Origin of the sequence: Streptococcus loxodontisalivarius (assembly GCF_016908645.1) — a bacterium.
Classification (GTDB): Bacteria; Bacillota; Bacilli; order Lactobacillales; family Streptococcaceae; genus Streptococcus; species Streptococcus loxodontisalivarius.
The window spans coordinates 1-57,671 of record NZ_JAFBEH010000002.1; the positions used below are offsets into that span (position 1 = coordinate 1).

General features: G+C 40.1%; 51 protein-coding genes, 4 tRNA genes and 1 pseudogene (1 of these 56 running past the window's edge). 29 read left to right on the plus strand and 27 right to left on the minus strand.

Annotation, left to right across the window (positions count from 1 at the left end; translation table 11 throughout):
* Positions 1-361: 361 nt before the first annotated feature.
* From JOC28_RS00755 to JOC28_RS00845, 19 genes and pseudogenes are all read right to left on the minus strand, one after another.
* Positions 362-1,744 carry an amino acid permease gene (locus JOC28_RS00755; protein ID WP_205008740.1) on the minus strand — a complete coding sequence of 461 codons (1,383 nt, stop codon included), beginning with the start codon at positions 1,742-1,744 and terminating at the stop codon, positions 362-364.
* A 117-nt stretch (positions 1,745-1,861) separates the two neighbouring features.
* Positions 1,862-3,823 (minus strand): ATP-dependent zinc metalloprotease FtsH, encoded by a 1,962-nt coding sequence (gene ftsH / locus JOC28_RS00760; protein WP_205008741.1) that lies wholly within the window; start codon positions 3,821-3,823, stop codon positions 1,862-1,864.
* Between the two features lie 20 nt (positions 3,824-3,843).
* Positions 3,844-4,386, minus strand: coding sequence for a hypoxanthine phosphoribosyltransferase (hpt, locus tag JOC28_RS00765; RefSeq protein ID WP_205008742.1), 543 nt, complete (start codon positions 4,384-4,386; stop codon positions 3,844-3,846).
* A 4-nt stretch (positions 4,387-4,390) separates the two neighbouring features.
* A complete protein-coding gene (gene tilS / locus JOC28_RS00770; RefSeq protein WP_205008743.1) occupies positions 4,391-5,656 on the minus strand; it encodes a tRNA lysidine(34) synthetase TilS in 1,266 nt (421 codons plus the stop codon).
* Positions 5,653-6,942 (minus strand): serine hydrolase, encoded by a 1,290-nt coding sequence (locus JOC28_RS00775; RefSeq protein ID WP_205008744.1) that lies wholly within the window; start codon positions 6,940-6,942, stop codon positions 5,653-5,655. Before JOC28_RS00775 ends, tilS begins: the two co-directional genes overlap by 4 nt.
* A gap of 12 nt (positions 6,943-6,954) precedes the next feature.
* On the minus strand, positions 6,955-7,068 hold the full coding sequence (locus JOC28_RS00780) for an SP_0009 family protein (RefSeq protein ID WP_205008745.1): 114 nt from the start codon (positions 7,066-7,068) through the stop codon (positions 6,955-6,957).
* On the minus strand, positions 7,068-7,445 hold the full coding sequence (locus tag JOC28_RS00785) for an FtsB family cell division protein (RefSeq protein WP_205008746.1): 378 nt from the start codon (positions 7,443-7,445) through the stop codon (positions 7,068-7,070). The genes JOC28_RS00780 and JOC28_RS00785 overlap by 1 nt, the downstream gene beginning before the upstream one ends.
* Positions 7,426-7,704, minus strand: coding sequence for a S4 domain-containing protein (locus JOC28_RS00790; protein ID WP_205008747.1), 279 nt, complete (start codon positions 7,702-7,704; stop codon positions 7,426-7,428). The genes JOC28_RS00785 and JOC28_RS00790 overlap by 20 nt, the downstream gene beginning before the upstream one ends.
* A gap of 123 nt (positions 7,705-7,827) precedes the next feature.
* The gene (locus tag JOC28_RS00795) at positions 7,828-8,379 is read right to left on the minus strand and encodes a helix-turn-helix domain-containing protein (protein ID WP_205008748.1); all 552 of its coding nucleotides are present in this window, start codon (positions 8,377-8,379) and stop codon (positions 7,828-7,830) included.
* 243 nt (positions 8,380-8,622) lie between these two features.
* Positions 8,623-12,135 (minus strand): transcription-repair coupling factor, encoded by a 3,513-nt coding sequence (mfd, locus tag JOC28_RS00800; RefSeq protein ID WP_205008749.1) that lies wholly within the window; start codon positions 12,133-12,135, stop codon positions 8,623-8,625.
* Positions 12,128-12,697 carry an aminoacyl-tRNA hydrolase gene (gene pth, locus JOC28_RS00805; protein ID WP_205008750.1) on the minus strand — a complete coding sequence of 190 codons (570 nt, stop codon included), beginning with the start codon at positions 12,695-12,697 and terminating at the stop codon, positions 12,128-12,130. The genes mfd and pth overlap by 8 nt, the downstream gene beginning before the upstream one ends.
* A 691-nt stretch (positions 12,698-13,388) precedes the next feature.
* Positions 13,389-14,504 carry a redox-regulated ATPase YchF gene (gene ychF / locus JOC28_RS00810; protein ID WP_205008751.1) on the minus strand — a complete coding sequence of 372 codons (1,116 nt, stop codon included), beginning with the start codon at positions 14,502-14,504 and terminating at the stop codon, positions 13,389-13,391.
* A 98-nt stretch (positions 14,505-14,602) separates the two neighbouring features.
* Positions 14,603-15,072 (minus strand): annotated as a pseudogene (locus JOC28_RS10865) (helix-turn-helix domain-containing protein).
* Positions 15,073-15,175: 103 nt separating this feature from the next.
* The gene (locus tag JOC28_RS00820) at positions 15,176-15,367 is read right to left on the minus strand and encodes a DUF951 domain-containing protein (RefSeq protein WP_205008752.1); all 192 of its coding nucleotides are present in this window, start codon (positions 15,365-15,367) and stop codon (positions 15,176-15,178) included.
* Positions 15,368-15,403: 36 nt separating this feature from the next.
* Positions 15,404-16,291 carry a diacylglycerol/lipid kinase family protein gene (locus tag JOC28_RS00825; RefSeq protein ID WP_205008753.1) on the minus strand — a complete coding sequence of 296 codons (888 nt, stop codon included), beginning with the start codon at positions 16,289-16,291 and terminating at the stop codon, positions 15,404-15,406.
* A gap of 69 nt (positions 16,292-16,360) precedes the next feature.
* Positions 16,361-17,497 carry a DNA polymerase III subunit beta gene (gene dnaN, locus JOC28_RS00830; RefSeq protein WP_205008754.1) on the minus strand — a complete coding sequence of 379 codons (1,137 nt, stop codon included), beginning with the start codon at positions 17,495-17,497 and terminating at the stop codon, positions 16,361-16,363.
* A 157-nt stretch (positions 17,498-17,654) separates the two neighbouring features.
* Entirely contained in the window at positions 17,655-19,028 is a 1,374-nt protein-coding gene (gene dnaA, locus JOC28_RS00835; RefSeq protein ID WP_205008755.1) for a chromosomal replication initiator protein DnaA, read from the minus strand.
* Positions 19,029-19,230: 202 nt separating this feature from the next.
* Positions 19,231-20,004 (minus strand): ParB/RepB/Spo0J family partition protein, encoded by a 774-nt coding sequence (locus tag JOC28_RS00840; protein WP_205008756.1) that lies wholly within the window; start codon positions 20,002-20,004, stop codon positions 19,231-19,233.
* 97 nt (positions 20,005-20,101) lie between these two features.
* On the minus strand, positions 20,102-21,349 hold the full coding sequence (locus JOC28_RS00845; RefSeq protein WP_205008757.1) for a trypsin-like peptidase domain-containing protein: 1,248 nt from the start codon (positions 21,347-21,349) through the stop codon (positions 20,102-20,104).
* Positions 21,350-21,557: 208 nt separating this feature from the next.
* On the opposite strand from JOC28_RS00845, the gene rlmH reads away from it, so the two are divergent.
* Complete coding sequence (gene rlmH / locus JOC28_RS00850; protein ID WP_205008758.1) at positions 21,558-22,037, plus strand: 23S rRNA (pseudouridine(1915)-N(3))-methyltransferase RlmH; 480 nt, start codon at positions 21,558-21,560, stop codon at positions 22,035-22,037.
* A gap of 84 nt (positions 22,038-22,121) precedes the next feature.
* Entirely contained in the window at positions 22,122-22,796 is a 675-nt protein-coding gene (locus JOC28_RS00855) for a YoaK family protein (RefSeq protein WP_205008759.1), read from the plus strand.
* A 35-nt stretch (positions 22,797-22,831) separates the two neighbouring features.
* Here the strand turns inward: JOC28_RS00855 and JOC28_RS00860 are convergent.
* A tRNA-Arg gene (locus tag JOC28_RS00860) sits at positions 22,832-22,905 on the minus strand.
* A gap of 147 nt (positions 22,906-23,052) precedes the next feature.
* Here JOC28_RS00860 and JOC28_RS00865 point away from each other — a divergent pair.
* The 3 genes from JOC28_RS00865 to JOC28_RS00875 all read left to right on the plus strand — a co-directional run bounded on the left by JOC28_RS00865 (position 23,053) and on the right by JOC28_RS00875 (position 23,370).
* A tRNA-Glu gene (locus tag JOC28_RS00865) sits at positions 23,053-23,124 on the plus strand.
* Positions 23,125-23,175: 51 nt separating this feature from the next.
* Positions 23,176-23,247, plus strand: a tRNA-Glu gene (locus tag JOC28_RS00870).
* 51 nt (positions 23,248-23,298) lie between these two features.
* Positions 23,299-23,370 (plus strand) — tRNA-Glu (locus JOC28_RS00875).
* Between the two features lie 76 nt (positions 23,371-23,446).
* Here JOC28_RS00875 and JOC28_RS00880 read toward each other — a convergent pair.
* From JOC28_RS00880 to JOC28_RS00890, 3 genes are all read right to left on the minus strand, one after another.
* Positions 23,447-26,026: a YfhO family protein gene (locus JOC28_RS00880; RefSeq protein WP_205008760.1), complete on the minus strand. Its 2,580-nt coding sequence runs from the start codon at positions 26,024-26,026 to the stop codon at positions 23,447-23,449.
* Between the two features lie 57 nt (positions 26,027-26,083).
* Positions 26,084-27,706 carry an ATP-binding cassette domain-containing protein gene (locus tag JOC28_RS00885; RefSeq protein ID WP_205008761.1) on the minus strand — a complete coding sequence of 541 codons (1,623 nt, stop codon included), beginning with the start codon at positions 27,704-27,706 and terminating at the stop codon, positions 26,084-26,086.
* Positions 27,707-27,775: 69 nt separating this feature from the next.
* Entirely contained in the window at positions 27,776-28,648 is an 873-nt protein-coding gene (locus JOC28_RS00890) for a YitT family protein (RefSeq protein ID WP_205008762.1), read from the minus strand.
* A gap of 385 nt (positions 28,649-29,033) precedes the next feature.
* Here JOC28_RS00890 and JOC28_RS00895 point away from each other — a divergent pair, with 385 nt between their 5' ends.
* From JOC28_RS00895 to JOC28_RS00910, 4 genes are all read left to right on the plus strand, one after another.
* Entirely contained in the window at positions 29,034-29,612 is a 579-nt protein-coding gene (locus tag JOC28_RS00895; RefSeq protein ID WP_205008763.1) for a GNAT family N-acetyltransferase, read from the plus strand.
* The gene (gene trpS, locus JOC28_RS00900) at positions 29,605-30,627 is read left to right on the plus strand and encodes a tryptophan--tRNA ligase (protein WP_205008764.1); all 1,023 of its coding nucleotides are present in this window, start codon (positions 29,605-29,607) and stop codon (positions 30,625-30,627) included. The genes JOC28_RS00895 and trpS overlap by 8 nt, the downstream gene beginning before the upstream one ends.
* 340 nt (positions 30,628-30,967) lie before the next feature.
* Positions 30,968-32,449, plus strand: a complete 1,482-nt coding sequence (gene guaB / locus JOC28_RS00905; RefSeq protein WP_205008765.1) for an IMP dehydrogenase — start codon at positions 30,968-30,970, stop codon at positions 32,447-32,449.
* Positions 32,450-32,540: 91 nt separating this feature from the next.
* A complete protein-coding gene (locus JOC28_RS00910) occupies positions 32,541-33,236 on the plus strand; it encodes a helix-turn-helix domain-containing protein (RefSeq protein ID WP_205008766.1) in 696 nt (231 codons plus the stop codon).
* A gap of 33 nt (positions 33,237-33,269) precedes the next feature.
* Here JOC28_RS00910 and recF read toward each other — a convergent pair whose 3' ends face one another.
* The gene (gene recF, locus JOC28_RS00915) at positions 33,270-34,370 is read right to left on the minus strand and encodes a DNA replication/repair protein RecF (RefSeq protein ID WP_205008767.1); all 1,101 of its coding nucleotides are present in this window, start codon (positions 34,368-34,370) and stop codon (positions 33,270-33,272) included.
* A 2-nt stretch (positions 34,371-34,372) separates the two neighbouring features.
* The gene (gene yaaA, locus JOC28_RS00920) at positions 34,373-34,759 is read right to left on the minus strand and encodes a S4 domain-containing protein YaaA (RefSeq protein ID WP_205008768.1); all 387 of its coding nucleotides are present in this window, start codon (positions 34,757-34,759) and stop codon (positions 34,373-34,375) included.
* Between the two features lie 85 nt (positions 34,760-34,844).
* On the opposite strand from yaaA, the gene yfmF reads away from it, so the two are divergent.
* The 9 genes from yfmF to JOC28_RS00965 all read left to right on the plus strand — a co-directional run bounded on the left by yfmF (position 34,845) and on the right by JOC28_RS00965 (position 42,890).
* The gene (gene yfmF / locus JOC28_RS00925) at positions 34,845-36,092 is read left to right on the plus strand and encodes an EF-P 5-aminopentanol modification-associated protein YfmF (protein WP_205008769.1); all 1,248 of its coding nucleotides are present in this window, start codon (positions 34,845-34,847) and stop codon (positions 36,090-36,092) included.
* Positions 36,093-37,361 (plus strand): EF-P 5-aminopentanol modification-associated protein YfmH, encoded by a 1,269-nt coding sequence (yfmH, locus tag JOC28_RS00930; RefSeq protein WP_205008770.1) that lies wholly within the window; start codon positions 36,093-36,095, stop codon positions 37,359-37,361. It begins immediately after the preceding gene.
* Between the two features lie 76 nt (positions 37,362-37,437).
* On the plus strand, positions 37,438-38,292 hold the full coding sequence (locus JOC28_RS00935) for a helix-turn-helix domain-containing protein (RefSeq protein WP_205008771.1): 855 nt from the start codon (positions 37,438-37,440) through the stop codon (positions 38,290-38,292).
* 10 nt (positions 38,293-38,302) lie between these two features.
* Positions 38,303-38,845, plus strand: a complete 543-nt coding sequence (pgsA, locus tag JOC28_RS00940; protein ID WP_205008772.1) for a CDP-diacylglycerol--glycerol-3-phosphate 3-phosphatidyltransferase — start codon at positions 38,303-38,305, stop codon at positions 38,843-38,845.
* 6 nt (positions 38,846-38,851) lie between these two features.
* Positions 38,852-39,682, plus strand: a complete 831-nt coding sequence (locus JOC28_RS00945) for an energy-coupling factor ABC transporter ATP-binding protein (RefSeq protein ID WP_205008773.1) — start codon at positions 38,852-38,854, stop codon at positions 39,680-39,682.
* Complete coding sequence (locus JOC28_RS00950) at positions 39,658-40,503, plus strand: energy-coupling factor transporter ATPase (RefSeq protein ID WP_205008774.1); 846 nt, start codon at positions 39,658-39,660, stop codon at positions 40,501-40,503. Before JOC28_RS00945 ends, JOC28_RS00950 begins: the two co-directional genes overlap by 25 nt.
* The gene (locus JOC28_RS00955) at positions 40,496-41,293 is read left to right on the plus strand and encodes a CbiQ family ECF transporter T component (protein ID WP_205008775.1); all 798 of its coding nucleotides are present in this window, start codon (positions 40,496-40,498) and stop codon (positions 41,291-41,293) included. Before JOC28_RS00950 ends, JOC28_RS00955 begins: the two co-directional genes overlap by 8 nt.
* Before the next feature lie 136 nt (positions 41,294-41,429).
* A complete protein-coding gene (gene apf, locus JOC28_RS00960; RefSeq protein ID WP_205008776.1) occupies positions 41,430-42,011 on the plus strand; it encodes an aggregation-promoting factor in 582 nt (193 codons plus the stop codon).
* A 195-nt stretch (positions 42,012-42,206) separates the two neighbouring features.
* Positions 42,207-42,890 carry a transglycosylase SLT domain-containing protein gene (locus JOC28_RS00965; RefSeq protein ID WP_205008777.1) on the plus strand — a complete coding sequence of 228 codons (684 nt, stop codon included), beginning with the start codon at positions 42,207-42,209 and terminating at the stop codon, positions 42,888-42,890.
* A gap of 92 nt (positions 42,891-42,982) precedes the next feature.
* Here JOC28_RS00965 and JOC28_RS00970 read toward each other — a convergent pair whose 3' ends face one another.
* On the minus strand, positions 42,983-43,612 hold the full coding sequence (locus JOC28_RS00970; RefSeq protein WP_205008778.1) for an HAD hydrolase-like protein: 630 nt from the start codon (positions 43,610-43,612) through the stop codon (positions 42,983-42,985).
* Positions 43,613-43,821: 209 nt separating this feature from the next.
* On the opposite strand from JOC28_RS00970, the gene JOC28_RS00975 reads away from it, so the two are divergent.
* The 10 genes from JOC28_RS00975 (at position 43,822) to rpsD (ending at position 55,057) form a co-directional block, all read left to right on the plus strand.
* Entirely contained in the window at positions 43,822-45,519 is a 1,698-nt protein-coding gene (locus tag JOC28_RS00975) for a hypothetical protein (RefSeq protein WP_205008779.1), read from the plus strand.
* A gap of 143 nt (positions 45,520-45,662) precedes the next feature.
* Positions 45,663-46,784: a tRNA 2-thiouridine(34) synthase MnmA gene (gene mnmA / locus JOC28_RS00980; RefSeq protein WP_205008780.1), complete on the plus strand. Its 1,122-nt coding sequence runs from the start codon at positions 45,663-45,665 to the stop codon at positions 46,782-46,784.
* Positions 46,785-46,883: 99 nt separating this feature from the next.
* Positions 46,884-47,504 (plus strand): MarC family protein, encoded by a 621-nt coding sequence (locus JOC28_RS00985; protein ID WP_205008781.1) that lies wholly within the window; start codon positions 46,884-46,886, stop codon positions 47,502-47,504.
* Positions 47,505-47,646: 142 nt separating this feature from the next.
* Positions 47,647-48,099, plus strand: a complete 453-nt coding sequence (locus JOC28_RS00990; RefSeq protein WP_205008782.1) for an NUDIX hydrolase — start codon at positions 47,647-47,649, stop codon at positions 48,097-48,099.
* Position 48,100: 1 nt separating this feature from the next.
* A complete protein-coding gene (gene mnmG / locus JOC28_RS00995) occupies positions 48,101-49,999 on the plus strand; it encodes a tRNA uridine-5-carboxymethylaminomethyl(34) synthesis enzyme MnmG (RefSeq protein ID WP_205008783.1) in 1,899 nt (632 codons plus the stop codon).
* Between the two features lie 91 nt (positions 50,000-50,090).
* Positions 50,091-52,061, plus strand: a complete 1,971-nt coding sequence (locus JOC28_RS01000; RefSeq protein WP_205008827.1) for a DHH family phosphoesterase — start codon at positions 50,091-50,093, stop codon at positions 52,059-52,061.
* 3 nt (positions 52,062-52,064) lie between these two features.
* On the plus strand, positions 52,065-52,517 hold the full coding sequence (gene rplI, locus JOC28_RS01005; RefSeq protein ID WP_205008784.1) for a 50S ribosomal protein L9: 453 nt from the start codon (positions 52,065-52,067) through the stop codon (positions 52,515-52,517).
* Between the two features lie 71 nt (positions 52,518-52,588).
* Entirely contained in the window at positions 52,589-53,947 is a 1,359-nt protein-coding gene (dnaB, locus tag JOC28_RS01010) for a replicative DNA helicase (RefSeq protein WP_205008785.1), read from the plus strand.
* A gap of 11 nt (positions 53,948-53,958) precedes the next feature.
* Positions 53,959-54,249, plus strand: coding sequence for a Veg family protein (locus JOC28_RS01015; protein ID WP_205008786.1), 291 nt, complete (start codon positions 53,959-53,961; stop codon positions 54,247-54,249).
* A gap of 196 nt (positions 54,250-54,445) precedes the next feature.
* Positions 54,446-55,057, plus strand: a complete 612-nt coding sequence (gene rpsD, locus JOC28_RS01020; RefSeq protein WP_205008787.1) for a 30S ribosomal protein S4 — start codon at positions 54,446-54,448, stop codon at positions 55,055-55,057.
* Between the two features lie 127 nt (positions 55,058-55,184).
* Here the strand turns inward: rpsD and JOC28_RS01025 are convergent, their stop codons facing one another.
* Complete coding sequence (locus tag JOC28_RS01025) at positions 55,185-55,667, minus strand: TetR-like C-terminal domain-containing protein (protein WP_205008828.1); 483 nt, start codon at positions 55,665-55,667, stop codon at positions 55,185-55,187.
* Positions 55,668-55,842: 175 nt separating this feature from the next.
* On the opposite strand from JOC28_RS01025, the gene JOC28_RS01030 reads away from it, so the two are divergent.
* Positions 55,843-57,671, plus strand: partial view of a YhgE/Pip domain-containing protein gene (locus tag JOC28_RS01030; protein ID WP_205008788.1) — the 5' portion only. It continues 658 nt past the right edge of the window; the window shows 1,829 of its 2,487 coding nt (coding positions 1-1,829); it begins with the start codon at positions 55,843-55,845; its stop codon lies off the right edge, out of view.

Below are 57,671 nucleotides of genomic sequence, written 5' to 3' on the forward strand. Positions count from 1 at the left end.
TTCTCGTCGTCTGACGATTTATTCTTGTAAATTGACAGGTTATAATTTCTATCATAACCCTGCACTTGGTTTCTTGTTCAGTTTTCAAAGGTCTTGTTGTCTCCTAAGAGACAACTTCTATATTCTAGCAAACTTGTTAACTCTTGTCAACTACTTTTTTAAAAAGTTTTTTCGTTCGCTTAGCTGCTCTCTCGAGACAACTTATTCAGTATATCAACTTCTTCCTTCCTTGTCAACAAGTTTTTTCGAAAAAGTTTTTTTCGCTCTAACCTCACGACCAGAGCTCAATTAGTATAGCAAATTCTTTACTAGCGTGTCAACCTGTTTTTTGAAAAAAATCCAAGGATAACCTTGGATTTTTTTATTTCGCATTTTTGTAACCGTATAGGGCGTATATAAGTATGCCTAAGCACATCGCTACTAAAAAGGCGATCCAGGTGATGCTCGTGTACTGACTCATCAAAGCAACACAGATGATAACTGCTAAAATTGGGAGAAGTGGAACTAAAGGAACTCTAAATTCTCCTGGTCCTGGCATTCCTTTGTCTTTTCTTAACTTGATAATAGCGATCGACAATAGAATAAGATAGGCTAAGGTACAGATATTTACAAATTCTGCTAGGGCGGCTAATGGAACAATTCCTGAGAAAATCATTGAAAGTATACCAACTGCTAGCGTTGCATTTTTTGGAATTTGTGTTTTTGAGGTAACTTGACTCAATGATTTTGGTAGCAATCCATCTTTACTAATACTATAGACAGTTCTAGCCAGTGCATAGGTCATTGAAATGCAGACTGTAATAAGTGTTAGAATTGCTATCAAGGAAATATAGTTTGCTGCCCAAGTCATGCCAATCTGTCTCAAGGCAAAGGCAACCGCATCAGAAACATTTAGGTTTGTGTAATTGACCATGCCTGTCAAGATAATTGTTACAACTATATAAAGCATAGTAACAATTAACAAAGATAGAGCGATTCCTCTTGGTACTGTTTTTTGTGGTTCTTTTACTTCATCAACTGCCATTGAAATTGATTCAAACCCTAAAAAGGCAAAGAACATAATGGATGCTCCTGCAAAAATCCCTGTTTTTCCTCCATAAATTTGTCCGAAGCCATATGGTGAAAAGTTTGACCAATTAGCTGGATTTAGGTGGAACAGACCTACTAGGATAAAAAGTGCTAGAGCAGAAAATTTTAAAATGACCAAACTGGAATTGAAACGTAGAGCAGTCTTAGCATTTAATAAAACAATTGCAATGACAAAGATCATGACAATGATTGGCAAGATATCGATGTAACTACCTTGACTGGGATTAAAGGTACCGCTTAATTCCTTAGGCAAAGATAAGCCATAATTTGTCAGGACACCTTTGAAGTAGCTTCCCCAGCCTGATGCTACACTAGAAATAGCAGACAGAAATTCCATGATGATCAGCCAGCCGGCTATCCATGCTGGAAATTCTCCTAATGTAGCATAGATATAGCTATAAGCTCCGCCATTCGTCGGAATACGAGAAGCAAATTCAGCATAAAATAGAGCAAAAATGCCAACAGCCAAGGCCGATATCATAATTGAAATAATCAAGGCCGGACCAGCATAGTTGGCGGCACCGATACCTGTAATAGTGAAGATACCTGTCCCGACCATGGATCCTAATCCTAAAAAGACCAAGTCTATCATTTTTAGGTGGCGTTTTAATTCTGTTTTTTCTTGTGTCGTATCTTTTGTACGAAAAATTGACACGTCTTTTCCTCCTTTTTTAAAACTGCAACTTGTCCAGTTTATCACAAGGAAATCTGTCTGTAAATCAATTAAATTAAAAAAGACACTTCAAAGTGTCTTTTTTAATATTTCAGCTTTTTAGTCTTTTTCAGCATCCATTCTATCTTTTACTTCATCGAAGGTAAGAGGGTGTACTTCCTCTGTATCTTCTGAAAGTTCATTTGGCATCATGCCTGTTTCAAAAATAGATTTGATTTGTGCTGCATCCAGTGTTTCATATTTAAGAAGGGCTTCTGCAATCAACTTATGTGTTTCACGGTTTTCAGTGATAATTTGCGCAGCTTTATCATGCGCTTCTGTCAATAGATCACGAATTTCTTGATCAATAAGTTGGGCTGTTTCTTGAGAATAGGTCTTCTCTGGTGATACTTGACCTGCCATCATAGCATGGTTTCCTTCGTATTGGACTGGACCAAGTTTGTCACTCATTCCATACTCGGTAACCATAGCACGCGCCATAGCTGTCGCTTGTTCAAAGTCATTTGAAGCACCTGATGTTTGGAGGTTGAAGATGATTTCTTCAGCAACACGACCACCCATAAGTCCTGCAAGTTGCTCTTTCATCTCATCCTTAGAAAGGAGCATTTGATCTTCTTTTGGCAAGGAAATCATATAACCACCAGCACGACCACGTGGTACGATAGTAACCTTGTGAACGTCGCGGGCACTTGATAGGATAAGTCCAACAATTGTGTGACCTGCTTCGTGGTAAGCAACGACTTGACGTTCCTTCTCAGAAACTTTCTTGTCTTTCTTAGATGGACCAGCGATAACACGATCTTCTGCTTCATCAATATCAGAAGCATCGATAAGTGATTTGTTACGACGAGCGGCTACAAGAGCAGCCTCGTTCAAGACATTTTCAAGGTCGGCACCAACAAAACCTGGTGTTTGTTGGGCAACAACTTTCAAATTGACATCATCTGCCAACGGTTTATTCTTAGCATGGACACGCAAAATAGCCTCACGTCCTTTAACGTCTGGACGACCAACAAGGACTTTACGGTCAAAACGACCTGGACGAAGAAGGGCTGGGTCAAGAACGTCTGAACGGTTAGTTGCTGCGATAACGATGATACTTTCATTACCTTCAAATCCATCCATCTCAATCAAGAGTTGGTTAAGGGTTTGTTCACGTTCATCGTTTCCGCCACCCATACCGGCACCACGACGGCGACCGACAGCATCGATTTCATCGATGAAAATAATGGCACGCTCGGCTTTTTTGGCATCCTCAAAAAGAGAACGAACACGGCTGGCACCGACACCGACAAACATCTCAACAAAGTCTGAACCTGAGATTGAGAAGAATGGGACTCCTGCTTCACCTGCAACAGCCTTGGCTAGGAGTGTCTTACCTGTACCTGGAGGGCCCTCAAGGAGAACACCTGCAGGAATACGGGCACCAAGTGCCTTGTATTTTTTAGGATTTTTCAAGAAATCAACAACTTCAACCAGTTCTTGTTTCTCTTCCTCTGCACCAGCAACATCTGAGAAACGAACTTTGACTTCGCCTTGGTTAGCTGATTTAGCACGATTTTTTCCAAAGCTCATGGCATTGCGACCACCGCCTTGGTTCATCATGATAAAGAGCGCAGCAATGATTACAAAGGGAATAAAGCTAACAAGATAAGAAATCCAAGTACCACTTGAGCTTTCTTGGATAACCTTAACATCAACATTTGCATCACTTGCAGCAGTCTGTAGAGAATCTAGTGTTGATGTTGAATCTAGAGTAACAGAAGTAAAGTACTTAACCTTTGTTGTTGAGCTTGTGAAAAAGCTGAGTGTAGAATCCGACTTAACTTCTTGTGCTTTCGTGTACTCTCCTGAAATCTCAACAATACTACCACTAGGCTGGTAGGTAATGCTCTTAACATCACCGTCTTTGATATCTTGAACGAGCTCACTGTAACTAATTTCTTGGCTTTGTTGTGTACTTCCACTAAAGTAATACTGAAGACCTGTAACAAGGGCAACAATGATTAGGATATAGAGAAAGGGATTTTTGACAAAGCCGTTATTTTTTTTATTATTCATCTATAATTAACGACCTTCTTTTACTTAGTGTAAACTTCTTCCTTGAGGACACCAACGTATGGTAGGTTACGGTAATTTTCTGCGTAATCTAGACCAAATCCAACGATAAATTCATTTGGAACATTGTAACAAACATAGTCTGCATCGATATCGACAACACGTCCTTCTGGCTTGTCAAATAGAGTAGCAATTTTAACTGAGTTTGCCTTACGGTATTTGAACATATCACGAAGGTAAAGAAGGGTACGACCTGTATCGATGATGTCTTCGACAAAGATCACGTCACGTCCTTCGATATTGGTATCAACATCTTTAAGGATTTTAACTTCACCGCTACTTGTTGTTCCACCGTGGTAGCTAGATACCACCATAAAGTCCAACTCGATATGAGTGTCAATATGCTTGATAAGCTCAGCCATAAAAGGTACTGAACCTTTCAAAACACCAACAAGAAGGGGATTTTTCCCTTCATAGTCTTTTGTCAATTGAGCACCTAGTTCTTTTGTTTTAGCAACAATGTCCTCTTCAGAATAGAGAACTTTTTTAATATCTTGTTCTAACATGCTTTCACCATTCTTCTTTTTGAATATACAGTTTAGCCCTCATTATATCATTTTTAGCACCTTTTCTCAAATAAGTTCTACCATTTGCCAGAACAAAAATGATTTCTCCATCTTGTTCAGCCACAACTGCCTTGGAACGTTCGGAAAGAGGGATTTTCTCATCTATAAAAAGACGTCTCAGTTTTTTATGACCCTCTCCCAGAGAAATCTTGTCACCAGGCTGACGATGGCGAAGCTTGATATGATTTTGGTTACTAATGACAATGGGCTCGGTCTCATTGTCCTCAAAACTAAAGTGATAACCAGCAAAATGCTGACTGCCACCATAGTCTAACATAACTGACCTTTCCTGACTATCAGTCTCAGGACTGATTTTAGAAATAGAGTAAGACTCATCCGAGATCAGCAAATAGTAGCCACTTTTGAGATGGGCTTGATAGTGACTCTTATGAAGAAGGAGATGCAAGACTTGGTCAAACTGTGCCTTAGTCAAGTGGAGGTCTGGAAAGTCTGCTAGATACTGCTCTAGTAAAACAGTCTGGACGGGTCTGGTATGACTTCTAAAGACAGGAAGGTTCTCTTTTTCAAGCTCCTTAGTTAAATCAAGCAGAGCTTCCTGCCAAGTCGAGACTTGATTAGCTAGGGAAACTAACTGATTGGACAATTGAGGATTTTCCTCTTCTAACTGAGGGAGGTAGAGCTGCCTGACACGATTTCTGAAATAGGCTTCTGAGCTATTACTGCTATCTTCAAAGTGAAAAATATCAGGTAAATCGGTCTTAGCTAGGGAGAGAAAGGGGCGGATAAGCTGACCAGACGCAAAGTCTTGGACTTCCTTGATGGCTGACAGGTGTCTCAGATGGCTTCCTCGAACAAGGCGCATGAATACTGTCTCTGCCTGATCATCTTTATGGTGAGCTGTTACCAGAGCCGTATAAGCATGCTCTGACATCAACTGAGCAAAAAAATCATATCGGAAAGCACGCGCAGCATTTTCCGAAAAATCATCATGAAAGTGTCCGACATAGACAGGAATCTCATGTTCTTTCCCCCAGCGACGAATGAAGGCTTCTTCCTCATCTGATTGAGGTCGCTGATGATGGTTGATATGAGCAATTCCAAGCTCAATGGCAAATTCTGCCTGATAGTGTTCCAAAAAGGTCAAGAGATTCATGGAATCAACACCAGTTGACACGGCAACCAGAACCTTCTGATGATTGACAAAAAATTGCTTGGATTTGAGTTTTTGATAGATACTTGAATAGGTCATTTGAGAAGGGCATAGACATCATCTGCAATGGCTGTGATGTCATCGTAACTAGCCTTGTCTGTAAAGATAGACAGGATAAAGGGAGAATCGGTGTAGACAATAGCAACGTCATGCTTGTAATCATAGGCATCACCGATTTTATGAGCAACGGTTTTATCGATATTTTTAGAAATACGACTGCCATCAAAGTCTGTTTGAGAGAGATAGCTGATAATAGTGCCATTTTGTTTGTAGATGGCTTCCATCATCAAACCTGCTGTCTCTGACGAGACCTCACGACTTTGCATGTCCCAGCTTCTTCCAATAGCTGACGCGATGGTTTCCTGATAGGTTTGATCAAATTGTCCTGTGACATAGTAGGCAAGCATATTGCTGGCTACGTTATCAGACTGTTGAGCGACATCCTTGAGTAAGGTCTCAACAGAATAGTTAGCTCCATCTGCTGTCTTGCTGATATAGCCACTTCCACTTGGATCGTAGGCACCCTCAAAGTCATTGACTTCTGGAATATACTGGTACTGGCTTGATAGGCTAATGGCTCCCTGGTCCAACATGTCTTGGGTGTAGTAGAGAATTGGGAGCTTGCTGATGCTGGCAGAATACATGACCTGGTCTTGGTTGATACCAGCCGTTTTACCAGTTTCCAGCTGCTTGACATAGATAGAGTAATTATCCTTATTGTATTTCTGAGTGAGAACTGTCTGCACAGCTTCCATACGATTGTCTGTTTCTGATAGCTGACTCTCATGAACCCAGCCGTAACCACTGTACTTGTAATAAGTGCCTGAAGTCGTTGTCGCTTTTTCTGTTGCCGTAAAATGAGTATAGGCTGGAATTTGACGGCTGGACTTAGCCACTCCAGAGATATAAGGAGAGGCATAGGTAGTTACCTCAGCACCAGTCCACATATCTTGAGAAATGCTCTCACGACTAAAAACAAGGTCATCGTAAACAATCATACGAGAGGCTTCCAAAAAACGACCATCTTCTAGTCTGAAAACAGCCACTCCCTCATTATTTAAAAAGAGCTCTGCTATTTTAAAAGGCTTATTTGGTGATAAAACTGCTATAGGCTGAGTTAGATTCCCATCGGTATACAAGAGGGTATCTGTGTAGACATTAGGGTTAGTTGGAATAGTCTCAAAAGACAGTAGTCCAGTAATACCTTGCTCTTTTAGCTTTGCTATTTCCTCAGCTGTCATAGAAAAAGGAAACTCTCCATCAGCTAGATGAAGAGGCATTAAAAAAAGAGGAAGGCTCATTAGCATGGCTAAGAATTTCTTCATCGGTCTTCCTCTCTACTGATGTTTTGGCGCTTCTTCTCGAAGCTCCTGATTGAGTTCTGCTAACTCCTCTAGTTTCTGGTCTGAATACTCAAGGAATTTCTCAACCGTTTCGATAATATTTTCCATTATTGCGGTACCAATTCAGGTAGGAGATAGATCGTCTCACCGCTAATTGAATAATAGTACTTGGCACGCGCATACTTGGCAACGTAATCACTATTTTTCAAACTATCAGCGAGAGCTTGCTTCTCAGTCACCTGATTTTGAACTGTTTTATAGTCAGCCTTAAGGCTGCTTACTTCTTTTTCTTGTTGTTTTAGATTTTGATAACCAGAGACCAAATTGTAGGTCGGCAAGATAAAGAGGAGCATGACAAAAAGCATGACCCACCCCATAAATCGGTTGCGGCGCTTAATCTCTTCTTCTTCGTAACGCTTGCGCTGGTTTTCATCTTGAATATAGTCGTTATTGAGTTGAACGACACTAGGCTTCTTCTTGGGCATCTGCTTCTATCCTTGTTTCGCTGATGATTTCATACATTTTACCAGCATCTTCCTTCTTCGTGCTGTCTTTCATTTCCAAGACACGCACTGTCAAGAGTTTATTTCCGAAGCGTACTTCCACCTCATCACCAATTTTCAAATCCGTTGATGATTTGGCGAGGACACCATTAACCTTGATGCGTCCCTTGTCAGCAACCTCTTTGGCAACTGGACGACGCTTGATGATGCGGGATACTTTTAAATATTTATCTAATCTCACGCTTAGTCACTTCCTCACATTTAGTATAACTCCCTTATTTTAGCATTTTTTTGAAAAAATAGCAGAGCAGACAATGATTTGTCAAGAGAATGTAAAAGAGAGCCTTGGAGGCTCACGTAATTATCAAAATAGAAGGGCTGAAGCAACCATTCCTAAAAAATAAATGACCCATACTGCAAGAAATAGACTTCCAAAAAACCAAAAATCACTTGATGCCGTTGGCTTCCTTTTCTTTTTAGGACTGAGAAAATTCAAGATATCTGCGTAGGTTTGTAACTCCTGATTTTTCATAATATAGAAAACCTGAAAGGCTGAATAGATAAGTGGAATGGCTAAAAAACTAATAATGGCTGAGAATTGTCCACCACTTAATAAAAACCTAGTTGGTACAGCGACGCAAAAGACAAACCAAGAAATCCCTAGGACAAGAAGCCATTTCTTAAACTGTGATTGAGTTACTTGATGTTTCATAATATCAACATCTCCTTTAATTAGATTATCTAAGGTAACATCGAAAAATGTCGCTATCAACAAAAGAGAATTGATGTCTGGATAGGTCTTTCCCCTTTCCCAGTTAGAGATTGTTTGACGAGAGACATAGAGTTTCTCTGCCAACTCTTCCTGAGAAAGTTGTTTTTCCTTTCTTAGTTCAACTAATCGATTGTGTAATTCCATTTCGACCTCCTTGATAACCTTAGCTTACTCTCCTTACCATCAGTTTACCATACAAGGGCTTTGACAGGCTAGATTTTTCACTGTCAAAAGTCTTTGACATATTGATATAAAAGGATTTTGAGGACTTTACTGTCTCCTAGAAACAAAAAGAAATAGCCAGCGATTACTGACTATTTCAGGAGATTTATGAAAAAGAAAAGTTTTAGGATGGTTATAGTATATAAAGCTATGCTTAAAGTTTTCTTAAGCTTCTAACTCTTTTTCTTTTCTTGCCTTGATTTCTACAAAAGCTTGTCCAAACTGGATGAGTTCTTCAAGGATTTCATAGTCTTTCTTGTTTCTGACATCAAAGATGACTTCCATCTTGCCTTGATTATCGCTGATGCGAGCTTTGAGGTTTGTTTTTGACAAGGCCTCAAAGTAGTCTTGCGTTAGGAAAATAGCTTGCGCAGCTTTCTCAAAACGGACTGTAACTTGATTTTCTTTACGTTCCAAGAGCTCGGCGAAAACGGCATCCATATAAGCCTTGACTAAGCCAATCTCAATCAGATAAGCAACCTGATCTGGGTATTCACCGAAGCGGTCCATGATTTCTTCTTGAAGATTTTCATAGTCTGCGCGTGATTCAATCTCACGAATACGTTTGTAGATATCAATTTTTTGACGTTCATCATCAATGTAATCGCTAGGTAGGTAGGCATCAATTTGGAGATTGATTTCTGCATTTCCTTTACGACGAGCCTGCGACTTGCCTTGTTTCTTGGCAATGGCTTCCTCTAGCAACTGAGAATACATCTCAAAACCAACGGAATCAATAAAGCCGCTCTGCGATGCTCCTAAAATATTCCCAGCCCCACGGATAGAGAGGTCCCGCATAGCAATCTTAAAGCCAGATCCAAGCTCAGTAAAGCCCTTGATGGCATCCAGACGCTTCTCTGAAATCTCCGTCAAAATCTTGTCAGGACGATACATGAGATAGGCGTAAGCGATACGATTGGAACGACCCACGCGCCCTCTGAGCTGATAGAGCGTCGACAGACCCATATGGTCAGCATTCTCGATGAAGAGGGTATTAACGTTTGAGATATCCACCCCAGTCTCAATAATAGTCGTGGCAACCAAAACATCATAGTCACCTGCGATAAAGTCCATAAGCGTATTTTCCAGAACAACCTCACTCATCTGCCCATGAACAAAGCCAATCGACGCTTCTGGCACCAGCTCCTGCAATTCAGAAACCTTCTGCTCGATGGTCTCAACCTTGTTATAAACATAGAAGACCTGTCCACCACGATCCATTTCTCGGATAATAGCTTCGCGGACCAGACCAGGATTAGTCTCCATAACATAAGTCTGAACAGGGTAGCGATTGGTCGGTGGCGTTTCGATAACAGACAAATCACGAATCCCCAGCATAGACATGTGAAGCGTCCGTGGAATCGGTGTTGCAGTCAAGGTCAAGACATCAACCTTGGTCTTGAGTTCCTTGAGGGTTTCCTTATGCTTAACACCAAAGCGCTGCTCCTCATCAATAATAATCAAGCCCAAATCTGAGAAGGAAACATCCTTAGATAAGAGTCGATGAGTACCGATGATAATGTCAACTCGACCTTTTGCCAAATCTTCCAAGGTTTCAGTCTGCTCTTTCTTACTTTGGAAACGGCTCATGACAGCTACATTAACAGCATAGTTTTCAAAACGTTCTTTGAAGTTGTTATAGTGCTGCTGGGCAAGAACAGTCGTGGGTACCAAGACAGCAACCTGCTTGCTATCATTGACCGCCTTGAAGGCAGCACGCATAGCAACCTCTGTCTTACCAAAACCCACATCACCAACCAAAAGACGATCCATAGGGCTATCAGATTCCATATCCTGCTTGATTTCCTTGACTGAGCGCAATTGATCCTCTGTCTCAGCATAAGGAAAATCGTCATCGAAAGCTCTCTGGTCATCGTCATCTGGAGAAAAGGCAAAGCCCTTGAGCTGGCTACGTTCAGCATAGAGCTTCAAGAGGTCATCTGCAATATCTTCAACTTGCTTGCTGACTTTTTGCTTAGTCTTTTGGAAACGACCATCGTTGAGCTTATTGATTTTGGGTTCTTTACCGTCAGCTGAGACATATTTTGACAGGCTTTCAATCTGTTCAACTGGCAAGGAAATCGTTGAGGCATCCTGATACTGAATGGTCAGATAGTCACGGTGAACTCCCTTGATTTCGATGGTCTCAATGCCCATAAAGCGACCAATACCATGCACATGGTGAACAACATAATCGCCCTTTTCAAGCTCATTGTAGTCCTTGAGACGCTCGGCATTGCTGACATGCTGACGACGAATCTTACGCTTGACCTTCTTATGGAAAATCTCTTTCTCTGTAATCAGAACCAATTTCTGATCAGCAAAGTAGAATCCGTTGGATAGATGACCTTGAATCAGCTGCGCTTGACCAGCTGCGATATCCTGACTGTCTGCAATCGGCAAATCCAAACCATATTCACGCAAGGTTTCCTGTAATTTTTCCAGATTGTGCTGCGAGTCAGACTGAATCAAAACTGTAGCTCGATTTTTCTGATAACGATTGATTTCATCAACAAGCAGTGGAAATTGATTGAAAAATTCCTGCATGGCATACTGGGGAAAGTTGTAGACCTTGCTGAATTTAAGATTTCCCAGCCCCTTATGGAAATTTGAAAAGAAGCTAGCAGGCTGATAATGACGCAAGTCCTGATAAACATCAGCAAAGTAAACTAAGTCAGAAACCGCCTTACCCTGATGCAGATCCTCAGTCAGATAATTAGCAACCTCCAAGTCAAAGCGAGCATTTTTATCCACCAATTTTTGGAAATCATCAAAGAAAAGTGGCGTTCCCTTGGGAACATAGTCTAGAAGACTGTAGGTTTTCTCATAGAAGTAGGACAAGAATTTACGCAAATCTTTGTGCTGATAACCATCTTCAGTAACCGATAAAAGCTCTGACAGATAAGCATGCGCAGGACTATCACCATCTGCCTTCTGCACCGCTTTTTCCAGACGCTTCTGACCACGCGCAAAGTCATCACCAGTCAAAACCAAATCTTCAGCAGGTGACAGGGAGATTTCCTCCAGATTTTCCAGCGATTTCTGCGTTTCTGCATCAAAGAGACGAATACCATCCACCTCATCACCGAAAAACTCGATACGATAGGCCTTGTCCGTCAAGCTATCGTAGATATCCAAAATATCACCACGACGGCTAAATTCCCCAGGACTCATGACCTGAGTCACCTTCTGATAGCCCATATTGGTCAGCTGGCGCCCTAGACTTTCCATGTCATAGTCCATGCCCACTTCCAGGGAAATAAGCTGCGCTCGATAGTCTTCAGGGTGAGGTAGGAGGACACGAAGGCCTACCAGATTGACCAGGAGGATACCTTCTGTTCCTTCTGTCAAGAGAAAGTTCAGAGCCTCCACACGTGAGATGGCCTTTTCCTTTGAAGCCACAATGAACTCAGCTGCCGCTATATCATCCGCAAAAAACTGATAAACCTTGTCTTCATCCACCAAATGCGCCAAATCAGCTGCTAAGCTCTCAGCCTCATTCTGCGTTGAGGTGACAATTAGGAGCTTGCCTCCATTTGCCCTGAAGGCTGACGCCATAGCGAGCGTCTTAGAAGCACCTGAAAAGCCCATAACCAGCTGGCGACCTAGAAGCCCAGCCTTATCCTGCCATTCAGATAGGTCTCTATGCCCCGCAAATAAGTCTAGAATATCAGCCATTATAGCGCCTCATGGTATCCTCAAAGTCATCCGTTTTCAGATAGTGATTGATTGCTGCTAGAACCTTGTCCAAGGTATGCCCAATCGTGATGTAATCATCCGTCTCAAATTTTCCAAGAACATGATTAACCACCGTCATCCCCTGCTTAGGACGACCAATACCAATCTTGATGCGGTCAAATTCTTGCGTTCCAATCTCAGCAATAATAGACTTAATCCCATTATGACCACCAGCAGAGCCTTTTTGACGGAAACGAATCTTACCAACTTCCATATCCAAATCATCATAGATAACAATAAGGTCTTCAACAGGAATATTGTAGTAAGCCAAAAGCGCACGAACAGCAACCCCAGACAAATTCATAAAGGTTGTCGGCTTAACCAAATAGACCTTCTCACCGTCCAAGAAACTTGAAGCGACCTCAGCCTTAAAGGTCTTATTTTCAGAGAAAGTGACCCCTAAATCCTTTGCCAATAAATCAAGAGCCATGAAACCAACATTATGTCTTGTTTCATGATATTTAGAGCCTGGATTGCCCAGACCAACAATTAGTTTTACCATATTATTCTTCTTTCGTTTTTGTTTTGATAGTTGAATCATTCCCGTTGTTGTACTTTTGGTATATTTTGTTGCTTTTCTTAGGTAGTGAGGGGCGGAAGCGACCGACTTTCGAAACGATAGAAACAAGCTTGCGCTTGTCCTATTTCCAACCTTTACTTCTACCTAAAACAGTCTATCCCCAGACTGTTTTAGCATTCCTTCTTAGCGAGTCTAAGGTCTTCTTTTTGCTTTTCGTTTTTTAGACTCAGACCTGAAACAGTCCAGTGGACTGTTTCACTCCCTCGTGCTAGAACCTTTAGTTCTAGCACTTCCACTACGGCGAAAAGCAACGTATTGGGCTTGCTTCGCTCGCCCAGTAGCTATCGCAGCTAAACATAATCTTCCGTATAATTGTTAATTTATCGTGGCGATTTTTTATTTTCTACCTCTCGAAAACTCTTGTTTTCGTTGAAATAAGCAACAACGAAAATGATTTTATCTACCTTATGTTGCAGGAACGTCAGGTAGTCCTCAGTCGCTCTTAGCACCAGGGCGGAGACTATCAGTAAGGTGTACCTGTACGTTTCTTGCACCTGTTTACCTGTTGCAAACTTTATTTCCAAAAGTCATTTATTTGAATCAAAGTAAACAACAAAGGTAATCCTATGAAACACTAAAAGGACTGAAAATTCCTTTTCAGCCTTTCATTTTCTTAAACATTAAAACGGAATTCCATGATATCGCCATCTTGAACGACATATTCTTTTCCTTCTTCACGGAGGCGACCTGCTTCTTTGACAGCTTTTTCGCTACCGTATTGAACCAAATCATCGTAAGACATGGTTACAGCACGGATAAAGCCACGCTCGAAATCTGAGTGGATGATACCTGCTGCCTGCGGAGCCTTGATACCACGTTTGAAAGTCCAAGCACGAACTTCTTTCTCACCAGCAGTAAAGTAAGTTCCAAGACCAAGCAAATGATAGGCTGCACGTGTCAATTTGTCCACACCAGACTCTGTCAAACCAAGGTCTTCCAAGAACATTTCCTTGTCCTCGTCATCGAGTTCTGAGATTTCTTCTTCAGCGCGTGCTGAGATGACAACAACTTCTGCATTTTCAGTTGCAGCAAAGTCACGGATTTGTTTCACGTAAGAGATATCATCTGGATCAGCAACCTTGTCTTCATCGACATTAGCCACATAGAGAACTGGTTTGGTTGTCAAAAGGAAAAGTCCTTTAACAACTGCTTGCTCTTCTGGTGTAAAGTCAATGGTACGAGCTGATTTCCCGTCTTCAAGAACTGGTTTGATTTTTTGAAGAACGTTGAATTCTGCAACAGAATCCTTATCTTTTTGCGTACGTGCCATCTTTTCAACACGCGCATAGCGCTTGTTAATGGAATCAAGGTCAGCCAAAATCAATTCAAGGTTGATAGTATCGATATCCGCCATAGGATCAACAAAGGCATCTTCACGGCCTTGCTCACGCATGACATTTTCATCATCAAAGGCACGCACCACGTGAACGATAGCATCCACTTCACGGATATTGGCAAGGAATTTATTTCCAAGACCTTCACCTTTTGAAGCTCCCTTAACGATACCAGCAATATCTGTAAATTCAAAAGTCGTTGGGACAGTTTTCTTAGGCGTAATGAGCTCAGTCAATTTTGTCAAACGCTCATCTGGCACTTCAACCATACCCACATTAGGGTCAATTGTTGCGAAAGGATAGTTAGCAGCTTCCGCACCTGCTTTTGTAATTGCATTAAAAAGCGTTGATTTACCAACGTTTGGCAAACCGACAATACCTGCTGTTAAAGCCATAGTTAATCGTCTCCATAAAATTTATTCAATCATGACTATTATAGCAGAAAAGACCAGAAAAAGCCTGTCAAATGACAAGGCTTTTAGAAGTTTTTGACCTACTTTTGCCAAAATGATGTCAAGGCAAAGTAATCCAAGAATCCGTAGAATACAAGCAAGAGAAAGACAGCTAGAAGGAGATTTCCAAAAATAATCCAAAACACTTTGATGATTTTCTTAATGTCAATTTCTCTTCTCTCAATAACGCGCTCTAAGGTTTTCTCAGGAGTCTTTCCCAAAACCAGCTGGTCTAGAGAAACACCTAACATCTCAGCCAGTTTAATAAGATTATCCATATCAGGTGTTGCCTCACCAGTTTCCCATTTGGCGGTAAGACAGAAATCTATGATTTCGTAGTCGCAACCCTGCAAGACTGATTAGGTGGGCAAGGAGTGTTAACGAACTTGACTTCCAATCAGTTACTGCTGGAAATAACTTGACGAGAAATATAGAGTTCCTGAGCCAGGGCATCTTGTGAAAGATTACGTTCTGTCCTAAGTTTCTTTAATTGACTTGCAAAGTTTGTCATACTAGCTACCACCTTTCATTTTCTAAGGTCATTATAGCTATCCTTTGAGTTGCAGTCTAGCACTTCTAGGCGCAACCAGTAGTTGCACAGTATCAGAAGCCCTTTACAACACTTTTTTCAGCTTTCTTTCAAAGTCGTGACGGCTCATCATAACAAGATGCTGGCAATTTCGACACTTGATTTTAATATCCGCACCCAGACGAACAACTTCCCATTCATTTGCTTTTTTGCCTGTCTCTTTAATCAGACAAGCATGCGGCTTTTTCATTTCAACTAGTGATCCAATTTCGTACATGATTTCCTCCAAATTAGTCCCATTATATCAAAAAACTCAGGGCAGATAAATCTGACGGCTCTCCCTCACCAACTCAAAGTAACGCTCTGCCACCATTTCCCCATCAACCTGCACCAGACAGCTCTCATCTACCTCCAGAACCAATCTCTCGACCTCTTCATGTCTGATAAACTGCCTTTTTCTATGCTTACGCAATAGCAGAGCTAGCAGAAAGTTGATTCTCTTTAAAATCCCTAACTTTTGCCCATAAACCATATCCAAACCCTCTTTGAAAGCTGACGCCTGGGGCCAAATCATGATCCCACCACCAAAATAGCGATTATTGGCAAGTGAAAAGAAAAAGAGCTGACTGAGGGATTTCTTCTGCCCAGCTTGATTCTCCAAATAAAGATCAGCAGTTGGTGCCAAAAAGATTCCTAAAACACCATAAAAAATATAAGCTAGACTTCCTAGCCCCCATCTCTTTAAAGTCTTTTTGAGTTTTGAATGCTCTGCACTCTGGATAACCCAGGCCGCAAAACCTGTATCCAGACTATTAAGAATAATACCTCCCTCGTAGGCATATAAGAAAAGCTCAATCGACGCTCTCTTTTGCATAGCTGCAAGTAAATCCTTAAGACCATAGTTTGGCAAAACACGCGCAAAGTCATTTCCTGAACCCAGAGGATAATAGGCAAAAGGAATGTCTCTAGCAAGACAAGATAAAACTTTGGACAGCGTTCCATCGCCACCTAAAACAAGCAGGTAATCTTCTTTAAGCCTAAACATTTTTTCGAGCTTTTGGACCTGCTTTTTCTCATCACCATTTTTCTGAGTGTAAAAGGGGACGACTTGGCTAAAAGTCCATATCCGCTCAACCTCTTTTACCACAGTTTTAGCTCTGCCATTTCCAGCATAGGGATTTGCAATAATATACAATGTCATAGTCCCATTATAACATAGTCTCTTGAGGAGATTAAGACAAGAAAAAGTTATCCACAGTGGATAACTTTTTTAGTTAGTTCGAACAGGTGTAATCAATTGGATGAAGTTTTCGCTGTCATCTCCTGGTGTCAAGGTAAATGGACGAACAGGTGATAGGAAGCGAACAACAACCGTTTCACTCTTAAGTGCTTTTAGGGCTTCGATGAGATAGGTCGGGTTAAAGCTGATTGTCAAATCTTGACCTTGAACAGCTTCAACATCCAATTCTTCATTTACCTTACCAACTTCAGGTGAATTAACATGGGCACTGACTTGACCAGCTTCAATTTCCAACTTAACCGTTCCATTTTGTGTGGCATTGGAAATCAAGAAGGCACGTTCCATAGCTGAACGTAGGGCTTGAGTATTGCAGACCACTTCTGTTTCAAAATTTGACATCAAGAGACGATCAGTGTCAGGGTAAGTTCCTTCCAACAAGCGCGTGTAGAAAGAAATGTGCTCGCTACGGAAAAGCAATTGACTTGCTGAGAAGAAAACTTCAACGGTTTCAATATCATCTGTAAAAACTGCAGAGAATTCTCTCAATGACTTACTTGGAAGAACAACGTCAAAATTATCAGTCATATTTTCCAAAGTCAATTTACGTTGGCTCATACGGTGTGAGTCAGTAGCAACTGCCTTGAACTCTTGATTATTAGTCAAAACAAGGTGAACACCTGTCAAGATTGGACGACTTTCTTGTGTTGATGCTGCAAAGGCTGTTTCAGCAATCAAGTTTTTCAAAACCTTAGTTTCCATTACCAAAGGATTGCTTGTTGCAACTTCTTGGATACGTGGGTAATGATCAACATCTTTACCTTTTAGGGTAATCTCAGATTTACCACTTCTAAGCAAAATTTGGTGCTGTTCAATTTCTTCAAAATCAACAGTAACATCTGGAAGGCTTGAAACAATATTAATAAAGAAACTTGCTTCTAAAAGAACTGATCCTGGTGATGAAATCAAAAGCCCTGCATTTTCATTAGAAAGAGAAATAAAGTTTTCAATAGAAATTTGTCCATTAGAACCTGTCAAGGTAATCCCATTGGCAGCAACATCAATTTTAATGGTTGAAAGAATAGGAATAGCATTCTTACTTGAGATAGCTCTCTTGGTTGCATTCAAGGCTTGTAAGAATAATGGTTTATTGATAGAGAATTTGATCATGTTAACTCCTTATTAGTTTATAAGTATTATATATAGTATTAGTATTAGGCTCTGTGCATTTTGTGGATAAGTCAAAAATCTGCTGAATTTATAAGCATTTTAACATGTGGATATCTTGTGGATAAACCTAGCTCATTTTCCAGCTTTATCCACAAGCCTACTTAATCTTATTTTTGATACTATCGATTTCAATGCGCAGGCTATCGTCTTGGGCAATCATATTTTTGATTTTATTATAGGCATGAAGTACAGTCGAGTGATCTCGTCCTCCAAACTCTTTACCAATTTTTGGCAGTGAGTTGTCAGTCATTTCACGAGCTAGATACATGGCCACCTGGCGAGCTAAAACGATATTTTGGGTACGTTTAGTTGCCTTGATTTCCTTGACTGTGACATCGTAAAACTTACCAACCTGAACCTGAATGTCTTCTATAGGAATAATCGTTAGCTGAGGTCCGTCTTTTTTACGGGCGCGAATGGCTTCCGCAGCAACATCAACACTAATGCTATCCAACTGTTTAAAATTTGCAACAAGATTGATATCCTTAAGAGCGCCTTCCAAGTCACGAACATTGGTATCGAACTGACCAGCCAAGTATTCGATTGTTTCAGCTGGGAAGTGGTAAGGATAATCTTGAATTTTATTCGTTAGAATGGCAACACGTGTTTCAAAATCAGGAGGGGTGATATTGACAGTCAAGCCCCACTTGAAACGCGTAACCAGACGTTCTTCCAAATCATTCAAGTGATCAGGATTGCGGTCACTGGTCAAAACGATTTGCTTATTGCGAGAGTGAAGTTCATTAAAAGTATCAAAGAACTCCTGCTGGATACCGCCACTTGTAGTCTTCTTAGGAAGAGATTGGATGTCATCAATTAGGAGAACATCTAGCGTTCTGAATTCATTTTTGAGTTCGTCCAGACTGTTGAGACGCAGATGCTTGGTGAATTCATTCATGAAATTTTCAGCTGTGATATAACGGACACGCGCTCTAGGATTGTCTGCTAGAATAGCATTTCCAACGGCATTAAGCAGGTGAGTCTTTCCGAGCCCAGGCCCTCCGTAGATGAAGAGTGGATTATAGGTAGTCCCAGGTGATTCAGCTACGGCCATAGAAGCGGCAACAGCCCAGCGATTCTCATCCCCTTGAACAAAGTTTTTAAAATTGTACTTGGCATTAATATTAGAAAGATTATCCTGAGGTAGTAGGGTTTGGCTAGCAGTAACAGGATTTGTTACGATTTCTTGAGCTGGCGCTTCTTCTACGACAGTTTCAGCCTCTTCATCAAAGACATAACGTGCAGAAATTTCGGCATCATAAATCTCAAAACCAGCAGTCAAGGTAAACTGGGTTAGATTTTCACGCCAAAAAACCTCTTTGATGTCAGAATCAAGAAGAATGATGGCTACATTATTTTCAATTCTTAGTAGTTTGGCATCAGTAACAAAAAAATCAAATGTGGTTTGACTTAGGTGGTTATGAGCTAGTTCTAAGACTCGATTCCAAAAAATGGTCTCCTTTTCAGTCATCTTTTCTCCTTTGCATGATTTTCTAGTATAGCAATTTTAACATAAAACAAAAAAGTTTTCCACAAGTTTTTGAAAAAGTATCCACACTGTTAAGAAAAGTTTTCCACAAGTTGTGGAAAAAATAAAAACCCTGTTAACAACAAGGTTTTCTCTGTTTTTAGGATGTGGATAAGTTAGTTTTTAAAAAGACAATCTCCACAAGCTATAAAAGCTTGTTAATAAGTCTGTGGAAGTCTTCTTGATTGGAAAAGTTGATAGTTAGTTTCCCCTTGGCCTCCTTTGAATAGGTTAAGTCGACCTTTAAGCCTAGGGATTGGCTGAGCTGTTTTTCTTGTTCTTCGATGAAGATATTTTTCCTTTTTTTCTTGCTTCTTTTTTCTTTTTGCTCTTTTAGAGCTTTTTCTAGCTGATGAACGCTGAGTTTGTCGTTTGTAATCTTATGGAGCCAATTCATCTGCTCTTGATTTGAATCTAATGATAGAAGTAACCTCGCATGACCTTGACTGATTTGCCCTGCTTCAAGAGCTTCTTGTAGAGGGTAATCTAGATTGAGTAGGCGTAGGCTATTGCTGATATAAGGACGTGATTTTCCCATGGAACTAGCAATCTCTTCATGCGTCATCTGTGTTCTTTCAATCAGTTGTTTATAGGATTTAGCTTCCTCAATCGGATTCAAATCAGAACGTTGCAAATTCTCAATGATAGCCTGTCTCATACTGTCGCTATCAGTCATCTCCTTGATAAGGACATCTATCTCTTTTAGCCCAGCTAGTTTGGCAGCTCTTAATCGTCTTTCACCAGCAACCAACTCATATCCAAAGATGTCTGAAGGTCTAACAATGAGTGGCTGTATTAGACCATTCTCTGAGATAGATTGTGCCAGCTCTGCTATTTCTTGAGTGTTAAAATGAAGCCTGGGCTGAAAAGGATTAGGGCTGATGAGGTCTATTGGAACAGTTTTTAGTTGGTCGGTCATATATTCTCCCAAATCGTAATTCTTGGTTTGATTTTTAGGTAAGACAAAAGCCTTACAACTATTGTAAGGCTTCTTATCTGTGTCTGTCAATCAGAGCTTAGTTTGATTGAGAGAGATCGTCAGTTGTTTTTGTTAGTTTAATGGTTGCAGTCTTCTCTTCAGTTCCACGGTAGAAGGTTACTTTGATAGAATCACCTGTACTGTGACCATAGAGGATACTTTGAAGATCTGCTGTTGATGTTACTTCTGTATCGTCAATCTTAGTGATAACATCGTACTCTTTCAAGACGCCATCTGCTGGCATTCCTGATTGAACTGAGGCGACAACCACACCACTTGTAACACTTGATGGGATGTTCAATTGTGAGATAGCATTTGTTGAAAGATTGCTGAGGTCAGCCATTGAAATACCCAATGCTGGACGTGTTACAGAACCATTTTTCTCAAGCTGGTTGATGATTTTGACCACATCGTTTGATGGAATGGCAAAGCCCATACCTTCAACAGACTCGCTTGATGTTGAGCTTGCTGATGTAGATGAAATCTTACTTGAGTTGATACCGATAACCTGACCTTCGATATTGACAAGGGCACCACCAGAGTTACCAGGGTTGATAGCAGCGTCTGTCTGAATAGCATTTGTAGAAACCGTTTGACCACTGTCATTAGTCATTGTAACAGTACGGCTAAGACTTGAAACGATACCTTGCGTAACTGAGTTAGCATATTCTGTACCAAGTGGGCTACCAATAGCAATAGCAGTTTCACCGACAGTCAATTTATCTGAGTCAGCAAATTCTGCAACTGTAGTTACCTTGTCTGATGAAATTTTGACAACGGCGATATCTGAGTAAGTATCAGAACCGACTAGTTCACCGACAACCTTTGTTCCATCTGAAAGCATGATTTCAATCTGTTTGGCACCGTCGATAACGTGTGTATTGGTTACAACGTAAGCACTGTCACCATCTTTTTTATAGATGACCCCAGATCCTTCACTGTAAACAGATAGCTCATCATCAGAGCTACTGCTTGAGTCACTATTAGAATTCCCAAACATCTGTGAGTAGATATCACTTACAGAGCTTGAGGTTGATTGATAGTTGATAACAGAAACAACAGCATCCTCAACCTTCTGAACAGCTTCTGTTGTATCGTTGCTGTTAGAATAAGTTACCTTACTTGTTGTCGTCTGTGTTCCAGATCCGCTAACATTTAAAAGAGAAATGCCGCTGGCCTGAAGTATGATTAGTGCTCCCAAAACACCTCCAATAAGACCAACTAAAAGTAGTCCTAGAGGACGGATCCACTGCTTGAAGCGATTAGATAGATTAAATTTTTTCACTCGTCTTCCTCCTATTATTCTTTGACATCATAGATAATCTTACTTAAATATACCTTAAATTTGGAAAAAAAGAAAGTAATCCACAACTTGTGGAAAACTTTTTTCTTTCGGTGGAAATCCCCATAAATTAGGGCTTAATAGATGGGGATTAGGTTTTTAACATGTGGATAAGGTGTGAAAAAGCATGTGGATATGTTATAATGAAAGTATGAAAGTTACACTAATCACCGTAGGAAAGCTCAAAGAAAAGTATCTCAAAGATGGGATTGCCGAGTACAGCAAGCGATTAGGACGCTTTGCTAAATTGAACCATATCGAGCTAGCTGATGAAAAAACGCCAGACAATGCAAGTCAGGCAGAAAATCAAAAAATAATGGAAAAAGAGGGGCAACGTATCTTAGCTAAGATTGCAGAGCGCTCTTTTGTTGTTGTCCTTGCGATTGAAGGACAGGAATTGAGCTCTGAAAAGTTCAGTCAGCTAATTGATCAGGCTACTGTTAAGGGATTTTCAGAGATTACCTTTATTATCGGAGGGAGCTTAGGATTGGCTCCAGAGGTAAAGAAAAGGGCAGATATAATGGTTAGTTTTGGGAGACTAACCTTACCGCATCAGTTGATGCGATTGGTACTAGTAGAGCAGATTTACCGTGCCTTTATGATAAGACAAGGAAGTCCTTATCATAAATAAAAGACTCAAAGGATTCTGATAGTATCAGTTCCTTTGTTTCGTTTCTGGAACTAATGAAAAGATTGAAAAGGAGACCTAGGATTAATGACAAAGAAGAAAAATTATCGTATTTTTGAAGGATTAAGAATTGCTGTGCCACTTACTTTTATTAGTGGTTTTTTGAATGCCTTTACTTTTGTGACTCAAGGTGGACGCTTTGCAGGGGTACAGTCAGGTAATGTGATTTCTTGGGCTTACTATTTTGCTTTAAAGGATTACAGACAGGTTATTAATTTTACTGTTCCCATAGCTTTTTTTGCTTTAGGTCAGATTTTTACCTACTTGGCCAAACGTTGGTTTGATGAGACCCATCATTTTTGGCATTTAGGGTCTAGTTTAATTTTGACCCTTATCACTGTCATAGCAGCGCTTATTACTCCGTTTGTATCTGATTTTTATACCAATGCTCTGGTAGCTTTTGTTGCCTCTATACAGGTAGAGACCTTCCAAAAAATTCACGGTGCACCTTATGCCAGTGTTATGATGACAGGAAATGTTAAAAATGCAGCAAGGCTTTATTTCAAAGGAATTTATGAGAAAAATAAACAATTCCGAGAACAGGGGAGAAATATTTTTCTTATTATTGCTAGCTTTGCGACAGGAGTTTATATGTCAACACGCCTCTCTTATCACTTTGGAGAATACACTCTCTGGTTTGTTATAATTCCCTTACTCTGGGTGGATTATTTGCTTTGGCTAGAGAAAAAAAGTATAAACTAAAAGGTCAGGAAGCATGCTTCCTGACCTTTTATGAATGATCCCAGCAGGATTCGAACCTGCGACCGTTCGCTTAGAAGGCGAATGCTCTATCCAGCTGAGCTATGAGACCATTACTTTAAGTATTTTAACAGATAGACTAGGAAACTGTCAATAAAAAATCGGATAGTGTATTTTTAAAAATTTTTTCAACTTTTTAAGTCAAAGGACTAGACAAAATCAAATATTTTGATAGAATAGTAAGAGTCTTATGATTTATGGTCCGTTGGTCAAGGGGTTAAGACACCGCCTTTTCACGGCGGTAACACGGGTTCGAATCCCGTACGGACTATAACTTAAAAATAGAATAGTAATGACTAAACTAATTGAAAGTTACTTTCAAGGTCCGTTGGTCAAGGGGTTAAGACACCGCCTTTTCACGGCGGTAACACGGGTTCGAATCCCGTACGGACTATAACTGAAAATAGAAATAGTAATGACTAGACTCATTGGAAGTTAATTTCAAGGTCCGTTGGTCAAGGGGTTAAGACACCGCCTTTTCACGGCGGTAACACGGGTTCGAATCCCGTACGGACTATTAGTTAGAGAGCAGGTGCTCTCTTTTTTGTTGTATTTAGTTTTTTATAAAATAAGAGGTTGGCAAAAGCCAACCTCTATTTTTGTTTTCGTTTAATAAAGAATGTATAGATGCTAAAGAGTATCAGTCCAGAAAGTGACAGTAGTGCACCCTCTTTAAGACCATCTGGGATAAAAGTTAGGGTTACACTACCTTTGCCCGCCTCAACATCGATAGCCATAAAACCATTTTGAGCTTTTCTAACATTTAAGGTTTTACCATTTTGAGTCGCTGTCCAGCCCTTATCATAAGGAAGTGTAAAGAAGAGCGAAGCATCTTGATTTGTTTGGTAAGTTGCAGTGACTTGATTACCACTTGTTGTGACAGAAACCTCTTGATCATTTATTTGAGTCATTGCCTTTTCATAGCTATCTAGATTGAGAGCATAGAAATGAGGTTGATCAAAGGAAACTTGATTATTTCCAGCAAAACTGAGCGTAATTGTCACCGTCTCATCACTTGAAAACTGTCCAACATTGAAGAAAGTATAGGCATTGTCTGTTGTAAAGTTGCTTGTCACATCGTTGACAGTGATTTGAACATTCTCCTGAGAGCTATTTCCAAATGAGAGATTAGGAATGCTGACATAGACTTGAGAATTGGCGGGGATAGTCACCTGATATTCAGCTTTGAGACCGCCAGTCAAGCTATTAGTTAGGTTAACTCGATTATTGATTGAGGGAGTACTATTGAGCGCCTGACTCTCTAATCTTGTGAAGTAATCCTCATTGAGTCCTGTAAGTTGATTAACAAAACTTTCTTGATTATCAAGAGTGTTGACAGTGAAATTGACATCCTTGTAAACACCATTTGTTAGAATAGCCAGTTGGCTAGCGTATTGATTTTCATAAAGTGAGTAGTCATCTTGGCTAGCCAGTTTGGTAAAGCCAAATTTATGAGGATCTGAAGACGTTAGATTGTATTTGACGCCAAAAATACTATCCATGAGAATGGTATTGTTTTGATAGCGCAGATTAAGATTGGTGCCAGTTGACTTGTAGCCAAGTCTATCCAGAACGCTAGAGGAGTTGGTATTTCGAATGGATGAAAATTGGGAGATCCCATTGTAATTGTACTTCATGCTATCGTTACCAGTCTGAGGCTCTAGTCTCTCTGTTCTAAAGAAGGTTTGATTTTGAGCGTCAGCTATTTCCACCAGCTTCTCAAAAGCAGTTAAATGACTGTTGTAGCCTTCACGAGTTGGGAAGACCCATTCCTGATTGAGAGAAGAAATTTCATAGTAGGAATTGATGCTGGCTTCAAAGACTGTAAAGATAAGTGTAAAGCTAAGCATCAAAAGATAGGTCAACTGTTTTTTACTAAAACTGATAAAGATAATCGCATAGGCAGCTAGAAATGCTAGTGTAATAAGTACCTTATCAATACCTAGATAGTCATAATGACTTGGAAATGCTAGTGTCAAGAGAAAACCAATAAGTGGAATGCTGATACCAAATGCATAATGCTTCCAAGAAAACTCTACTAGGTGAGAAAGACTCTCAGCAGCAAGCAAGATAAGTAAGAAAGAGAAGAGCCAAGCATAGCGATGGAGGAACATATTTGGCGCATGCATGCCCTGCCAGAGAAGGTCCAGTGGTTGAAGATAGAAACTAGCAATCAAGATTGCAACAAGTAGGGCGTAAGCTAGACGTGTGTACCACTTAATAGAAGAAATGGTAAAGAAAATCAAGGCAAAAATCAGAGGGAGAAGACCAACGTAAATCATTGGAATAGCACCGAATTTTGTTGTATCGTAGCTTCCGACCATATTCTTGGCAAAGATATCTAAAAAGAAACTATCCTCGGTCAACCAACTTGTCCAGCTCGAAAAACTCTCTCCGTGAGTTGACAGGTCCAGATAAGATGGCAGAAGCATGATAGCAGCTGTTAGTCCTGAGCTGATTGACACTAGTGTAAAGTCAAGAGTCTTTCTGAAACGCTCTTTCCAAGTCTGTTGCCAAGCCAGTTTAACAAGGAAATATAGGGCTAAAAAGAGCGCAGCCATGTAACCAAAATAATAATTTAGGATGAGAAGAAGACTCAAACTAAGATAGTAAAGTAGAAAGCGTCTCGAAGTAAGAAGACGCTCCAATCCCAAGATGATAAGTGGGAAAATCATGAAGACATCAAGCCACATATTAATCTCAGTCTGACTAGTCGCAAAACTCATCAGGGCATAAGAAGTTGACAGGCTGAGGACTAGAATGGAGCTGAGTTTCGGTTGAAGGCGTCTGAGGCTAAAATAAGAGGTCAGTCCAATCAAAGCATACTTCAGCAGAGTTAAGAGATAGATTCCATCTGGCATGGATTGCAGGTCAAAGAAATAGACCAAAGGAGAGAGGAGAGACCCGAGATAGTAGCTGATAAGAGCATAGAAATTAAGCCCCAGCCCACTGGTAAAGGTGTAGAAGATACTATCACTACCGTGGAGAATATTGCGGAGCGTTTGAGCAAAAATGACATACTGATGAAAACCATCGCTGGCTAAAATGGTACGCTCAGAGCCCCAGCTGATGTTCTGAGATAAAAAGACCAGAAACATAATAACTAGGGGCAGGCAAAAACTGATGATATAAGGGGCTAGAAAACGGTAGCCTTTTAATTTTTGTTTAATCATAGGTATTTAGAAAAAGAAGAGGAAGGGAGTAGACCCTAGCCTCTTCGAAATAGTGTATTAGTCTTTCCAAAGTTCTTTAACTTTAGCTTGAACTTCTTCATTTTCAAGGAATTCATCGTAGGTTTCATCAATACGGTCGATTACGCCATTTTTAGAGATGACAACGATGTGGTTAGCAAGTGTTTGAATAAATTCGTGGTCGTGACTGGCAAAGATAATTGATTCTTTGAAATCTTTAAGACCGTCATTCAAGCTTGAGATAGATTCCAAGTCCAAGTGGTTAGTTGGGTCGTCGAGGACTAGAACGTTTGATTTCAAGAGCATGAGTTTAGACAGCATAACGCGGACTTTCTCTCCCCCTGACAAGACGTTGACAGACTTGTTAACCTCGTCACCTGAGAAGAGCATACGACCTAGGAAACCACGAAGGAAGGTATTATCGTCTTCTTCTTTAGCGGCAAATTGGCGAAGCCATTCAAGGATAGACTCTCCAGAAGCGAAGTCACGTGTGTTATCTTTTGGAAGGTATGAGCGGCTGGTTGTGACACCCCATTTGATGGTTCCTTCATATTCGATATCATCCATAAGTGCACGCATAAGAGCTGTTGTCTGAATATCGTTTTGTCCGATAAAGGCAGTTTTATCACCTGGACGGAGGATAAAGCTGATGTTATCAAGAACTTTCTCACCTTCGATTGTGACAGAGAGGTTTTCAACTGTTAGAAGGTCATTTCCCATCTCACGTTCTGCTTTGAAGTTGATGAATGGGTATTTACGACTTGATGGGACAATCTCTTCCAATTCAATCTTATCAAGCATTTTCTTACGAGAAGTGGCTTGTTTTGATTTTGAGGCATTGGCAGAGAAGCGGGCAACGAATTCTTGCAATTCTTTGATTTTTTCTTCTGCCTTAGCATTACGGTCAGCTTGCAAACGCGCAGCCAATTCTGATGATTGTTTCCAGAAATCGTAGTTACCAACGAAGAGTTTGATTTTACCAAAGTCAAGGTCAGCCATGTGCGTACATACTTTGTTCAAGAAGTGACGGTCATGGGATACAACGATAACAGTGTTTTCAAAGTCGATGAGGAAATCTTCCAACCAAGTGATTGATTGGATATCAAGACCGTTGGTTGGCTCGTCCAAAAGAAGAACATCTGGTTTACCAAAGAGAGCTTTGGCAAGAAGGACTTTAACCTTGTCCCCATTAGCCAATTCACTCATGTTTTGGTAGTGGAGGTCTTCTGGGATATTCAAATTTTGAAGCAATTGTGAAGCTTCACTCTCAGCTTCCCAACCACCAAGCTCAGCAAATTGACCTTCCAGCTCGGCAGCACGGACACCATCTTCATCAGAGAAATCCTCTTTCATGTAGATAGCGTCTTTTTCTTTCATGATGCTGTAAAGTTGCTCATTTCCCATGATAACAACATCGATAGCACGCTCTTCTTCATAGTCAAAGTGATTTTGGCGAAGAACAGACAAACGCTCATCTGGTCCAAGTGAGACATGTCCTGTTGAAGGTTCAATGTCTCCAGCAAGGATTTTTAGGAAGGTTGACTTACCAGCACCGTTGGCACCGATAAGACCGTAAGTATTTCCTGCTGTAAATTTGATGTTAACGTCATCAAAAAGTTTACGATCGCTAAAGCGAAGCGATACATCTGAAACTGTAAGCAATGTATTTACCTCTTATTATCTATAATATGCCCTTACATTTTACTAGAAAAAGCAAGATTTTTCAATGGATTACATTGGTAGAATCAAGTCTTGTTCGGCTAATTCATAGTGTTTAGTTAAGCTAAATCCACGCCCTCTGACATGAGATGCTGGTGTAATCACGATGAAAGCGATTGGGTCAATTTCCAAGATAGCTTTTTCAAAATGATAGACCTCACGTGAAGAAATGGTTGTCATCAGCATGGTTTTCTCTTGTCCAGTATATCCTCCTTGAATAGGAATCCGAGATACTCCTCGATCTAGTTGACTTGAGATATAGGATTGAATGGCTTGATTTTGAGGAGAAATAATCATCATATTACGAGCAGATGATGGACCAACCTCCATAAGATAGACAGTATAGGAAATGACTCCTAGGGCAATAATAGAATACATAACCGTATCGACATCAAAAGCAACAAATCCCATTGCTACGCTAAAGCCATCTGTTATTGCCATAGCAAGAGACAGTGATAGAGGCGAGTATTTATGAATAATCTGAGTAATAATTCCTGTGCCACCAGTTGAGGAATTTCCCCAGAAGACCAAACCGAGCCCAAAGCCAACTATAACTCCTCCAAAGAGAGCAGCGAGCAGTGGATTTTCAGTCAGATTCGGTAGACCCGCAGTCAATTTAATGGCGATTGGGTAAAACCAAGAACCAAACAGGGTTTTGAGAAAGGTATCTTTTCCCAGAAAAATAAGGCAAAGCAAAAGTAAGGGAATATTTGTAAATAGGAGGAAGGTTGAAGGATTCCAATCAAAGAGCTCCTGAAAGCTAACAGATAGACCCACCATGCCACCAGAAGCGATGTGATTATGTAGAAACATGCTATTAAAACCAATAGCTGCGCAGATTGAACCTAGACTAACGAGAAGGAGGTTCCAAAGTAATTTTGTCATACTAAAAACTCTTTTCTTTTTAAATAACCTTAACTATTAGATACAAAAATAACCAGAAGGTCAAGACATTTGATAGGAAAACTTGACAATTTTTCCTAAAAATTTTAGAATAAAAGCAATCAGAAGAGTAATTTTCCAGCTTTGGTTAAGAAAGTCAACGGTTGCTGCGAGTTGACCCAAAAAGGAAGACGAATGGACTGATGTTACACGTGAAACAAACACATAAGTTTCAGGTTTGGCACCCCTTACCGTGCAACCTTTTTGTTTGAAAAGGATAGAGATAGTGAGACAAGTTCTTACTAATTGAGGTGGTACCGCGTATCAGATTGATTTAACGCCCTCACGCTAGCTTTAGCGTGGGGATTTTTTATTTGAGGAGGAAAGCATGGAAAATATCTATCAGAAATTAGATAGGTGCCGTTTTATTGAAACAGATCGTCTACGTTTACGTCCAGTCACATTAGCAGATGCACATGCTATGTTCTCTTATGCTTCTGATGTGGAGAATGTTAGATGGACCTTTCCTGTCAACACTTCTTTGGATGAAACTAAGAATTTGATAGCAGCGATTTACTTAGCATCCCCTTTAGGTCGATGGGGAATTGAATTAAAAATAGGACATCAATTTATTGGGACCATTGATTTAATGGCTATTGATGAAACTCTTGGTAGAGCTAGAGTAGGTTATATCTTAGATAAACACTATTGGAATCAAGGCTATGCCACAGAAAGTTTAAGAGCAGTACTTAAAACTTTTTTTGAAGAGTTGAAGATGAATTGTTTAGAAGCTTGTCATGATAAGGAAAATCTAGCTTCTGGTAGAGTGATGCAAAAAGTAGGGATGTTATTCATCTCAGAAGAACCTTATTTTAAAACTAATCCTCAGAATGATAACCATTTAGCTACCGTTAAGCGTTATTTATTAACAAAAGATGACTATTTTAAAGGAGTAAAGTATGACTAAACCTATTATTTTAACCGGAGATCGTCCAACCGGAAAACTTCACCTTGGACACTATGTTGGTAGTTTGAAAAATCGTGTGATTTTACAAAATGAAGACAAGTACGACATGTTTGTCTTTTTAGCAGACCAACAAGCTCTGACAGACCATGCTAAGGAATCAGAACAGATTCGTGAATCCATTGGAAATGTTGCCTTGGATTATCTGTCAGTTGGACTTGATCCAAGCAAAGCGACGATTTTCATCCAAAGTCAAATTCCAGAGTTGGCTGAATTGACCATGTACTATATGAACCTTGTTTCAGTTGCTCGTTTGGAACGTAACCCAACAGTTAAAACAGAAATCGCTCAAAAAGGATTTGGAGAATCAATTCCATCAGGCTTCTTGGTTTATCCAGTTTCTCAGGCAGCTGATATCACAGCCTTTAAGGCTAATCTGGTTCCAGTTGGTAATGACCAAAAACCAATGATTGAGCAGACACGTGAGATTGTTCGTTCTTTCAATCACACTTACAAGACAGATTGCCTGGTTGAACCAGAGGGACTTTTCCCAGCTAATGAAGCAGCAGGTCGCCTGCCAGGTCTTGATGGTAATGCCAAAATGTCTAAATCGCTAGGTAATGGTATTTATCTTTCAGATGATGCAGATACTGTTCGTAAGAAAGTTATGAGCATGTACACTGACCCAAATCACATCCGTGTTGAAGATCCAGGTCAAATCGAAGGCAATATGGTTTTCCATTATCTTGATATCTTTGGTCAAGAAGAGGATAAGGCAGAGATTGAAGCGATGAAAGAGCACTACCAAAAAGGTGGTCTTGGTGATGTGAAGACCAAGCGCTATCTCCTAGAAATCCTAGAGCGTGAGTTGGCACCAATTCGTGAGCGTCGCCTTGAGTATGCTAAGGATATGGGTGAAGTCTTTGCCATGCTTGATCGTGGAAGCAAAGCTGCGCGTGAAGTTGCAGCAGCCACACTGTCAGAAGTAAAATCAGCTATGGGAATTAACTATTTCTAAAAAGAAAATCCATGTAAAGAGTGCTTAGGATGAAAATCCTGAGCCTCTTCTTTTTTTGTTTGAGCGAACAACTTTTTATCAATCTGTCTAGAAAAAACACTATTAAAATAGCAGAATTCTCAAAAAATTCATTAAATAAAATCTAGTAAATTCCGTATATTTAAGTATACGATGCATTGGAAGGTACGGGTTATATGCTGTAAAGTTTTCAGAAAACATTTTTATAATAGAAAATTGATAGAAATAATTGACAAATGAAATTAGAGTGATATGATATATAGAAATAAAAAATAAACTGGGTGTTTGTACACTTAAATTTGTAGAAAAGAGGATCTATTTAATGTCAAATTGGGACACTAAATTTTTGAAAAAAGGTTATACCTTTGATGACGTCTTACTTATTCCAGCAGAAAGCCATGTTCTACCAAATGATGTTAATATGCAAACAAAATTGGCTAAGAATTTGACATTGAATATCCCAATTATTACAGCAGCTATGGATACTGTTACAGACAGTAAAATGGCTATTGCTATTGCGCGTGCAGGTGGTCTTGGGGTTGTTCACAAAAACATGTCTATCGAACAACAAGCTGAGGAAATCCGCAAGGTAAAACGTTCAGAAAATGGTGTTATTATCGATCCATTCTTCTTGACTCCAGATCACAAGGTTGCTGAAGCAGAAGAATTGATGCAACGTTACCGTATCTCAGGTGTTCCAATCGTTGAAACACTTGAAAATCGTAAATTGGTTGGTATCATTACTAACCGTGATATGCGTTTTATCTCTGACTATGACAGTGCTATTTCTGGGCACATGACAAGCGAAGATTTGGTAACTGCACCGGTTGGAACTGATCTTGAGACAGCGGAGCAAATTCTCCACAAACACCGTATTGAAAAATTGCCATTGGTTGATGAAAATGGTCGTCTTGCAGGTCTTATCACAATCAAGGATATCGAAAAAGTTATCGAATTCCCCAATGCTGCTAAAGATGAATTTGGACGTCTCTTGGTTGCAGGTGCTGTAGGTGTTACATCAGACACATTCGATCGTGCAGAAGCCTTGTTTGAAGCAGGTGCAGATGCTATTGTTATCGATACAGCTCATGGACACTCAGCAGGAGTTCTTCGTAAAATTTCTGAGATTCGTGCTCACTTCCCAGATCGTACTTTGATTGCTGGTAACATTGCAACTGCAGAAGGCGCTCGCGCTCTTTATGAAGCAGGTGTTGATGTTGTTAAAGTGGGTATTGGACCAGGTTCAATCTGTACAACTCGTGTTGTTGCAGGTGTTGGTGTTCCTCAAGTCACAGCTATTTACGATGCAGCTAGCGTTGCTCGTGAATATGGTAAGACAATTATCGCCGATGGTGGTATCAAATACTCTGGTGATATTGTAAAAGCTCTTGCAGCTGGTGGTAATGCTGTTATGCTTGGATCAATGTTTGCTGGTACTGATGAAGCTCCAGGTGAAACAGAAATCTTCCAAGGACGTAAATACAAATCATACCGTGGTATGGGGTCAATCGCAGCTATGAAGAAAGGTTCAAGCGACCGTTACTTCCAAGGATCTGTCAATGAAGCTAACAAACTTGTTCCAGAAGGAATCGAAGGACGTGTGGCTTATAAAGGTTCAGCCGCAGATATCGTCTTCCAAATGATCGGTGGTATCCGTTCTGGTATGGGTTACTGTGGTGCTGGTACGCTTGAAGAACTTCGTGACAATGCACAATTTATTGAAATGTCTGGCGCTGGTTTGAAAGAAAGCCACCCACACGATGTTCAAATTACAAACGAAGCACCAAACTATTCAGTTCACTAAGAATTAATGAGATCTAGCACTAAAAATAGTGTTGGATCTTTTTGTTCACAGAGTTAGTTGCGAATTTGGAACAAAATGATATAATAAGATTATGACAAATTACGGATACGATTTTAAACAATTACGCGAATTAAAAGGCCTTAGTTTAGGTGCATTGGCAAAGGAAGCCAATTTATCAAAGTCGACCCTTTCTCGATTTGAAAATGGGGAAACCCAGCTAGCGCTGGATAAGTTCATGTCTGCACTAGCTAGCATAGAGATTAGCTTGGCAGATTTTGAGTATTTCCAAGAGCATCAGCAACTTCCACTGATAACAGAAGCTAGATCTCAAATACAGCCAACCAAGGAAAAGAAAGCAGTCAGTTCCTTAGCTATAAATTTGGCAAAAATAGATAGCTTTGTTAGCAAGTCTGATATGACAGGTCTATTGACTTATCAGCTAGGCTTGGCTGAGGAAGAGCAACTTCTGAAAATTTTGTGTAAGAAATACTTATCTGATCTTGGATTAGACATGCTCTTGCCAGAGGCAGATATCCAATATATTAGAGATTATTTTCAAAATAAGACGTTTAAGGAAATTGCAGAGCTAAGAATTTTTCTTTTATTTTCTGATATCTTGGAAAGTGGCTTTGAACTCAGTGAACAGGTTCTTTTAAATCTAGCTAAAGAAGATTTTAAGGCAGTTTTACAATTTTTATCAGATCAGTTGGAAGATGCCTTGGCTAAGGAAGATTTGTCAAGAGCTAAGCAAGTTTCTCATTATTTGACCTTACTTGTAAAGATTTAGATAGAAAATAGGCATGGAACATTTGTTCCATGCCTATTTCGTTTCTTCTTCTATTTGGCCTTGTGAGACTGAAAAAATTTTGATATTTTCTGGAATCTGTTTTAGATGGTCAAGGCTAGTAGTTGTCATAAAGGTCTGTACTTCCTCAGCGATAACACTTTCAAGAAGTTTTGACTGTCTATGATTATCAAGTTCACTCATGACATCATCAAGAAGTAGGATGGGATTATCACCTGTGACCTTCTTAATCAAGGCAATCTCGGACATTTTTAGTGATAAAATCAAACTCCTCTGCTGGCCCTGGCTGGCAAAGGAAGCATTCATACCGTTGATGAAAAAACTAATATCATCTCGGTGCGGACCAACACTAGTGTTTTTCTTGAAAATATCACGTTGATGATTTTTAGACAGTTGCTGGAGAAAAGCAGAGCGGATGTCAGACTTTTCCTTGAAGTTTACTGATGAGTCGTAGTGAATATTAAGATTTTCCAGTTCATTTGAAATCAGAAAATGGCGCTTGTCAGCCTCTTCTTCTAACTGTTTAATGAAATCAAAGCGTTGCTCCATGACACGGCTACCAAAATCAGCCAATTGCTCATCCAGAACAGCTAAAAAATCACGGTCAACTTTTTCGGCAGTTTTTAGATAGCTATTTCTCTGCTTCAGAACATGATTGTATTGAGAAAGATCAGAGAGATAGACAGGCTTGATTTGTCCCAGGTCGATGTCCAAGAATTTTCGACGTAGACTAGGTGCTCCTTTGACTAGCTGCAAGTCCTCTGGCGCAAAAAGAACAACAGTCATATTACCGATGTAGTCTGATAATTTCGCCTGCTTGAGATGGTTGACCTTGGTAATACGACCTTGGTCAGACAACTTGATTTCAAGCGGTAGCTTGCCATTACGACGTTGAAGAAGTCCAGAAATGTCAGCCTCTTTTTCAGAGAAATGAATGAGCTCCTTGTCTGAGCGAGTACGATGACTTCTCGTTAAAGAGAGAAAATAGATGGCTTCAAGAAAATTTGTCTTTCCCTGAGCATTTTGACCGAGAAAGACATTAAGCCCAGAAGAAAAGTCAGCCTTAGCTTCTAGGTAGTTTCGATAATTTTTGAGTTCAATTGATTGAATCCACATGATTATGTTCCTGGAAATCGGACAGGTTTACGTTTGTCTTTGTCAGCTTTCCCTTTAGCAGCTGGCTTGCTAACCTGTTTAGCTTTTTTATTGTCTTGATTCATCTTTTTGACAATAGCAGCTACGCGCTCTTTTTCAGCAAGATCAGTCGCTCTTTCAGCACGTTCTTCATCTGTTGGTTCAAGAATGGTAATCGTAATTTCTTGAGCAGGTAGGACAATGTTGTCTCCGATACGTAGTTTTTTACCACGGCGTTTTTCATCTTCTCCGTTGAAGAGAACAGTGTTTTCAGCTAGGAAGCTCTTGATAGCTCCGCCACTTTGGATAATGCGTAAGTCCTTCAAAAGGGCTTGTAGGGTAATATAGTCATCAAAAAGTTTGTATTCCATAGTTGTCTCCGTTTTGTGATTCAAGTAATTATAGCATAAACATGATATAATTTTAGCTAATAATAGTTTAGTTAAAGGAAAAAAGATGAAAATAGTTGAAGGCGTTGACCTCCATGTCTTGGCAAGTCGTCAATTTAAAACAAATCATATCAAAATTAGATTTTCAGGTCAAAAGCAGGAAGCTACTATCGCTCGTCGTGTTCTGGTAGCTCAAATGCTGGAAACAGCGACGGAACATTATCCCTCATCCAAGCAACTTAGAGAGAAATTAGCTGATATGTATGGAACCAGCTTGTCAACTTCTGTGTCAAGTAAGGCTTACTTACATTGTGTGGATATTGATATTTCCTTCATAAATGATAAGTTTTTGAGTAAAGGTGAGTCGCTATTAGACCAAGTTTTGGATTTGATAGAAGAGGTGCTTTACCATCCTCTGATTTCAGTTGAACGTTATCAAACCAAGGTTTTTGATGTGGAAAAACAAAACCTTATCAATGCTCTAGAAGCTGATAAGGAAGATCATTTTTATGCAGCTGATTTAGCTTTACAGCGACTTTACTATCAAGATGAGACGATTGCTATTTCTAAATATAGCAGAGCTGATTTAGTTGAAAAGGAAGATGCCTTTACAGCCTATCAAGAGTTTCAGTCCCTGCTAGCTAATGATAAAATCGATATCTTTGTTCTAGGTGATGTTGATGATTATAAACTGTTACAACGCCTGCACAAGCTTCCTTTTGAGGATCGTTACCAGTATCTTAGCCCTGCTTATTCCCAAGAAAAAACTAATCTGATTTTAGGAAAAATTGACCTTCAAGATGCAAATCAATCTATTCTAGAGTTAGGCTATCACCTTCCAATCTCCTATGAAGATTCAGATTATGCTGCTCTTTTGGTTTTTAATGGTTTATTAGGTGGCTTTGCCCATTCAAAACTTTTCCGCTATGTCCGAGAAGAAGCTGCTCTAGCTTATACTATTAGCAGTCGCTATGATATTTTTAGTAACTTTTTCAAGATTTACGCAGGTGTCAACAAAAAAGACCGAGATAAGGCACTTAGCTTAATCAACAAGCAACTTCGTGATATGAAATTAGGTCGTTTTAGTGATCGAGAAGTAAGGGAGACCAAGCAAATGTTGTTAAGCAGCATTAGATTATCGGAGGATAATCCACAATCATTAATTGAAAATGCTTATTACCGTACAGTATTTGGAAGTTCCTATCGTGACCTTGACAGATTGTTGACAGAACTTGACGAAGTTGACAAGAAAGCTGTCATGTCTGTTGCACGAAAATTAAGCTTGCAAGCTGTCTATTTTATGGAGGGAGATTAGATGACTTTAGAAGTAAGAGACTACACAAGATTTTCTGAAAAGCTTTATAGCGAATGCTTGAAGAATGGTCTGAAAGTCTACTATCTTCCTAAGACTGATTTTCAAGAAAGTTATGCTATTTTGAGTAGCAGATTTGGTTCGGTTGACACTCTCTTGACAGATGGTGGAAATGAGCCTAGCGGGATTGCACACTTTTTAGAGCATAAGCTATTTGAAGATGCTAGTGGAAAAGATGTTCTACTTGATTTTACGAAACTCGGTGCTGATGCGAATGCTTTTACAACCTATGATAGAACCTCTTATCTTGTATCGACAACTGTTAATTTTATGGAGAGCTTATCTCTACTGTTAGACTTTGTCTCTCAACCATACTTTAAAGAGGAGTCTGTCAATCGTGAGATTGGCATTATCGAGCAAGAAATCGAAATGTATGCTGATGATGCAGACTATCGTCTCTTTTTAGGCCTCCTGCAGACTCTCTATCCAGGCACAGCCTTGGCTGAGGATATTGCGGGAAGTGTCGAGGATATCAAAAATGTAACTCCAGAGATTTTGCAGTCCTACTATGATTATTTTTATAGACCTAGCAATCTCACATTGATAGTAGCGGGAAATTTTGACTTAGAGTCCGTAAGGAAGTTAGTTGACACTAAGTTTACAGGTGTTGACAAAGCTAATTCAGAGCTAAAAAGAGTTGAATTAAGTCTCAATCAACCAGATAAAGCAAAAAGTATTTCTATGGACGTTGCCATGCCTAAGTTGGCTGTTGGCTTTAGAGGGAAATCTATTCCTGAGCAAATGACAGCTTTGGAATACAAACTTGCTTTGAGGCTCTTTTTCACTCTTTTGTTTGGATGGACTTCTGAAACTTATCAGGACTGGTACGAATCTGGAAAGATTGATCAGGCATTCGATTTGGAATTTGAGGTAACAGAACGTTATCAGTTTGTTGTTGCCACCATGGATACTTGGGAGCCAATAGCCATGTCAAATCGTATCAAGCAAACAGTTCAGCAATTTGCGAAAAATAGCGATTTCTCGGTAGAACACTTGGAACGTATTAAACGTGATTATTATGGTGAGTTTTTGAGAGGTCTAGATTCAATCGATAGCATTGTCAGTCAATTGATTATGAATCCCTTGGAGGGAGAGACTTATCTTGATTTGCCCGACTATCTTGATAAGATTGACTTGAAAAAAATCAAACAAGTTGCTAGTCATTTTATCAAGCAAATGGATGTGGCAAATTTTACAATTTTTCCCAAGTAATTGAGGAAAAAAAACTTAAAATTTGATATAATATTCTGTAATTGTACACAGATTAAAAAACACAGAAGGGATAGAAATGAATACGAGTATCGGTCATATTTTAAGACAGGCTAGAATTGCAAAAAAAATGACTTTGGAAGATGTAGAGGAGGTAACATCAATTGAGACACCTTACCTACTTGCCATCGAATTGGATAACTATTCTGCCTTACCTGAAGACATCCTCCCTTCTGAATACGTTACTCGCTACGCCGATGCAGTTGGCGTGAAAGAGTCGGATTTGAAGCGTGTGAGGTCTGAGCAAGACAAGCTTGACAATCCTAAAGTTGAGTTACCAAATGAACACTATCGTCGTGCTAAGGGACATCAGTCAGTTAGAAGCTATCGTCGTCAGAAAGTGTACTTTTTGCCACTTCTTTACATTAGTTTGGTAGCTTTGGCTATTTTGGTCTTCATTGGCTATATTGTTACTAAGCAACTGGAGTTTGAGTCACAGTCACAAACAGCTCAGAGCAGTTATACCGTAGTTAATAGCTCATCTTCAGAAACAGCAAGCTCAAGTTCAGAGGTAAGTAGTTCTTCTGAAGATTCGACAAAACCAAAATTAACTGTTCAAAAATCTTCAGATGGCTATAATTTGGCAGTTACTTTGACCAATCCATCATCAACTGGTATTCCGGTCATTGTATCTCTTTCTGGTGCTACTTCTAGTTGGTTTAGTGTTACAAACTCTGATTTAGATGATTCAGGAGTGACTCTTAACTCAAGTAGAACTAACTACACAGCAACCTTGACTGATGGAGCAACATCGTCAGTGATTACTCTAGGGGTTACTAAAGATGTCACAGTCTTTATTGATAATCAAGTAGTGGACCTTTCTTCATTGACAAGTGATGGGATCAGCTATATCACCCTTACTATTGAAGAATAGAGGATAAAAAATGACAAAAAAAGAAAATATTCCTAATCTCCTGACAATGCTGCGCATTATTATGATTCCAATTTTTTTGATTCTGACTTCAGTCTCAAATGATGGTATCTGGCTTTACACAGCAGCAGCGGTATTTGCAGTAGCTAGTTTGACGGACTATTTGGACGGTTATTTAGCACGTAAGTGGCATGTGGTCACCAATTTTGGTAAATTTGCAGATCCACTTGCGGATAAAATGTTGGTTATGAGTGCCTTTATCATGCTTGTTGGTCTTGGTTTGGCACCAGCTTGGGTATCAGCCTTGATCATTTGTCGTGAATTGGCTGTGACTGGATTACGTTTACTCTTGGTTGAGACTGGTGGGGAAGTTTTAGCAGCTTCTATGCCTGGTAAGATTAAGACTGCAACACAGATGCTTTCAGTTATTGCTCTACTTTGTGGTTTCCAAGTGCTTGGGACAATAATCCTCTATATCGCTCTTTTCTTTACAATTTACTCAGGCTATGATTATTTCAAAGGAGCTGGTTTCCTCTTTAAGGATACCTTCAAATAATTGTCTATGATTGAAGTAAGTGATTTAACATTTAGATATCAAGAAGAGCAAGAAAAGCCGACTCTGGATAAACTGTCGTTTCACGTGAAACAAGGTCAGTGGTTGTCTATCGTTGGTCACAATGGCTCTGGCAAGTCAACAACAGCTCGTCTCATTGATGGGCTTTTGGTGGCTGAATCAGGAAGTATTAGCATTGATGGTCAGATTCTGACAGAAGATAATGTTTGGGAGCTCCGCCATAAGATTGGAATGGTTTTTCAAAATCCAGATAATCAGTTTGTGGGAGCAACAGTGGAAGATGATATTGCTTTCGGTCTTGAAAACCAAGGTATTTCTCATGCAGAAATGACAGAACGTGTTCAAGAAGCACTTGATTTAGTTGGCATGTCTGACTTTAAAACCAGAGAGCCTGCAAGACTATCAGGTGGGCAGAAACAACGTGTCGCGATTGCAGGTGCCATTGCCATGAGACCCAAGCTCCTAATTTTTGATGAAGCGACCAGCATGCTTGATCCAGAAGGTCGTCGTGATTTACTTGAAACTATTCAGATGGTTAGAGATAAGTATGAAATGACAATCATTTCGATCACACATGATTTAGATGAAATAGCTCTTAGTGACAGCGTGCTTGTTTTGAAAGAGGGGCAGGTTGCTATGGAAGCTAGTCCAAATCAACTCTTTGCTTTAGGTGAAGAATTGACCAATTTGGGCTTAGATAGACCCTTTACCTCAAAACTACAACTAGCCTTACAGGATGCAGGCTGGGACCTACCAGCGGCTTATTATACAGAAAAAGAATTGGAAGACTACTTATGGGAATCACTCTCACAAATGTAAGTTATACCTATCAAGCAGGGACGCCCTTTGAAGGACGTGCCCTTTTTGACATCACTACCACTATTGAATCAGGCTCATATACAGCCTTTATTGGGCACACTGGTAGTGGTAAGTCAACAATCATGCAGCTCTTAAATGGGCTCAATCTACCGACATCTGGAACAGTTTTTGTTGATGACCAGTTTGAATTGACATCTGAGTCTAAGAATAAGGAAATTAAGCCCCTTCGTAAAAAGGTTGGCTTGGTATTTCAATTTCCAGAAAGTCAGATTTTTGATGAAACAGTCTTAAAAGATGTTGCTTTTGGTCCTCAGAACTTTGGAGTCAGCTCTGAAGAAGCGCAGGCTATTGCTAAAGAAAAGCTGAGACTGGTCGGTTTAGATGAGGCTTTGTTTGAAAAGAATCCTTTTGATCTCTCTGGGGGTCAGTTGAGACGTGTTGCTATTGCAGGGATTTTGGCGATGGAACCAGAGGTTCTTGTTCTAGATGAGCCCACAGCTGGCTTGGATCCAAAGGGACGTAAGGAGTTGATGTCTCTCTTCAAGCAATTGCATGAGACTGGTTTGACGATCGTACTAGTAACGCACTTGATGGATGATGTTGCAGATTATGCTGATGCTGTCAGAGTCCTCGAGAAAGGGCAGCTAGTTTTAGCAGGCAGTCCTAAAGATGTCTTTCAGCAGGTTGACTTTTTAGAAGAGAAGCAGCTAGGTGTCCCTAAGATCACTAAGTTGGCCTATGGACTCAAGCAAAAAGGTTATCCTTTTGAAAGTCTTCCTATTACTATAGAAGAATTTGTTAAGGAGGTTGGTCGTGGATAAACTTATTTTAGGACGTTATATTCCAGGAAATTCAATCATTCATCGACTAGATCCACGTAGCAAGCTCTTAGCCATGCTGATTTTCATTCTGATTATTTTCTGGGCCAATAACCTGATAACCAATCTTATCATGCTGATTTTTACGCTGGCAGTGGTGCTCCTGTCACGCATTTCACTTAGTTTCTTCTTTAATGGTCTTAAGCCTATGATAGGGATTATTCTCTTTACCACCCTTTTTCAGGTCTTTTTTACCAGTGGTGGTGAGACTTTATTTAGCTGGGGCTTTATCCAGGTGACTGATTATGGTTTGGGACAAGCTGCGCTGATTTTTATGCGTTTTGTCTTGATTATCTTTATTTCTACCTTATTAACCTTGACGACCATGCCCTTGAGTTTAGCTGACGCGGTTGAATCATTGCTAAAACCCTTGGAGGTTATTAAGGTACCAGCTCACGAAATCGGGCTCATGCTGTCGCTCAGTCTTCGATTTGTACCGACTTTGATGGATGATACCACACGTATTATGAATGCTCAGAGAGCGCGTGGTGTCGATTTTGGAGAAGGAAATCTTATTCAAAAGATCAAATCGATTATTCCAATACTGATTCCCCTCTTTGCATCAAGCTTTAAACGAGCAGATGCGCTAGCTATTGCCATGGAAGCAAGAGGATATCAAGGTGGTGATAGCCGTACAAAATACCGAAAACTTTCCTGGAAACGAGCAGATAGCCTTACGATTTTAATCTTAATTCTTTTGGGAATTTGTCTATTTTTCCTTAAAACAAGCTAAAACGCCTCTTTTGGAGGCGTTTTCTTCATCTTTTGTCAATCACATTGTAACAATTTTAATAAAAGACCAAAGCTGAGGTAACAATAAGGGGGTAAGATATAAACCATATCAAAAAGCAATAAGGAGCGTATTCAATATGCAAATCAAATCAATTTTAGAAAATAAATCAAAAACAATGAAAGCAGGTCTTTTGACTCTAGCAGCTGCAGCAAGCTTTATCTTGCCAGCAGCAGTAAATGCTGATTCATATACTGTTCAGTCAGGTGACACACTTTCAGCAATCGCAGCATCACACAATACTAGTGTTTCAGCTATTGCAAGTGAAAACAATATTTCAGATGTTAACACTTTGTCTGTTGGACAAGTCTTGTCAATCAATGGTTCAACTGATTCAACAGCCACTACAACAAGTACAACAGACTCAACATCTACTACAACGACATCAGGTGATACAGTATCTGTAACAACAGGTTCGTATACATCAACTTTGAGCGCAGCAGATTACGCTGCTAAGGAAGAAATCGCACAACGTGAATCATCAGGTAGCTACACTGCCACAAATGGACAATACTATGGTCGTTACCAATTGTCATTGTCATACTTGAACGGTGACACATCAGCTGAAAACCAAGAACGTACAGCAGATGCTTATGTAGCAAGTCGTTACGGTTCATGGTCAGCAGCTCTTGCCTTCTGGAATGCTAACAACTGGTATTAAGAAGCATCTGTGGATAAATCTTTAAAAATTATCATATTTGAAAAAACAAAAAGGGTTGAGTGTGTATAACTCCCCTTTTTTGCTTGATTTCAATGAATTCACAAAACCTTTGTAATATTTGTCATATATTCTCAATCAAGAAGTAATAAGAATTCGTTAAGATAAGTTGAAATATGAAATTGAGAGTGGTTAATTATGACTTATAGTAGAACAAACAAATTAAAGCGTCAGAAGAGAACAAAGCTAACCTTATTAGCTTTACCATTATTAGGATTAACAGCCTTCCTAACAGGAATGGCTGCAACGAATACTGATAATCTAGCAGATCAAACATCAAATACTGAATTTACAAAACTCACAAAAGCTAATGCTGAAGAAGTTACAGAGTTGACTTCAGAAACTAGTCTTCAAGCGTCAACGGAGACTAGTCAAGTAACTGAAGCGCCAGCTATTCAGGAAGAGGTTTCTGAAGCTACTACTATCGAAGAGCAAGTTTATGAAACAACTCAGGAGACAGTTGCTGCAACAGAAGAAACCTATACTGCCTACACAGAGTCTTCAGTAGCTCAAGCCGGCGCTCAAACGAGTCAGCAGGCTACAAGTTCAAGCTCAGCAACACTTGCAAACGGGAACACTGCTGGAGCTACAGGATCTTATGCGGCAGCACAAATGGCGGCGGCAACAGGTGTTTCTCAATCAACATGGGAATATATTATTGCGCGTGAGTCAAATGGGGACTCTTCAGCAACTAATGGTTCAGGGGCATCAGGTCTCTTCCAAACAATGCCAGGTTGGGGATCTACAGCGACAGTTGATGATCAAATTCAATCAGCTATCAATGCTTACAATGCTCAAGGTCTTTCGGCTTGGGGTTACTAATCAAAAAAGAACAAGTTGGGATAGTCCCTAACTTGTTCTTTTTATATTCTGATTTATGAAATTCAGTAATTGATAAGATATTAATTCTATGACTATTGAATTCTTACCTGCTTGATATCTTGAGGCTTATCAATCCAGAAATCTGGCTTAGCCTGATTTAGTTCGTCATAATTACCAAATCCCCAAGTTGCAGCAACTGTCTTAATCTTGTTTTCTTGACCTCCTATGATATCAAAAGACGTATCTCCAACAATAAACGAGTCACTAGACTCTAACTGATAATTCTCTAGACAAGCAGCAATAACATCCGCTTTTGAAAAACGATCAGGCAGGGCGCCGTAAATCGCTGTAAAGAAGTTGTCAATCTTAAGAATTTTCAGCATAAGCCTTGCCATAGGTTCGTTTTTGCTTGTTGTAACAAAGAGTCTACTACCATATTGAGATAGTTCTTGTAAAGATTCTTTGACACCATCGTAAAGCGAAACCTGGTAAACACCTTTAGTATTATAATACTCTCTAAAGGTAAGAATGGCTGACTCTATATCTTCTTTTGATTGGAAGTAGTTTGCGAAAGTTGTTTCTAGGGGTGGACCTATAAAACGGCGTAGTTGCTCATCATTCGGCTCTTCGAGACCAAGCTTTTTAAAGCAATAACGAAAAGCTGAAGTAATACCTGAACTTGAATCAACCAAAGTTCCATCTAAATCAAAGAGAATATTCATGCGACCTCCTTTGCAAACAACCTTGTCAATGTAGTTTACATATTAGTTGACAAGATAATGAAAAACCTTTATTAGCAACATGGTATGCTAATACTATGTTATATCTAGTTAATCATATTTTAAACTTTTAGTCAAAGAGATGTTGTAGTATCAAAGTTAGCAGTCTATATCTCTTATGTTATAATAGAAGAAGATAGAAAGGAAGGCACATGAAAAAAATACTAAGAACCTTAAGAGGTCACTATGTTTTACCTTCTATAATAATCTTTAGCTTTCTTCTCATCCTACCCCAGCTTTTGACTGGAGATGTTTTGATGGGATCAGATTCTATTTTTCATTATAATCGATTTTATGATGCTGCTATGCAAATTAAGGAAGGAAATTTTTCCTACTTCATCAGTATTTATGGTTTCCAGCAATCAGCTAGGATAGTCAATGCCATCTATGGACCTTTATTTGCTTATTTTCAAGGACTCTTAATTCTGCTTAGTGGCAATTGGTTTCGCTATCAACTCCTGTCACGTTTTTTGATTGGAGTCATCGGTGGTTCTTCTATTTATGCCCTTTTGAGACAAGCAAAGGTTAAAAAGTTCACCTCCTTGACACTTGGTCTCTTTTATATGACAACCTTTGCTATTCAGTATTGGACTATGCGCCAAGGTTTTTCAAGCTGGGGCGCAGCCATTCTTCCTTTCTGCTTTATTCCAGCTATTCGCTTTACTTTTTATAAGAAGGTCGAGCCGATTCGGTTAGCGGTTTCGGTTGCCTTGATTTTTCAGGTACATCTGTTAAGCGCTATGTTGCTTATTATGATGTATGTTCCTTTCTTCCTCTATGGTTTTATCAAGTCCAGTGATAGATGGCTTTTGATTCGAAAAGGTTTATGGTCAGTCTTTCTTTTTGCGATTTTGACAGCAAATGTTTGGGCAGTGCTAATCTATCTGAGATTACAGAATAAACTGCTGGATCCTTTTATCAATGAGACTATTGGTGTCAATGGTGTTGATGGCAATTCGTCCTATTGGCTCTTTACACCAGTATCTCTAGTTATTCTTTTGCTGGCTCAGTTGATTTATGTAGCGATACGTTTTAGAACGATGGCTAATTGGAAGAGGGTACTGCATCTGATTTACTTTTTCTTTATCTACCTGTCAACCAGCTTTTTCCCTTGGCAGTGGCTAGTCGATAATGGTAATTCCTTTGCTCAACTGATCCAGTTTCCATTTCGCTTTTTTGTTCCAGCAACGATCCTCTTATTGGTGATAACAGGTCTAACTGTCAACCGCTTTGTCAAGTGGCGACAAGTAACAACTTGGGTCTTACTTTGCTTTGCTTTTGTTGGCTTAGGACAGAATATCTTAACGACTGTTCAGCGAGCTAATAAGGCTGAGCAGGAGCAGTATGTCCTACAAAAAAGTAGACACGTTTATCTCAATGGGACTTATGACGAAATCAAGGAAAGCTTAACCTCTTCAAATATGAAGACCTTTCTAGAATTGATTGTCAAAACAACTCCTGACTATGTCCCAATTTATGGTATTCGAGGAACACAGAATACTTATGATTTGTACTATAATCGAATTGTTCTTAACAATGATAAGGTTGACAAAACTGTCAAGGGCAATCAATTGATTCTAACTTGGACTGCTAGTCAGGGGCAGGAAATTGAACTGCCAATTGTTAAGTATAGGAATACTCAGCTTGAATTAAACGGACAAGAATTGACAGCAGCTGACTATGATCTATCAGTTATCGGAACACCGACTGTCACTTCCAAAGAAGGAAAAAATCAGTTGATTGTAAGCTTTGAAGTTCCTCTGTGGTTATCAGGCTTGGTTATCATGTCCTTATTAGCATGGATCTTCTTGTCTTTACAACAGATTTACATAAGAACAAGGTTTGCGTGAAAGCGCAAGCCTTTTGCATTCCAGCTGAATCGTGTTATAATAGACCTTGCGCTTTGGCGCATCAAGCTCGACCTTCAAATCGATGTTTGAAAAACTAGACCCTTCAAGTCTATGTTAAAAAATTATTTGATGGGAGGATTATCATGACAGATAATTCAAAAATTCGTGTTGTCGTTGGTATGAGTGGTGGTGTCGATTCATCCGTAACAGCTCTGCTATTGAAAGAGCAAGGTTATGATGTGATTGGCGTCTTCATGAAAAACTGGGATGATACAGATGAAAATGGTGTCTGCACGGCGACAGAAGACTATAAAGATGTTGCTGCTGTTGCAGACCAAATCGGCATTCCTTACTATTCTGTAAACTTTGAAAAAGAATACTGGGATCGCGTCTTTGAGTACTTCCTTGCTGAATATCGTGCAGGACGTACGCCAAATCCAGATGTCATGTGTAATAAGGAAATTAAATTTAAAGCCTTCCTGGATTACGCTATGACTTTGGGAGCAGATTATGTGGCGACAGGTCACTATGCTCAAGTGACACGTGATGAGGACGGAACTGTCCACATGCTACGTGGTGCCGACAATAACAAGGATCAAACTTACTTCCTGAGCCAACTTTCTCAGGAGCAACTTCAAAAAACGATGTTCCCATTGGGGCATTTACAAAAACCCGAAGTAAGGGAAATTGCAGAGCGTGCAGGTCTTGCAACTGCTAAGAAAAAAGATTCAACTGGTATTTGTTTTATCGGTGAGAAAAACTTTAAGCAGTTTCTCAGCCAATATCTCCCTGCTCAAAAAGGTCGTATGATGACTGTTGACGGTCGTGATATGGGTGAACATGCAGGTCTGATGTACTACACTATCGGTCAACGTGGTGGACTTGGTATCGGTGGGCAGCATGGTGGTGACAATCAACCATGGTTTGTTGTCGGAAAAGACCTATCACAAAATATTCTTTATGTGGGACAAGGTTTCTATCATGAATCACTGATGTCAACTAGCCTTGACGCTTCCGTAATCCATTTCACACGTGAAATGCCTGAAGAATTCACACTTGAATGCACAGCTAAATTCCGTTATCGTCAACCAGATAGTAAAGTAACTGTCAAGGTCAAAGGTGATAAGGCAGAAGTCATTTTTGCAGAGCCACAACGTGCCATTACACCAGGTCAGGCTGTTGTTTTCTACGATGGTCAAGAATGTCTCGGTGGCGGTATTATCGATCAAGCCTATAAAGATGGTATCGCTTGTCAATATATTTAAAAATGGTGGATTGAATAAAGGCTAGGATAGAATACAAGTCGCTTTGATGAGCATAGGTTCTATTCCTTTGTCAAACTACTATACTAAGTGAGGGTGGACATGGTATCTCAATTTCTTTACGCATTTATGGCCTTTTTTGCCATTATGAATCCAATTTCTAATTTGCCTGCTTATATGGCATTGGTAGCAGACGATAGTCAAAAAATCTCTCAAAAGATTGCCTTTAGGAGTCTCTTGATTGCTTTCATTATCGTTGTCATTTTTGTCTTTTCAGGTGAGCTGATTTTTAAGGTTTTCGGTATTACCATTGAATCTTTCCGAGTAGCAGGTGGGATTCTGGTAGCGATTATTGGCTATCATATGATTAATGGCAATCATTCACCTAGTGCTAAGGGAATGCCTGCAAATGATGCCAATGCTGATCCTCTGTCTGTTGCTATTTCTCCTTTGGCAATGCCTCTCTTTGCTGGACCAGGAACCATTACAACGGCTCTTAGTCTTGCTCACGGCGGATTGAAAAATCAGCTCATTACAGTCCTATCTTTTGCAAGTCTAGCTATCATTACTTATCTACTGTTAAGAAATGCCAAGGAAATCTCTAAACTCTTAGGAGATAACTTGATGAAAATCATAACAAAAATGATGGGACTCATCCTCTTTACCATTGGAGTTCAAATGGTTATTTCTAGTGTGCAAACCTTATTTGGTTTACATAGTTGATAAGGACATTTATTGACAAGAACCCCTATTTTGATATAATAGAGGCACAATTAACATGATGGTCAAAGCTCATGGGAATTGTAGGTTTTTTGACCTGCAATTTTCGAGAGTTTTGGCTCTTTTTGTGTAGAAAGAGGCTGGCATGGATTTTCGAACAAAGGTTGACAATCAAGTTTACGGTGTTAGAGCGACAGCTTTGCTTGTCAAAGAAGGTACGATATTATTGGTAAAGCAAGGTAACCAGTATAAAACGATTGGTGGTGCTGTTAAAGTCAGTGAGACGTCTGAGGAAGCTGTTGTCAGAGAGGTCAAGGAAGAACTTGGCATAAGTGTCAAGGTGACAGATTTGGCATTCGTGGTTGAAAATCGCTTTACTGCTAATGGCTTGAATTTTCATAACATTGAATTTCACTACCTTGTGGAGCCATTGGGGGAGGTTCCTATGAAAATGGTGGAAGCAAATTGTTCCTATCCTTGCGAATGGATTGCTTTTGATCAACTTGTTAATATAGACATCAGACCCTCTTTTTTAAAAACAGAGTTACCAAACTGGTCTGGACAGATTAGACACATAATAAATAGAAATGAGAACTAAAATGACACATGATTTTACAGAAAGCTATGACGTTATTGTCATTGGTGCAGGGCATGCTGGTGTGGAGGCTAGCTTAGCTGCTAGTCGCATGGGGTGTAAAACCCTGCTTGCGACGATTAACCTAGATATGTTGGCCTTTATGCCATGTAATCCGTCAATCGGTGGTTCTGCCAAAGGGATTGTTGTCCGTGAAATTGATGCCCTAGGTGGTCAAATGGGACGTAACATTGACAAGACCTATATCCAAATGAAAATGCTCAATACTGGTAAAGGACCTGCCGTACGTGCTCTTCGTGCTCAAGCAGATAAGGCACTTTATTCGCAGGAAATGAAAAAGACAGTTGAAAAGCAGGAAAATCTGACTCTACGTCAAACCATGATTGATGATATTTTGGTTGAAGATGGTCAGGTAGTCGGCGTTCTGACGGCGACTGGTCAAAAATATGCAGCCAAGGCAGTTGTAGTCACAACAGGTACAGCTCTACGTGGCGAAATCATTCTTGGGGATCTCAAATACTCATCAGGTCCAAATAATAGCCTAGCGTCAGTGACCTTGGCAGACAATCTCAAAAAACTAGGTCTTGAGATTGGTCGTTTCAAGACGGGTACACCTCCTCGTGTCAAGGCCTCGAGCATTGATTATTCAGTGACGGAAATTCAACCTGGTGATGAGAAGCCAAATCATTTCTCATTCTTGTCAAAAGATGAAGATTACCTGCAAGATCAGGTACCGTGTTGGTTGACTTATACTAATCAAAGCAGCCACGATATTATCAATAAAAACCTGCATAGAGCACCAATGTTCTCCGGTATTGTTAAAGGTGTGGGGCCCCGCTATTGTCCATCAATCGAAGATAAAATCGTTCGTTTTGCGGATAAAGAGCGCCACCAACTTTTCCTAGAGCCAGAAGGGCGTGACACAGAAGAAGTCTATGTTCAGGGCTTGTCGACTAGTCTTCCAGAGGATGTGCAAAAGGACCTTTTACACTCTATCAAGGGGCTTGAAAAGGCTGAGATGATGCGTACAGGTTATGCTATTGAGTACGATATTGTTTTGCCACACCAGTTGCGTGCAACGCTTGAAACCAAACTGATTTCGGGACTTTTCACAGCTGGTCAAACTAACGGGACTTCAGGTTATGAGGAGGCTGCTGGTCAAGGACTTGTGGCTGGTATCAATGCTGCGCTCAAGGTGCAAGGTAAACCTGAGTTGATTTTGAAACGTAGCGATGCTTATATCGGTGTTATGATTGATGACTTGGTAACCAAGGGAACTTTGGAACCTTATCGTCTCTTGACATCACGTGCTGAGTACCGCCTCATTCTTCGTCATGATAATGCTGATATGCGTTTGACTGCTATTGGTCGTGGAGTTGGTCTGGTCGATGATGAGCGTTGGGATCATTTCCAAATCAAGAAAAATCAATTTGATAATGAATTGAAACGTTTGGACAGTCTGAAATTGAAACCAATCAAAGAAACCAACGAAAAAATTCAAGCTCTAGGTTTCAAACCACTGACAGATGCCATGACAGCTAAAGAATTCATGCGTCGTCCTGAAATCAATTATGATGCAGCCGTTGCCTTTGTAGGTCCTGCGGCTGAGGATTTGGATGCTAAATTGATTGAGCTTCTTGAAACGGAAATCAAGTATGAAGGCTATATCAATAAGGCTCAGGATCAAGTTGCAAAAATGAAACGAATGGAGGAAAAACGTATTCCTGCTAATATTGATTGGGATGCCATCGATTCTATCGCAACAGAAGCTCGTCAGAAATTCAAAAAAATCAATCCTGAAACCATTGGACAAGCCAGTCGTATTTCAGGTGTTAACCCAGCCGATATTTCGATCCTTATGGTTTATTTGGAAGGAAATAATAAGGCGCGTCGCAAGCCTTAAGCTCGTAACCAAAATGTAACTTGGAGTCAGCTGTGAATGCTACTTTTTAAGCCTTATTTATGGTATAATATACGGGTTTAAGAGGTTAATGATGAAAAAATTTCGTTTTGAGACAATCCATCTGGTTTTGATGGGAATGATTCTCTTTGGATTATTAGCTCTTTGTGTGAGAGTAATTGGATCACAGTCGGCCCTAATCATGATTCTATTTATGACTATGGCCTTTGTTATAGCTCTGCTCTATTACCAGAAGATGAGCTATGAACTGACAGAAGCAGAGCAGATTGATCTGCTAAATAGCCAGTCGGAGTTGAGTTTGAAGACTCTTCTTGATCAGATGCCTGTTGGGGTTGTTAAGTTTGATCTTGAGACAGATGCAATTGACTGGTACAATCCCTATGCAAAGCTAATTTTTTCAACTACTGAGTCTGGTGATTTGGACCTGGATGCTGTGGCAGAGGTGATTGCAGGGTATAAGAATGCAACTGCTAATCACACTCTAGAAATCGGTGGCAATCGCTATGCAACCTATATTGATATGACATCAGGGATTTTCTACTTCTTTGACAGCAGTCGCAAGACAGAGGCCCTGCCTAGTCTGAGTGCCAGTCGTCCCGTGATTGGTGTTATCTCAGTTGATAATTACGATGACATTATCGATGATATGATGGACTCTGATGTATCGCAGTTAAACAGCTTTATTGCGACCTTTATTTCAAAGTTCTCCCAAGAGCGTCATATTTTCTACCGTCGTGTGGATATGGATCGTTTCTATTTCTTCACGAATTATGCGGTGCTTGATGATTTGATGTCAGATAAGTTCCAGGTTTTGGAACAGTTTAGAGCAGAGTGTCAGGAACGTAAGCTTCCATTGACACTTAGCATGGGGATTTCTTTTGGAGATGATAAGCACAATCAGATTGGTGCTGTTGCTCTCCAAAATCTTAATATTGCTCTGGTACGTGGTGGTGACCAGGTTGTTGTTAAAGAAAACGACGATCAGAAAGAACTGCTCTACTTTGGTGGAGGTACGGTATCAACGGTTAAACGTTCTCGAACAAGAACTCGTGCCATGATGACAGCTATTTCAGATAAGCTGAAAACCGTTCAGTCGGTTTATGTTGTGGGACATCATCACTTGGATATGGATGCTCTAGGCTCTGCTCTGGGGATGCAGTTTTTTGCCAGTCAGGTTGTTCCTGAATCTTATGTGGTTTACAACCCAGATGAGCTGAGTCCTGATATTTCTAGGGCTTTGAGTCGTATTCAGGAAGATGGTCAAACCAGTCTCATTAGTATTGATGAGGCCTTGCCGAAGATCGATAAGCATTCCCTTTTGATAATGGTTGACCACTCTAAGCTGTCGCTGACCCTGTCAAGAGAGCTTTACGATAGGTTTACAGAGGTTATCGTTGTGGATCACCATCGTCGTGACGAGGATTTTCCGAAAAATGCAGTGCTGACCTTTATTGAAAGTGGTGCTAGCTCTGCAAGTGAATTGGTAACGGAGCTGATTCAGTTCCAAGCTGCCAAGACAAGATTGACCAAGTTACAGGCAAGTATCTTGATGGCAGGTATTATGCTTGATACCAAGAACTTCTCAACACGTGTGACTAGCCGTACCTTCGATGTGGCTAGCTACTTGAGAACGCTGGGAAGTGATAGCATCGAAATCCAGTCCATTCTGGCAACGGATTTTGATGAGTACCGCTTGATCAATCAATTGATTTTGAGCGGTGAGCGAATCGGTGCTAATATTATTGTGGCTAGCGGTGCTGACCAGCAGGTTTACAGCAATGTCATTGCAAGTAAAGCAGCGGATGCCATGCTAGCTATGGCAAATATTGAAGCAACCTTTGTTATTTTTAAAAATTCCCAAGGGAAGGCTGCGATTTCAGCTCGAAGTCGTAGTAAAATCAATGTTCAACGAATTATGGAGAAACTGGGCGGTGGTGGTCACTTCAATCTAGCAGCTTGTCAGATTGAGGGAATGACTGTGACAGAAGCCAAGCTATCTCTTATTGAAACTATTGCAAATGAATTGATTGATATAAAGGAGTAAATCATGAAAGTTATTTTTCTACAAGACGTTAAAGGTAAAGGTAAAAAAGGCGAAATCAAAGAAGTACCATCAGGTTACGCTCAAAACTTTTTGATTAAGAAAAACCTTGCCAAAGAAGCAACAAGCCAAGCAATCGGCGAGTTGAAAGGAAAACAAAAATCAGAAGAAAAACACCAAGCAGAAGTCTTGGCAGAAGCAAAAGCTTTGAAAGTTGAACTTGAAAAAGAAGATACTCGTGTTCAATTTACAGAAAAAGTTGGTCCTGATGGTCGTACTTTTGGTTCAATCACAGCTAAGAAAATTGCTGAGGAGTTGGAAAAACAATTTAATATCAAGATTGACAAACGTCACATCGAGCTTGCGCAGCCAATTCGTGCTATCGGTCTGATTGAGGTTCCTGTAAAACTTCACAAGGAAGTGTCAGCAGAAATCAAATTGTCAGTTAAACAAGCATAATCATCAGAGGAATTCAGCGAGAATTTCTGGCTAATGTTTAAAAATCAAATAGAAAAGGAGGTAAACGAAAAGTGGCAGATGCACCAGAGTTGCGCGTGCAACCGCAAGATTTAATTGCAGAACAGTCTGTTTTGGGCTCTATCTTTATCTCGCCTGATAAGCTGATTATTGTGCGTGAGTTTGTAGAGCCAGATGATTTTTACAAGTATTCACACCGCATTATTTTTCAGGCGATGATTACCTTAGCAGATCGTAATGAAGCTATTGATGCGACGACTGTTCGTAATATTTTGGATAATCAAGGTGATTTGCAAAATATCGGTGGCTTGTCTTATATAGTTGAGCTAGTCAACAGTGTGCCAACCAGTGCCAATGCGGAGTATTATGCTCAGATTGTTGCCGAAAAGGCTATGCTGAGACGGATTATCTCTAGCTTGACAGAGACTGTCAACCAAGCCTATGAGGGCTCTAGAGATTCAGAAGATATTATTTCTGGTGCTGAAAAAGCCTTGATTGATATCAATGAGCACAGCAATCGATCAGGTTTTCGTAAGATTTCGGATGTCCTAAAGGTCAACTATGAAACCTTGGAAATTCGTTCGCAACAGACTAGCGACGTCACTGGTTTACCGACTGGCTTTAGAGATTTAGACAAGATTACAACAGGTTTACACCCTGACCAGTTAATTATCTTAGCAGCACGTCCTGCGGTCGGTAAGACCGCTTTTGTTCTGAATATTGCTCAGAATGTCGGCACCAAGCAAAACCGTCCTGTTGCCATCTTCTCTCTGGAGATGGGTGCTGAGAGTTTGGTTGACCGTATGCTGGCTGCGGAAGGTATGGTTGATTCACACGCTCTGCGTACTGGTCAGCTAACTGAACAGGACTGGAACAATGTTACCATCGCCCAAGGAGCCTTGGCGGAAGCACCTATTTTCATCGATGATACCCCAGGTATCAAAATTACGGAAATCAGGGCTCGTTCACGTAAGCTGGCTCAAGAAGAGGGTGGTCTTGGTTTGATTGTTATTGACTATCTCCAGTTGATTACAGGGACTCGTCCTGAAAACCGTCAACAAGAGGTTTCAGATATTTCGCGTCAGCTGAAAATTTTAGCCAAAGAGTTAAAGGTGCCAGTTATCGCCCTCAGTCAGTTGTCTCGTGGTGTTGAACAAAGGCAGGATAAACGACCTGTCCTATCCGATATTCGTGAGTCTGGATCAATCGAGCAGGATGCGGATATTGTTGCCTTCCTCTACCGTGACGATTACTATCGTAAAGAAGGTGAGGAAGCGGAAGAAACTGTTGAAGACAATACCATTGAAGTTATTTTAGAAAAAAACCGTGCTGGTGCGCGTGGGACGGTCAAGTTGATGTTCCAGAAAGAGTACAACAAGTTCTCAAGTATCGCACAATTTGAAGAACATTAAAGGAGAATCTTATGAGTGATGCATTTGCAGATGTAGCCAAAATGAAAAAAATCAAAGAAGATGTCAAAAACCATGAAGGACAATTGGTTGAGTTGACACTTGAAAATGGTCGTAAACGTGAGAAGAACAAGATCGGTCGTTTGATCGAGGTTTACCCATCTCTCTTTATCGTTGAGTACAATGATATTGGTATTATGGCAAATTCTTATGTTGAGTCATATACTTACTCAGATATCTTGACTGAGAAGACTTTGATCCGCTACTTGTCAGCAGAAGAACAGGCTGAACTTGAAGCAAAATAAAGCAAAAAGGCTTTACAGAGCCTTTTTTTCGTGTTATAATTATCTTTGTGTGAAATAATAGCAGAGCAAAATGAAGCTCGTCAACAGGAGGTCAGCTATCTAGTAACCTTTGCTGTTTGGGCGAAGATCTTCTGAACGAATCAGGTTTGCTTAATTCATTATTTCCTCAAGAATATTTTAGAGGAGGACATTATAAATGTCACGTTATACAGGTCCATCATGGAAACAATCACGTCGCCTTGGTTTGTCACTTACAGGCACAGGTAAAGAATTGGCACGTCGTAACTACGTACCAGGTCAACACGGTCCAAACAACCGTTCAAAACTTTCAGAATACGGTTTGCAACTTGCTGAGAAACAAAAACTTCGTTTCTCATACGGTTTGGGTGAAAAACAATTCCGTAACTTGTTCGTACAAGCTACTAAAGTAAAAGGTGGAACACTTGGTTTCAACTTTATGGTTCTTCTTGAGCGTCGTCTTGACAACGTTGTTTACCGTCTTGGTCTTGCAACTACTCGTCGTCAAGCACGTCAATTCGTAAACCACGGTCACATCCTTGTTGACGGTAAACGTGTTGATATTCCATCATTCCGCGTTGAAGTTGGTCAAGTAATCTCAGTTCGTGAAAAATCAGCTAAAGTTCCAGCTATCCTTGAAGCAGTTGAAGCTACAGTTGGTCGTCCAGCATTCGTATCATTCGACGCTGAAAAACTTGAAGGTTCATTGACACGTCTTCCAGAACGTGATGAAATCAACCCAGAAATCAACGAAGCTCTTGTCGTTGAATTCTACAACAAAATGCTTTAATTTTAAAAAACATTTTACAAGAAGTCCACTTTTGTGGGCTTTTTTGTTTTTGCGAAAATGATTCGAGATGGAAGTTTGCTTTCTTACTATGAAAAAACCTTCTGATTTCAAATCAGAAGGAATCTCTTTATGGAAGGAATTTTAAGAGAAGGTCTGTCATTTCTTTGGGACTTTCTTTTTTTCCCTTATCCACCCAGGCTTGGAAGATACCGAAAACTGCTTGGGAGAAGTAAATAATCCCATATTCACGTTCAGTAGCATTGAGGTCAGTTCGACCAAAGCGATCAAAGGTATCACGGTCAATAAAGCGTTTGACCTTGTTAATAATAAAATCTCTGAGCTCGTTTGAGCCATTATTACTGATTAGGGCGCAAAGGAGCTCTTCTCTCTGAAATAGGACAAAGATATCATTTAGGGCAGCCCTTTTATCACTATGATGCTGATTAAAAATATCCTCAATAAGGCGAAATAGTTCCTTCTGATAGCTATCAATCATCTCATATTTATCTCTGTAATGGGTATAGAAACTAGAGCGACTGATTCCAGCTGTCTGAGCCAATTTAATGGTCGTAATGTCATTAAATGATTGACTCTGTAAACAGGTGACCATAGCTTCTAAAATAGCTCTCTTAGTATTTTCTTTTCGTTTATCCAAGTGATTCACTCCTTTATGAACATTTTTAGACAGCTTGTCTAAAAATAGGTTCTTTTTCTTGATTATTCAATCTAGCATTGTATAATAAGTATATCAAAATTTAGACATACTGTCTAAAAAGGAGAAGAAGATGTTTTCTAAGTTAAAAACATTGTTAAAGAAACCCATGGTTTGGATTACCATGATCGGTGTTTCATGTTTACCAGCTCTCTATAATCTTAGTTTCCTGACTTCCATGTGGGATCCTTATGGTAATTTGAAGGATCTTCCAGTGGCTATTGTTAATGAAGATAAGGCAGCTAGTTTTAATGGAAAAACCATGACAATCGGTAAAGACATGGCTGAGAATCTTGAAAAAAGTGATAGTATGGATTTCAGTATCGTGTCAGCAAAGAAAGCCGAGGAAGGTCTTGAATCTGGAAAATACTATATGGTTATCACTTTACCAGAGGATTTATCAGAGAAGGCTGCTAGTCTCTTGACTGACAATCCAGAGAAAATGACGATTGAGTATGAGACTTCTAAAGGGCGCAGCTTTGTTGCCGCAAAAATGAGCGATTCGGCAGTTACAAGTCTAACGAAGAAAATCTCAGCTCAAGTAACTGGGACTTATACAAAGGCTGTCTTTTCAAGCATGTCACAGCTCCAAACAGGAATGGCAACTGCAACTTCTGGAGGTGAGGAGTTGGTCGCAGGTGCAGATAAGTTAGAAGCAGGAGGTCAGACCTTGTCGTCAGGCTTGTCAACCTTATCTAGCTCTACAACAACCTTGGCAAGTGGTGCTACTAGCTTAGATTCAGGTCTTGTAACCTATACAGGCGGTGTTTCGCAGCTAGCTTCAGGAATTTCTACCTTGTCATCAGGTTTAACAACCTATACCAATGGTGTTTCAACCTTGGCAAGTGGTACCAGTCAATTAGATAGTAAATCAGAGACTCTTGTATCTGCTGTTGCCCAGCTCAAGTCAAGCTCAAGTCAAATTCAGACCCTAGTTGATGGTGCAAATCAGTTAAATAGTGGTCTTAGTCAATTAGCTTCAGCAACAGGTTTGTCAGAGGAACAATCAAGCCAAATCAATAGTTTACTTACAGGCCTACCTCAATTGCAAGCAGCAATTAGTCAGTTGAACACAAGTCTATCGTCAATGTCGATGGCGTCAGCATCTGGCAGTATCGATACAAGTAGTATCACTTCAAATCTGACAGATATGGCAAGTCAAGCGCAAGCTATTTTGTCTGCAGCGGAGTCAGATAAGGCTGCTAGTCTAGCAGCAGTACAGGGAACATCAGCTTATCAATCAATGACTGCTGACCAGCAGGATGAAATCACATCAGCCTTGTCAAATTCAGAGTCATCAGTTGCCAGCTATGCTCAAACTATTTTGACAGACATTTCAAATATGTCGTCAGCTCTATCAAGTTTGCAGTCAGCTATGCAGACTGTTCAGGCAGCAAGTGGTCAATTGGTAAGTCTACAAGCAGCAGTTAGTCAAATTGATTCCTCTGCTTCAGTTGCCTTGCCAGGTGCAGTTTCTGCCTTGACAAGCTTGTCAACAGGATTGACACAGGTAAATACTGCTCTCAATAGTCAAATTATACCAGGTAGCAGTCAAGTTGCTTCTGGAGTTACTCAAGTTCAGTCATCTCTATCATCAGGTGCTGATCAATTGTTAGCAGGTGTTGAGGCTTACACTAGCGCTGTATCAACTATTAATAGTGGGGCGCAGCAATTGGCCGCAAATAATAGCCAGCTTAACTCAGGTGTCGTAACTCTTCAATCAGGCGCTTCAACGCTTAATGCGAACTCAGCGCAGCTAGTTAGCGGAAGTAGTCAACTTGCAACTGGTGCAGGTCAACTAGCTAGTGGAGCTGAGCAATTGAACACAGGGTCAACTAGTCTTGTATCAGGACTCGGAACCTTGTCAAGCGGCGTGTCAACCTTGACTGATTCTCTCAGCAA

Coding starts and splice junctions, on each gene's coding strand:
- ftsH (WP_205008741.1), bottom strand. CDS start 3,823: ATGAATAATAAAAAAAATAACGGCTTTGTCAAAAATCCCTTTCTCTAT.
- hpt (WP_205008742.1), bottom strand. CDS start 4,386: ATGTTAGAACAAGATATTAAAAAAGTTCTCTATTCTGAAGAGGACATT.
- tilS (WP_205008743.1), bottom strand. CDS start 5,656: ATGACCTATTCAAGTATCTATCAAAAACTCAAATCCAAGCAATTTTTT.
- JOC28_RS00775 (WP_205008744.1), bottom strand. CDS start 6,942: ATGAAGAAATTCTTAGCCATGCTAATGAGCCTTCCTCTTTTTTTAATG.
- JOC28_RS00780 (WP_205008745.1), bottom strand. CDS start 7,068: ATGGAAAATATTATCGAAACGGTTGAGAAATTCCTTGAGTATTCAGAC.
- JOC28_RS00785 (WP_205008746.1), bottom strand. CDS start 7,445: ATGCCCAAGAAGAAGCCTAGTGTCGTTCAACTCAATAACGACTATATT.
- JOC28_RS00795 (WP_205008748.1), bottom strand. CDS start 8,379: ATGGAATTACACAATCGATTAGTTGAACTAAGAAAGGAAAAACAACTT.
- mfd (WP_205008749.1), bottom strand. CDS start 12,135: ATGGCTGATATTCTAGACTTATTTGCGGGGCATAGAGACCTATCTGAA.
- pth (WP_205008750.1), bottom strand. CDS start 12,697: ATGGTAAAACTAATTGTTGGTCTGGGCAATCCAGGCTCTAAATATCAT.
- ychF (WP_205008751.1), bottom strand. CDS start 14,504: ATGGCTTTAACAGCAGGTATTGTCGGTTTGCCAAACGTTGGTAAATCA.
- JOC28_RS00820 (WP_205008752.1), bottom strand. CDS start 15,367: ATGTACGAAATTGGATCACTAGTTGAAATGAAAAAGCCGCATGCTTGT.
- JOC28_RS00825 (WP_205008753.1), bottom strand. CDS start 16,291: ATGACATTGTATATTATTGCAAATCCCTATGCTGGAAATGGCAGAGCT.
- dnaN (WP_205008754.1), bottom strand. CDS start 17,497: ATGATCAAATTCTCTATCAATAAACCATTATTCTTACAAGCCTTGAAT.
- dnaA (WP_205008755.1), bottom strand. CDS start 19,028: ATGACTGAAAAGGAGACCATTTTTTGGAATCGAGTCTTAGAACTAGCT.
- JOC28_RS00840 (WP_205008756.1), bottom strand. CDS start 20,004: ATGACCGACCAACTAAAAACTGTTCCAATAGACCTCATCAGCCCTAAT.
- rlmH (WP_205008758.1), top strand. CDS start 21,558: ATGAAAGTTACACTAATCACCGTAGGAAAGCTCAAAGAAAAGTATCTC.
- JOC28_RS00855 (WP_205008759.1), top strand. CDS start 22,122: ATGACAAAGAAGAAAAATTATCGTATTTTTGAAGGATTAAGAATTGCT.
- JOC28_RS00880 (WP_205008760.1), bottom strand. CDS start 26,026: ATGATTAAACAAAAATTAAAAGGCTACCGTTTTCTAGCCCCTTATATC.
- JOC28_RS00890 (WP_205008762.1), bottom strand. CDS start 28,648: ATGACAAAATTACTTTGGAACCTCCTTCTCGTTAGTCTAGGTTCAATC.
- JOC28_RS00895 (WP_205008763.1), top strand. CDS start 29,034: ATGGAAAATATCTATCAGAAATTAGATAGGTGCCGTTTTATTGAAACA.
- trpS (WP_205008764.1), top strand. CDS start 29,605: ATGACTAAACCTATTATTTTAACCGGAGATCGTCCAACCGGAAAACTT.
- guaB (WP_205008765.1), top strand. CDS start 30,968: ATGTCAAATTGGGACACTAAATTTTTGAAAAAAGGTTATACCTTTGAT.
- JOC28_RS00910 (WP_205008766.1), top strand. CDS start 32,541: ATGACAAATTACGGATACGATTTTAAACAATTACGCGAATTAAAAGGC.
- recF (WP_205008767.1), bottom strand. CDS start 34,370: ATGTGGATTCAATCAATTGAACTCAAAAATTATCGAAACTACCTAGAA.
- yaaA (WP_205008768.1), bottom strand. CDS start 34,759: ATGGAATACAAACTTTTTGATGACTATATTACCCTACAAGCCCTTTTG.
- yfmF (WP_205008769.1), top strand. CDS start 34,845: ATGAAAATAGTTGAAGGCGTTGACCTCCATGTCTTGGCAAGTCGTCAA.
- yfmH (WP_205008770.1), top strand. CDS start 36,093: ATGACTTTAGAAGTAAGAGACTACACAAGATTTTCTGAAAAGCTTTAT.
- JOC28_RS00935 (WP_205008771.1), top strand. CDS start 37,438: ATGAATACGAGTATCGGTCATATTTTAAGACAGGCTAGAATTGCAAAA.
- pgsA (WP_205008772.1), top strand. CDS start 38,303: ATGACAAAAAAAGAAAATATTCCTAATCTCCTGACAATGCTGCGCATT.
- JOC28_RS00945 (WP_205008773.1), top strand. CDS start 38,852: ATGATTGAAGTAAGTGATTTAACATTTAGATATCAAGAAGAGCAAGAA.
- JOC28_RS00950 (WP_205008774.1), top strand. CDS start 39,658: ATGGGAATCACTCTCACAAATGTAAGTTATACCTATCAAGCAGGGACG.
- apf (WP_205008776.1), top strand. CDS start 41,430: ATGCAAATCAAATCAATTTTAGAAAATAAATCAAAAACAATGAAAGCA.
- JOC28_RS00965 (WP_205008777.1), top strand. CDS start 42,207: ATGACTTATAGTAGAACAAACAAATTAAAGCGTCAGAAGAGAACAAAG.
- JOC28_RS00970 (WP_205008778.1), bottom strand. CDS start 43,612: ATGAATATTCTCTTTGATTTAGATGGAACTTTGGTTGATTCAAGTTCA.
- JOC28_RS00975 (WP_205008779.1), top strand. CDS start 43,822: ATGAAAAAAATACTAAGAACCTTAAGAGGTCACTATGTTTTACCTTCT.
- mnmA (WP_205008780.1), top strand. CDS start 45,663: ATGACAGATAATTCAAAAATTCGTGTTGTCGTTGGTATGAGTGGTGGT.
- JOC28_RS00985 (WP_205008781.1), top strand. CDS start 46,884: ATGGTATCTCAATTTCTTTACGCATTTATGGCCTTTTTTGCCATTATG.
- JOC28_RS00990 (WP_205008782.1), top strand. CDS start 47,647: ATGGATTTTCGAACAAAGGTTGACAATCAAGTTTACGGTGTTAGAGCG.
- mnmG (WP_205008783.1), top strand. CDS start 48,101: ATGACACATGATTTTACAGAAAGCTATGACGTTATTGTCATTGGTGCA.
- JOC28_RS01000 (WP_205008827.1), top strand. CDS start 50,091: ATGAAAAAATTTCGTTTTGAGACAATCCATCTGGTTTTGATGGGAATG.
- rplI (WP_205008784.1), top strand. CDS start 52,065: ATGAAAGTTATTTTTCTACAAGACGTTAAAGGTAAAGGTAAAAAAGGC.
- JOC28_RS01015 (WP_205008786.1), top strand. CDS start 53,959: ATGAGTGATGCATTTGCAGATGTAGCCAAAATGAAAAAAATCAAAGAA.
- rpsD (WP_205008787.1), top strand. CDS start 54,446: ATGTCACGTTATACAGGTCCATCATGGAAACAATCACGTCGCCTTGGT.
- JOC28_RS01025 (WP_205008828.1), bottom strand. CDS start 55,667: ATGGTCACCTGTTTACAGAGTCAATCATTTAATGACATTACGACCATT.